The 55,635-nt window shown below is 66.0% G+C and carries 50 protein-coding genes, 4 pseudogenes and 1 riboswitch (1 of these 55 only partly in view); of the genes and pseudogenes, 22 read left to right on the forward strand and 32 right to left on the reverse strand.

Annotation, left to right across the window (positions count from 1 at the left end):
- Both BLT03_RS20130 and BLT03_RS20135 read left to right on the forward strand, forming a co-directional pair.
- A pseudogene (locus tag BLT03_RS20130) lies at positions 1 to 309 on the forward strand (IS5/IS1182 family transposase); the annotation flags it as partial.
- A 91-nt stretch (positions 310 to 400) separates the two neighbouring features.
- A pseudogene (locus BLT03_RS20135) lies at positions 401 to 780 on the forward strand (transposase); the annotation flags it as partial.
- 121 nt (positions 781 to 901) lie between these two features.
- On the opposite strand, the pseudogene BLT03_RS20140 reads toward BLT03_RS20135, so the two are convergent.
- Positions 902 to 1,993, reverse strand: a pseudogene (locus BLT03_RS20140) (cryptochrome/photolyase family protein); the annotation flags it as partial.
- A 204-nt stretch (positions 1,994 to 2,197) separates the two neighbouring features.
- On the opposite strand from BLT03_RS20140, the gene BLT03_RS20145 reads away from it, so the two are divergent.
- On the forward strand, positions 2,198 to 3,040 hold the full coding sequence (locus BLT03_RS20145; RefSeq protein ID WP_092745562.1) for an SDR family oxidoreductase: 843 nt from the start codon (positions 2,198 to 2,200) through the stop codon (positions 3,038 to 3,040).
- A gap of 45 nt (positions 3,041 to 3,085) precedes the next feature.
- On the opposite strand, the gene BLT03_RS20150 is transcribed toward BLT03_RS20145, so the two are convergent.
- Positions 3,086 to 4,534, reverse strand: coding sequence for a diguanylate cyclase domain-containing protein (locus BLT03_RS20150; RefSeq protein WP_092745563.1), 1,449 nt, complete (start codon positions 4,532 to 4,534; stop codon positions 3,086 to 3,088).
- A 432-nt stretch (positions 4,535 to 4,966) separates the two neighbouring features.
- Here BLT03_RS20150 and BLT03_RS20155 point away from each other — a divergent pair, with 432 nt between their 5' ends.
- The gene (locus BLT03_RS20155; RefSeq protein ID WP_092745564.1) at positions 4,967 to 5,734 is read left to right on the forward strand and encodes a tyrosine-protein phosphatase; all 768 of its coding nucleotides are present in this window, start codon (positions 4,967 to 4,969) and stop codon (positions 5,732 to 5,734) included.
- A 122-nt stretch (positions 5,735 to 5,856) separates the two neighbouring features.
- Here the strand turns inward: BLT03_RS20155 and BLT03_RS20160 are convergent, their stop codons facing one another.
- Positions 5,857 to 6,366, reverse strand: a complete 510-nt coding sequence (locus BLT03_RS20160) for an HU family DNA-binding protein (RefSeq protein WP_092745565.1) — start codon at positions 6,364 to 6,366, stop codon at positions 5,857 to 5,859.
- A 277-nt stretch (positions 6,367 to 6,643) separates the two neighbouring features.
- On the opposite strand from BLT03_RS20160, the gene BLT03_RS20165 reads away from it, so the two are divergent.
- Complete coding sequence (locus BLT03_RS20165; RefSeq protein ID WP_092745566.1) at positions 6,644 to 7,558, forward strand: PhaM family polyhydroxyalkanoate granule multifunctional regulatory protein; 915 nt, start codon at positions 6,644 to 6,646, stop codon at positions 7,556 to 7,558.
- Positions 7,559 to 7,623: 65 nt separating this feature from the next.
- Positions 7,624 to 8,946: an FIST signal transduction protein gene (locus BLT03_RS20170; RefSeq protein WP_092745567.1), complete on the forward strand. Its 1,323-nt coding sequence runs from the start codon at positions 7,624 to 7,626 to the stop codon at positions 8,944 to 8,946.
- Positions 8,947 to 9,103: 157 nt separating this feature from the next.
- Here BLT03_RS20170 and BLT03_RS20175 read toward each other — a convergent pair whose 3' ends face one another.
- The 12 genes from BLT03_RS20175 to BLT03_RS20230 form a co-directional block, all read right to left on the reverse strand.
- Entirely contained in the window at positions 9,104 to 10,408 is a 1,305-nt protein-coding gene (locus BLT03_RS20175; RefSeq protein ID WP_092745568.1) for a D-amino acid dehydrogenase, read from the reverse strand.
- A 93-nt stretch (positions 10,409 to 10,501) separates the two neighbouring features.
- A riboswitch (glycine riboswitch) is annotated at positions 10,502 to 10,612 on the reverse strand.
- 165 nt (positions 10,613 to 10,777) lie between these two features.
- Complete coding sequence (locus BLT03_RS20180; RefSeq protein ID WP_245711482.1) at positions 10,778 to 11,743, reverse strand: Bug family tripartite tricarboxylate transporter substrate binding protein; 966 nt, start codon at positions 11,741 to 11,743, stop codon at positions 10,778 to 10,780.
- Between the two features lie 221 nt (positions 11,744 to 11,964).
- Positions 11,965 to 12,387: a YXWGXW repeat-containing protein gene (locus BLT03_RS20185; protein WP_092745570.1), complete on the reverse strand. Its 423-nt coding sequence runs from the start codon at positions 12,385 to 12,387 to the stop codon at positions 11,965 to 11,967.
- Positions 12,388 to 12,549: 162 nt separating this feature from the next.
- Positions 12,550 to 13,293: a glycoside hydrolase domain-containing protein gene (locus BLT03_RS20190; protein WP_092745571.1), complete on the reverse strand. Its 744-nt coding sequence runs from the start codon at positions 13,291 to 13,293 to the stop codon at positions 12,550 to 12,552.
- A gap of 46 nt (positions 13,294 to 13,339) precedes the next feature.
- Positions 13,340 to 13,915, reverse strand: coding sequence for a hypothetical protein (locus BLT03_RS20195; RefSeq protein WP_245711480.1), 576 nt, complete (start codon positions 13,913 to 13,915; stop codon positions 13,340 to 13,342).
- Between the two features lie 131 nt (positions 13,916 to 14,046).
- Positions 14,047 to 14,268, reverse strand: a complete 222-nt coding sequence (locus BLT03_RS20200; RefSeq protein ID WP_092745572.1) for a hypothetical protein — start codon at positions 14,266 to 14,268, stop codon at positions 14,047 to 14,049.
- A 1-nt stretch (position 14,269) separates the two neighbouring features.
- Entirely contained in the window at positions 14,270 to 14,491 is a 222-nt protein-coding gene (locus BLT03_RS20205) for a Ras family protein (RefSeq protein ID WP_092745573.1), read from the reverse strand.
- Positions 14,488 to 14,799, reverse strand: coding sequence for a hypothetical protein (locus BLT03_RS20210; protein WP_092745574.1), 312 nt, complete (start codon positions 14,797 to 14,799; stop codon positions 14,488 to 14,490). The genes BLT03_RS20205 and BLT03_RS20210 overlap by 4 nt, the downstream gene beginning before the upstream one ends.
- Before the next feature lie 26 nt (positions 14,800 to 14,825).
- Positions 14,826 to 15,197 (reverse strand): hypothetical protein, encoded by a 372-nt coding sequence (locus BLT03_RS20215; RefSeq protein ID WP_245711481.1) that lies wholly within the window; start codon positions 15,195 to 15,197, stop codon positions 14,826 to 14,828.
- A 77-nt stretch (positions 15,198 to 15,274) separates the two neighbouring features.
- Positions 15,275 to 15,775 carry a hypothetical protein gene (locus tag BLT03_RS20220; protein ID WP_092745576.1) on the reverse strand — a complete coding sequence of 167 codons (501 nt, stop codon included), beginning with the start codon at positions 15,773 to 15,775 and terminating at the stop codon, positions 15,275 to 15,277.
- A 35-nt stretch (positions 15,776 to 15,810) separates the two neighbouring features.
- Positions 15,811 to 16,128: a R body protein gene (locus BLT03_RS20225; protein WP_092745577.1), complete on the reverse strand. Its 318-nt coding sequence runs from the start codon at positions 16,126 to 16,128 to the stop codon at positions 15,811 to 15,813.
- 117 nt (positions 16,129 to 16,245) lie between these two features.
- Complete coding sequence (locus BLT03_RS20230) at positions 16,246 to 16,566, reverse strand: FAD-binding monooxygenase (RefSeq protein ID WP_092745578.1); 321 nt, start codon at positions 16,564 to 16,566, stop codon at positions 16,246 to 16,248.
- 399 nt (positions 16,567 to 16,965) lie between these two features.
- Between BLT03_RS20230 and BLT03_RS20235 the strand changes: the two genes are divergently transcribed.
- The gene (locus tag BLT03_RS20235; protein WP_217640188.1) at positions 16,966 to 17,718 is read left to right on the forward strand and encodes a hypothetical protein; all 753 of its coding nucleotides are present in this window, start codon (positions 16,966 to 16,968) and stop codon (positions 17,716 to 17,718) included.
- Between the two features lie 68 nt (positions 17,719 to 17,786).
- Here the strand turns inward: BLT03_RS20235 and BLT03_RS20240 are convergent, their stop codons facing one another.
- Positions 17,787 to 18,518: a helix-turn-helix domain-containing protein gene (locus BLT03_RS20240; RefSeq protein ID WP_092745579.1), complete on the reverse strand. Its 732-nt coding sequence runs from the start codon at positions 18,516 to 18,518 to the stop codon at positions 17,787 to 17,789.
- Between the two features lie 121 nt (positions 18,519 to 18,639).
- On the opposite strand from BLT03_RS20240, the gene BLT03_RS20245 reads away from it, so the two are divergent.
- Positions 18,640 to 19,560 (forward strand): hypothetical protein, encoded by a 921-nt coding sequence (locus tag BLT03_RS20245; RefSeq protein WP_175537817.1) that lies wholly within the window; start codon positions 18,640 to 18,642, stop codon positions 19,558 to 19,560.
- Positions 19,561 to 19,584: 24 nt separating this feature from the next.
- The gene (locus tag BLT03_RS20250) at positions 19,585 to 21,528 is read left to right on the forward strand and encodes an MFS transporter (RefSeq protein WP_092745580.1); all 1,944 of its coding nucleotides are present in this window, start codon (positions 19,585 to 19,587) and stop codon (positions 21,526 to 21,528) included.
- 66 nt (positions 21,529 to 21,594) lie between these two features.
- On the opposite strand, the gene mdeB is transcribed toward BLT03_RS20250, so the two are convergent.
- Positions 21,595 to 24,252, reverse strand: a complete 2,658-nt coding sequence (gene mdeB / locus BLT03_RS20255; protein ID WP_092745581.1) for an alpha-ketoglutarate dehydrogenase — start codon at positions 24,250 to 24,252, stop codon at positions 21,595 to 21,597.
- A 25-nt stretch (positions 24,253 to 24,277) separates the two neighbouring features.
- Positions 24,278 to 25,294: a 1-aminocyclopropane-1-carboxylate deaminase gene (locus BLT03_RS20260; RefSeq protein WP_092745582.1), complete on the reverse strand. Its 1,017-nt coding sequence runs from the start codon at positions 25,292 to 25,294 to the stop codon at positions 24,278 to 24,280.
- 217 nt (positions 25,295 to 25,511) lie between these two features.
- Here BLT03_RS20260 and BLT03_RS20265 point away from each other — a divergent pair, with 217 nt between their 5' ends.
- A complete protein-coding gene (locus tag BLT03_RS20265; protein WP_092745583.1) occupies positions 25,512 to 26,033 on the forward strand; it encodes an Lrp/AsnC family transcriptional regulator in 522 nt (173 codons plus the stop codon).
- 64 nt (positions 26,034 to 26,097) lie between these two features.
- On the opposite strand, the gene BLT03_RS20270 is transcribed toward BLT03_RS20265, so the two are convergent.
- Positions 26,098 to 27,687, reverse strand: a complete 1,590-nt coding sequence (locus BLT03_RS20270) for a surface layer protein NpdA (protein WP_092745584.1) — start codon at positions 27,685 to 27,687, stop codon at positions 26,098 to 26,100.
- Positions 27,688 to 27,906: 219 nt separating this feature from the next.
- On the opposite strand from BLT03_RS20270, the gene BLT03_RS20275 reads away from it, so the two are divergent.
- The 4 genes from BLT03_RS20275 (at position 27,907) to BLT03_RS20290 (ending at position 31,134) form a co-directional block, all read left to right on the forward strand.
- Entirely contained in the window at positions 27,907 to 28,440 is a 534-nt protein-coding gene (locus BLT03_RS20275; protein WP_092745631.1) for a YiaA/YiaB family inner membrane protein, read from the forward strand.
- Between the two features lie 142 nt (positions 28,441 to 28,582).
- A complete protein-coding gene (locus tag BLT03_RS20280) occupies positions 28,583 to 29,038 on the forward strand; it encodes a hypothetical protein (protein WP_139160462.1) in 456 nt (151 codons plus the stop codon).
- A gap of 11 nt (positions 29,039 to 29,049) precedes the next feature.
- Positions 29,050 to 29,895, forward strand: coding sequence for a DUF2145 domain-containing protein (locus BLT03_RS20285; protein WP_092745632.1), 846 nt, complete (start codon positions 29,050 to 29,052; stop codon positions 29,893 to 29,895).
- A 114-nt stretch (positions 29,896 to 30,009) separates the two neighbouring features.
- Entirely contained in the window at positions 30,010 to 31,134 is a 1,125-nt protein-coding gene (locus tag BLT03_RS20290; protein ID WP_092745586.1) for a zinc ribbon domain-containing protein, read from the forward strand.
- An 80-nt stretch (positions 31,135 to 31,214) separates the two neighbouring features.
- Here BLT03_RS20290 and BLT03_RS20295 read toward each other — a convergent pair whose 3' ends face one another.
- Positions 31,215 to 31,904, reverse strand: a complete 690-nt coding sequence (locus tag BLT03_RS20295) for a glutathione S-transferase family protein (protein WP_092745633.1) — start codon at positions 31,902 to 31,904, stop codon at positions 31,215 to 31,217.
- Between the two features lie 110 nt (positions 31,905 to 32,014).
- Positions 32,015 to 33,187: a tRNA guanosine(34) transglycosylase Tgt gene (gene tgt, locus BLT03_RS20300; RefSeq protein WP_092745634.1), complete on the reverse strand. Its 1,173-nt coding sequence runs from the start codon at positions 33,185 to 33,187 to the stop codon at positions 32,015 to 32,017.
- A 129-nt stretch (positions 33,188 to 33,316) separates the two neighbouring features.
- Between tgt and BLT03_RS20305 the strand changes: the two genes are divergently transcribed.
- Positions 33,317 to 33,802: a universal stress protein gene (locus tag BLT03_RS20305; protein WP_092745587.1), complete on the forward strand. Its 486-nt coding sequence runs from the start codon at positions 33,317 to 33,319 to the stop codon at positions 33,800 to 33,802.
- Between the two features lie 77 nt (positions 33,803 to 33,879).
- Here the strand turns inward: BLT03_RS20305 and BLT03_RS20310 are convergent, their stop codons facing one another.
- The 3 genes from BLT03_RS20310 to BLT03_RS20320 all read right to left on the reverse strand — a co-directional run bounded on the left by BLT03_RS20310 (position 33,880) and on the right by BLT03_RS20320 (position 38,022).
- The gene (locus BLT03_RS20310; protein WP_092745588.1) at positions 33,880 to 34,266 is read right to left on the reverse strand and encodes a hypothetical protein; all 387 of its coding nucleotides are present in this window, start codon (positions 34,264 to 34,266) and stop codon (positions 33,880 to 33,882) included.
- A 238-nt stretch (positions 34,267 to 34,504) separates the two neighbouring features.
- Entirely contained in the window at positions 34,505 to 35,683 is a 1,179-nt protein-coding gene (locus BLT03_RS20315) for a phospholipase A (protein WP_245711483.1), read from the reverse strand.
- A gap of 260 nt (positions 35,684 to 35,943) precedes the next feature.
- A complete protein-coding gene (locus BLT03_RS20320) occupies positions 35,944 to 38,022 on the reverse strand; it encodes an ATP-dependent helicase (protein ID WP_092745589.1) in 2,079 nt (692 codons plus the stop codon).
- Positions 38,023 to 38,294: 272 nt separating this feature from the next.
- Here BLT03_RS20320 and BLT03_RS20325 point away from each other — a divergent pair, with 272 nt between their 5' ends.
- From BLT03_RS20325 to BLT03_RS20345, 5 genes are all read left to right on the forward strand, one after another.
- Positions 38,295 to 38,990: a hypothetical protein gene (locus BLT03_RS20325; protein ID WP_092745590.1), complete on the forward strand. Its 696-nt coding sequence runs from the start codon at positions 38,295 to 38,297 to the stop codon at positions 38,988 to 38,990.
- On the forward strand, positions 38,987 to 39,529 hold the full coding sequence (locus BLT03_RS20330) for a GTP-binding protein (RefSeq protein ID WP_092745591.1): 543 nt from the start codon (positions 38,987 to 38,989) through the stop codon (positions 39,527 to 39,529). Before BLT03_RS20325 ends, BLT03_RS20330 begins: the two co-directional genes overlap by 4 nt.
- 8 nt (positions 39,530 to 39,537) lie before the next feature.
- Positions 39,538 to 39,939, forward strand: coding sequence for a roadblock/LC7 domain-containing protein (locus BLT03_RS20335; protein ID WP_092745592.1), 402 nt, complete (start codon positions 39,538 to 39,540; stop codon positions 39,937 to 39,939).
- 86 nt (positions 39,940 to 40,025) lie between these two features.
- Positions 40,026 to 40,385, forward strand: coding sequence for a hypothetical protein (locus tag BLT03_RS20340; protein WP_092745593.1), 360 nt, complete (start codon positions 40,026 to 40,028; stop codon positions 40,383 to 40,385).
- 108 nt (positions 40,386 to 40,493) lie between these two features.
- A complete protein-coding gene (locus BLT03_RS20345; protein WP_092745594.1) occupies positions 40,494 to 41,444 on the forward strand; it encodes an AEC family transporter in 951 nt (316 codons plus the stop codon).
- Positions 41,445 to 41,529: 85 nt separating this feature from the next.
- On the opposite strand, the gene priA is transcribed toward BLT03_RS20345, so the two are convergent.
- The 3 genes from priA to BLT03_RS20360 all read right to left on the reverse strand — a co-directional run bounded on the left by priA (position 41,530) and on the right by BLT03_RS20360 (position 46,413).
- Positions 41,530 to 43,635 (reverse strand): replication restart helicase PriA, encoded by a 2,106-nt coding sequence (priA, locus tag BLT03_RS20350; RefSeq protein ID WP_092745595.1) that lies wholly within the window; start codon positions 43,633 to 43,635, stop codon positions 41,530 to 41,532.
- Positions 43,636 to 44,300: 665 nt separating this feature from the next.
- Positions 44,301 to 45,413, reverse strand: a complete 1,113-nt coding sequence (hemE, locus tag BLT03_RS20355; protein ID WP_092745596.1) for a uroporphyrinogen decarboxylase — start codon at positions 45,411 to 45,413, stop codon at positions 44,301 to 44,303.
- An 85-nt stretch (positions 45,414 to 45,498) separates the two neighbouring features.
- Entirely contained in the window at positions 45,499 to 46,413 is a 915-nt protein-coding gene (locus BLT03_RS20360; RefSeq protein WP_092745597.1) for a LysR family transcriptional regulator, read from the reverse strand.
- Between the two features lie 220 nt (positions 46,414 to 46,633).
- Between BLT03_RS20360 and BLT03_RS20365 the strand changes: the two genes are divergently transcribed.
- Together BLT03_RS20365 and BLT03_RS24575 are read left to right on the forward strand one after the other, a co-directional pair.
- The gene (locus BLT03_RS20365; RefSeq protein ID WP_092745598.1) at positions 46,634 to 47,617 is read left to right on the forward strand and encodes a TerC family protein; all 984 of its coding nucleotides are present in this window, start codon (positions 46,634 to 46,636) and stop codon (positions 47,615 to 47,617) included.
- Between the two features lie 21 nt (positions 47,618 to 47,638).
- Positions 47,639 to 47,797: a hypothetical protein gene (locus BLT03_RS24575; RefSeq protein WP_175537818.1), complete on the forward strand. Its 159-nt coding sequence runs from the start codon at positions 47,639 to 47,641 to the stop codon at positions 47,795 to 47,797.
- An 84-nt stretch (positions 47,798 to 47,881) separates the two neighbouring features.
- Here BLT03_RS24575 and BLT03_RS20370 read toward each other — a convergent pair.
- The 5 genes and pseudogenes from BLT03_RS20370 to BLT03_RS20395 all read right to left on the reverse strand — a co-directional run.
- Positions 47,882 to 48,489, reverse strand: a pseudogene (locus BLT03_RS20370) (thioredoxin family protein).
- Between the two features lie 118 nt (positions 48,490 to 48,607).
- Positions 48,608 to 50,851: a protein-disulfide reductase DsbD family protein gene (locus tag BLT03_RS20375; RefSeq protein ID WP_092745599.1), complete on the reverse strand. Its 2,244-nt coding sequence runs from the start codon at positions 50,849 to 50,851 to the stop codon at positions 48,608 to 48,610.
- 53 nt (positions 50,852 to 50,904) lie between these two features.
- A complete protein-coding gene (locus BLT03_RS20380) occupies positions 50,905 to 51,717 on the reverse strand; it encodes an alanyl-tRNA editing protein (protein WP_092745636.1) in 813 nt (270 codons plus the stop codon).
- Between the two features lie 355 nt (positions 51,718 to 52,072).
- Positions 52,073 to 53,131: an XdhC family protein gene (locus BLT03_RS20390; protein WP_092745601.1), complete on the reverse strand. Its 1,059-nt coding sequence runs from the start codon at positions 53,129 to 53,131 to the stop codon at positions 52,073 to 52,075.
- Positions 53,132 to 53,331: 200 nt separating this feature from the next.
- A protein-coding gene (locus BLT03_RS20395; protein WP_092745602.1) for a xanthine dehydrogenase family protein molybdopterin-binding subunit crosses the window boundary here: on the reverse strand, positions 53,332 to 55,635 show its 3' portion. 93 nt of this gene lie beyond the right edge of the window; only the last 2,304 of its 2,397 coding nucleotides appear in the window; its start codon lies off the right edge, out of view; the stop codon is at positions 53,332 to 53,334.

Genomic DNA, 55,635 nt, shown 5'->3' on the forward strand with positions numbered 1-55,635 from the left:
GAGGGCGTGCGCATCCTGATGTCAGGCCAAAAGCGTGGCATCACCCGAATGCTCAAGGCCATGATCAAAAGGCGCAGCGCCATCGAACCGGCTATCGGGCACATGAAGATGGACGGCAGGCTTGGCCGCAATCCGCTCAAGGGTGCGCTGGGCGATGCGCTGCATGCGGTGATGTGCGGGGCCGGGCACAACCTGCGCCTGATCCTGGCCGCGCTGCGGTTTTATTGCGCCCGATTCGGGCTGTCGATGCAGCCGGTCATCGCAGCCCTGGTCGCTGCACCCGCTGACCGCCGACCTCTCTGCTGCTGAGAACGGAATTGTTCAGGACGGACTAGGGAAGGTCTGCACAAATCAGCTTTCGATGTGCTGGTGGAACTAACACGCTGAGAAAATCGAAGACATGAAGCAAGCGGACCTGGGCCTGAACCTGACGACCAAGCGCACGCGCAAGCGCGAGTTCCTGGCGGAGATGGAGCGCGTGGTGCCGTGGGCGGCGCTCGTTGCGTTGATCACCCCGTACGCGCCGGGAGGAAAACGCGGCCGCCCGCCGTTTGCAGTTGAGACGATGTTGCGAATCCACTTCATGCAGCAATGGTTCACGCTGAGCGATCCGGCTATGGAAGAAGCGTTGCACGACGTGCCGCTGTTCCGCGAATTCGCAGGCCTGAACTGGGACACCGCAGTGTCCGACGAGACCACGATCCTGCGGTTTCGTCGGCTGCTGAGGAACACAAACTGGCCCCGCAGATCCTGGCGCTGGTCAACGAACTGCTTGGCGCTGACCTTGGCTAGATCGTCTGTCAGCCGCACAAAGGTCATGCGCTTTTCACTAGGTGCCGGATGTCGAGTGGCTGTGTAGGTCAGTCCGACCGGGTACGAGCCCGATCTCCAGCAATCCTTTGTCTCCAGTCCAGTACCACGCGGGCAATTCGACCGAGGCGCCCATGGCATTGCGCTCCAGGTACGAGGGCATCTGCGTCCAGTAGATGCCGCGCACATATTCGCGCCAGCCCAGGATCTGCCGAATGAAGCCTTCCGCGCTGGCCAGCGGCACGCGGCCGGACCGATAGGCGGCCTCGGTCGCTGCCACGACTTCGCGCGGGTTCAGCAGTTTCAGGTTCAGCGCGGCCGACAGTTGCGAGTGGTACAGCCACGGCTCGCCGGGCCACATCGCGTCCTGGTACGGGCCGAACACGGGCAGTCGGTGTTCGATGAAGTCGGCCAGGGCCTGCAGCGCGTCCTGCCGTGTCACGGGCCAGGCAAAGCTGGCCAGATCGCCAGGATGGTCTGCAAACTTTTCCTGAACCCATTGCAGCACTTGGCGCGTCGTCCCGTCTGGCTCGAAGCGGCTTCGTTCTGGGACCATGCCCGACCCTGCGCGGCCGAAGGTCTGGCGATTGGCCTTGTCGTAGTTCCACTGGCCGCCCTCGGGCGCGTCCCCGTCCATGAGGATGTTGTGGCGGCGGCGAAGCACGCGGTAGAAGGTTTCCAGCCGAAGCGCCTTGCCTTGCAGGCTTCGTTGATGGGCCGCGAACTCTTTGACGGTGGTGTAGAAGTGGCGTTCGGGCCGCACGTCGAGCGCCAGGCCGGCTTCGGCGGCCACGGCCGACAGCGCTTTCCAGACACGCCAATCGCCGGGGGCGGTCATGACGAGTCGGCTGGGCGAGAGCGTGCGAAGGGCGAGCTTCAGTGCCTCGGCCAGCGTGCCGCAACCGACGGGTGGGTCGTCCAGGCGCGTGTAGTGCAGGCCCCAGCCGTTGGCGCGGAGGGCCTGCGCAAAGTGCCGCATCGCCGCCAGAAACAGCGCGATGCGCTGTTTGGAGGACCAGACGTGCGTGGATTCTTCTGTCACCTCGGCCATCCAGACGCTGTCCTGGCTGGGGTCGAAGCCATCGAATGCAGCCGCATCCAGGTCCAGCTGATCGCCGAGCACGATGACGAAGGTGCGCACGGGGCGAGGGTCCGAATTCGAGCCAGGGGTGAAGGGCGTCATGCGCGGAACGGTGGCGTGTTCATCAATGCGGGGCTGCCCAGTATCTCCGCTGCACGCGTTCGTCCCCGTCAAGGCTCCGACCGGCGCATCGCGCACAGCCCGCGCCGTCATGGGCCCGGCGGTGTCTGGGAACGTCGTTTGCCGCGCCCGCAGCAGCCAGCCAAGCCGGCCGGCACGCCTCCCACCGTTTCAAAGGACACGACCATGACCCAGCCCGAACAGCAGCAGACCCCGCCAGGCACCGAAGCCGAGATGGAGCCGAAGCCCGACCATGGCGAGCAGAGCTATCAGGGACATGACAGGCTGGCGGGCAAGGCGGCGATCATCACGGGCGGTGACAGCGGCATCGGGCGCGCCGTGGCCATTGCGTTTGCTCGCGAAGGGGCGGACGTGCTGATCAGCTATCTGCAGGAAGAAGAGCAGGACGCCCGCGAAACCGCGCGCTGGGTCGAGCAGGCCGGTCGGCGCTGCGAATGCGTGCCCGGCGACATTGCCGACCCGGCCCACTGCCGCGCGATCGTTCAGCGTGCGGTCGATGCGTTCGGCAAGATCGACCTGCTGGTCAACAATGCCGCGTTCCAGATGACGCGCGATTCCCTCGAAGAAACGCCGGACGAGGAGTGGGACCGCACCTTCCAGATCAACATCACCGCGATGTTCCATTTGTGCAAGGCGGCAGTGCCGCACATGAAGCCGGGCTCGTCCATCCTCAACACGACCTCCGTCAATTCCGATACGCCCAAGCCCAAGCTGCTCGCCTATTCGGCCACCAAGGCGGCCATTGCCAACTTCACGGGCGCCCTGGCGCAGATGCTGGCACCGAAGGGCATCCGCGTGAATTCGGTGGCGCCGGGGCCGATCTGGACACCGCTCATTCCCGCCACCATGCCGCCCGACCAAGTGAAGAATTTCGGCAGCCAGGTGGCGATGCAGCGCCCTGGCCAACCGAAAGAAGTGGCGGCCGTGTTCGTGTTTCTGGCCAGCGATGAGGCAAGCTATGTCAGCGGTGCGCGCTACGCGGTGACCGGGGGCACACCGATGCTTTGAGGATGCCAGTGCGCCAGCGGGCCGCTGCGCAGCCGTATGTCCCGCTCAAGCAGCGGGCGGGTCTTCGTACACCTGGAAGCCGCAGGCCTGCTGCTTGGCCGCATACATGGCGAGATCGGCGCAGTGCAGCACCTGGGCCGAGAGGGTCGAGTTCTCGGGCGAGCGGGCGATGCCGATGCTGGCACCCACGCTCACCCACTGGTCGGGCCGCACCTGGATGGGCTGGCGGATGTCAGTGACGATGGCGGTAGCCGCCTCTTGCACGCGCTGCAGGTCTTGCGAGCGCATCAGGATGGCGAATTCGTCGCCGCCCAGGCGTGCCAGCGTGTCCGACGAGCGCACGTGCTTGCGGGTGCGCAGCGCCACTTCCTTCAGCACGGCGTCTCCCGCTTCGTGGCCGTAGTTGTCGTTGATGGCCTTGAACTTGTCCAGGTCCATCAGCAGGATGGCGTAGCCGGTGTTGAGCACCTGCTGGTTCTGCTCGGCGTTTTGCAGGTTGATCTCGAACAGGCGGCGGTTGGCCAGGTGGGTCAGCGCATCGCGGTGCGCCACGTCTTCCAGCGGGATGACCACACGGTTGGTAATGTGGTTCGCGGCCAGGATGGAGATGAACGAGCTGAACAGAATGCTGGCGGCGAACAGGCCCTCCAGCCGCAGGAACGGAGAGAAAACCGGCGCGAACGGCTTGGCCACCACGGCGATGACATTGGAGCCCCGTAGGCCGCCCAGGTTGATGACCTTGGCGCGGTACTGCGCGCCGTCCGTGCCCTCCGCGGAAAAGTTTTCGGACGAATTCGTTTGTTCCTGAATGCTCTTGTTGAGCACGATGCCGGGCAGCGTGGAGGTGTGGATGACGAAATCGCCTTCGCTTTCCTGCGACAGAAACGCCATCTTGAGCTGCGTCATCTTGGTGAACTGCTCCACCGCCGTCGTATTGATGCGGTAGCCCAGGAAGATGTTCATGATCGGCGTGGGCGCGCTGATCGTGGACTTCACCCAGTTGTAGAGCACAGGCGTGTGTTCGCCGGCCGCCAGGGGGCCGACGCTGCGCCCTGTCTCGCTGATCTCGGTTGCCAGGGCTTCCAGCGTGGCGTCCAGGTCTTCGTCGCGCTCGTTCAAGAGTTGCGTCGCCGAAGCACGGGCGACGATCTTGTGATCGAGATCCGTCAGCACGATCAGTTCGGCCCCGGTCCTGGCCAACTGGCTGGCAAGCGCCGACTCGATGGTGGCGCGGTTGCCGTTGGAGATGGTGTGCTGCAGCCCGTAGTCCTTGGTCACCAGCAGCGAGGTCTGCTGCCGGTTGTCCTTGCGGGTCGCCGCGGTGTACAGAAACGTCTGCGCGCCGCCTTCCAGCGCCGAGTCGACGCTCTCCAGGGCGATGTTGCGGTTGGCGAAATGCAGGAAAACGAAGGCCACCACCTGGACGATGATCAGCGCTGGAACCAGCAGCATCAGCAGCTTTCTGGTGGAAGCGTTTTCCAGCGTCTTCTTCATGGATGGACGTGCCCCTGAACCTGGTTGAATGGAAGACCGGGGCCGTGCTCCCTCCCTCTGGTCTTGCTCGTTGTTCGCTACCTTCGACCGACCGTGGCGCACCTCCTGAGAAGGATTGCCTGCTTTTCACTGTAGGGCAAGCATCGGCCCTTGTTGTTCTTGTCGTGGTCGCCTGCGTGCACAGCCCGCTTCAGGCGTCGCTCGTGCGTCAGAAAAATGCCGCCGTTGTGGCCCAGCGCCATGGACGGGCTGGGCAGCGTGATTGTCCAGCGTCAGCCCAACGGCCTGCGCGCTGCGCCCGGCGGCGTTGACTTCTCAGGGGCAGTATAGGGTGATGCATGCACTCTGGTCACCCGGTAAAGCACGGACAGCGCCTTCGGGCGGGCCCCGGCTGCTGATCTGGCGCCAGGCCTTTCGCATAAAGTGGGGTGCATGAGCGACTCCGATTCCCACCCTCCAGAGCCCTACACCCGTTCGCTGAATCTGCGCGGGGCCACCAACTTCCGCGACCTCGGCGGCTACGTGGGCGAAGCCGGCCGGCCCGTGCGGTGGCGGCGCTTGTTCCGGTCCGATCACCTCGCCGCGCTCACGCCCGAAGATGCGCAGGCGCTGGCAGCGCTGGGCCTGGCGCGCGCCGTGGACTTTCGCGGCGAACACGAGCGCGCCACGTTGGCCTACGTGCTGCCCGATGTGGCCTACCACGCGCTCTCCATCGAGCCCACGGTGGTACAGCGCGCCAAGGAGATGGCAGTCTCCGGCCACGTGCTCACGCCCGAGATCGCGATGGAGCTGATGCGCGACACCTACCGCGCGTTCGTGGCCCACAACACGCGCGAGTTCGCCACGCTGTTCGAATACCTGCTGGACAACGACACGCCCCTGGTCTTTCACTGCACCGCAGGCAAGGACCGCACGGGCTTTGCGGCAGCCCTCATCCTGATGGCGCTGGGCGTGCCGCGCGAGGTGGTGATGCAGGACTACCTGCTCACCAACGGGCTGTACCGCAGGCCCGCCCAGTTGACCGGCGGCGCGCCGGAAGCCGTGCTGAACGTGCTGTGGCGCGTGCAGGAAGATTTTCTCGAAGCCGCGCTGCAGGCCGTGGACACCGACCACGGCGGCGTGCAGCGCTATCTGGAGCACCGCCTGGGCGTGGGCCCCAGCGAGCGCAAGCGCCTGGCGCAGTGGTATCTGGAGCCCTGACTGCGCGCAGCCAACGGTTGAATGCACCGAGCGCGGGCATAAAAAAACCGGCACGCGGGTGCCGGTTTTCAGGGGCTGGTGGCGGTGCGCTGGGCACTGCCGCCGAAGCTGCCAAAGCCTGTTTAGACCGTAGCGTCCTTGAGCTTCTTCAGCGCGCGGGTCTTGATCTTGACCGATGCGGGCTTGGCGGGGAACCAGCGCTCGGCACCCGTGAACGGGTCCTTGCCGAAGCGCTTCTTCTTGGCGGGCACTTGCTGCAGGCCGATCTTCATCAGGCCGGGCAGCGTGAATTCGCCGGAACCCTTCTTGTGCACCGAAGCCAGGATGGCCGATTCCAGTGCGGTCAGCACGGCCTTGGCGGCCTTGGGTTCCACACCGGCTTGCTGCGCCAGATGGGCGATCAGCGAAGTCTTCGTGAACACTTCCTTCAGCGGCTTGAGCGCTGCAGGTGCTGCCTTGGCGGCGACCGGGGCCTTGGCCTTCGGCGCAGCAGCCTTCTTCACAGGCGCTGCCTTCACGGGTGCGGCTTTCTTGGCGGGTGCGGCGGCCTTCTTGGCGACAGGTGCTGCAGCCTTCTTGGCGGCGGGAGCGGCCTTCTTGGCCGGTGCGGTGGTTTTCTTTGCAGTTGCCATGGTGTTGGTATTTCTCGGAAAAAGTGGTGAACATTCCAGCATGCTGGTCGCCGGATTCTAGGGGGTTTGCATCGGCAGGCGCGGGCCGCACGCCTATTGCGCCCGCCAGGCGGCATGGATGCTGGGTTTCGAGGGCGCGAGGCGCATGCAGAAAGCGGTGCGGGCCGGATGAGATGGCGACGCATGCACAAGGCCGCGGCGTTGGCCCCGCGGGGCAATCGCGTTAAGCTGTCCCATCCCCCACCGGCGCCATGCAGCGCATTGCAAAGGAACGGCCATGAGCGACACATCTCCCTTCGGTTTCGGCAGGTTCGTGCCGGGCTTCGACTTTCTTCAGAACCTCGCCAAGGGCGCAACGGGCGGCGCGCCGCAGATGCCCAGCCTGTCCAGCTGGGTGGCGCCAACGCTGAGCGTGGAAGAGCTGGAAAAGCGCATCGATGAGCTGAAGGCCGTGCAGTTCTGGCTCGAACAGAATTCGCGCGCACTGACCGCCACCGTGCAGGCGCTGGAAGTGCAGAAGATGACGCTGGCCACGCTCAAAGGCATGAACGTGGCGATGGGCGATCTGGCCGGTGCGTTCGCGCCCAAGGCATCGCCCGCACCTGCACCAGCTGCCGCTGCGCCAGAGCCCTTCCGTGCCAGCCCCGCCCCGCATCGCGAGCCACCCGCCGCGCCGCCGCCAGCCGATGACGCTGCTCTGCATGACCATACCGGCCACAGCGATGGCGACGATGCGGCTTCTTCATCCGCATCCTCCGCGCTGCCCGGCGTGGTGGACCCGATGCAATGGTGGGGCGCGCTGACCAGCCAGTTCCAGCAGATCGCGGCCAACGCGCTGGGCGACCCTTCGCAGCAATCGGCGGTGGAGGCCACGCGCGGTGCCGCGACCGAGGCCTTCAAGACCGCCACCAACATGGCCACGCAGATGGCGGCCCAGGGGCTGCAGGGCGTGCAGGAGGCCGCGCGCATGGCCACCGCCGGAGTCGCTTCCACGGCTGCGACCCCCGCTTCGCCCAGGCCCGCCCGCAGCCAGAAAAAAACCGCAGCGCCTGCGGCCGCAAAGCGTGCAAGCGCACCCGCCAAAGCCGCCGCGAAAAAGGCTGCAGCCCCCCGGCCTGCGCCGGCCCGGCGCGGCGCCAGTGCACCACCGGCTGGCAAGACTGCCGCGCCCCGCAAGCGCGCGGGGCAGTGACCGCGGTGTTTCCTTGACATGGCCGCCCGCTCCGGCGGAAGGCCGCGACGACCTCGAGCCCGATCATGAAACTCTTTCCCAACGGCCACGCCACGCATCCCCAATGGCGCATGGCTGCCGCGCTGGCGCTGGCGCAACTGCGCGCGCAGATGGCGCTGCCGCAATACGCCAGCGCCCCCACCCTGGGGCTGCTGTACATCACTGACCACTACGCTAACGAAGCCCAGGCCGTGCTGGACTTCGTGTCGGCCGAGCTGCCCGAAGTGACCGACTGGAGCGGCACCGTGGGCGTGGGCGTGGCCGCCAACAATGCCGAGTATTTCGACGAGCCGGCGCTGTCGATCATGCTGCTGGATCTGTCGCCCGACCAGTACCGCGTCTTCTCGGGCGTGGCGCCCCTGGCGCGCAATGCGGCCAGCGGATTCGTCGCGCACACGGCGCTCGTGCATGCGGACGGGCGCACGCCCGACCTGGCCGAGCTGATCGATGAAATGGCCGACCGCACGGCCTCCGGTTACCTGTTCGGCGGCCTGTCGGCCAGCCGCAGCGCCAGCGTGCAGTTCGCTGTCGGAGGCGATGGCAACATGGCCGGGCAGGGCGGCGCGCGCGGCGTGTTCGACGGCGGCCTGTCGGGGGTGGCGTTCAGCGAAGGCGTGAGCTTGCTGTCGCGCGTGACGCAGGGCTGCCAGCCCGTGGGGCCGCTGGCCACCATCACCGAAGCGCAGGACAACGTGGTGCTGTCGCTCGATGGGCAGCCCGCGCTCGATGCGCTGCTGGACACGCTGAACATCTCGCTCGACGGCGACCCGCAGCCTGCGCTGCGCGAAGTGCGGGCCACGCTCGCAGGCCTGATCGAAGCCGGCGCGCAGCCGCTGGGCCGCGCGGGCTACTTCGGCACCGACACGCGCGTGCGCCACATCGTGGGGCTCGACGCCACGCGGCGCGGCGTGGCCCTGGCCGACCATGTGGAAGAGGGCATGCGCCTGGCGTTCTGCCGGCGGAACGTGACGGCCGCACGTGCCGACCTGATGCGCATCTGCGCCGAGATCCGCGAAGAGCTCACGCCCGAAGAAACCGAAATCCTGCCGGCAGCCATACCGTCGGCCGACAGCGAACGCCGCGCGCTGGCGCAGGCCCTGGGCGGCAGCGGCGACCTTTCGCCGCAAGCGCCCACGCAGCGGCACATGGTGGGCGCTATCTACGTGAGCTGCTCCGGCCGCGGCGGCCCGCACTTCGGCGGGCCGAGCGCGGAGCTGCAGATCGTGCGCCACGCCCTCGGCGACGTGCCGCTGGTCGGCTTCTTCGCCGGCGGCGAGATCGCGCACCACCGGCTGTACGGCTACACCGGCGTGCTCACCGTGTTCACCAGCGAGCACGCTCCCGTCTGAGTGCGTGAGGCGCCCGGGCGAAGCGGATCGGGCGCGCTTGCAGCGCAAGCGCCTCCTCGGGCTTGGCTGAAGCGCGTTTCGAACATTTCAAGCCTTTTGAGGCTCCCGCCCTAGGGAATCATGCGCTGGCAGCTATAAAAATAATAGCAAACCATGGTCAGAGGGCCGGCACGAGCGCGGGCGACGCCGCACGCGGCATGCCGGTGAAGGCGAAGTCCACCTCCGGCGCCAGACCGCTCACGATGCGGGCGATGGATTTGCCCGAGCCGCAGACATGCGTCCACCCCAGCGTGCCGTGGCCCGTGTTCAGGAACAGGTTGCCGATCTTCGTCTTGCCGATCAGCGGCACGTTGCTGGGCGTCGCAGGGCGCAGGCCGGTCCAGAACTGCGCCTGCGACGTGTCGCCCGCGCCAGGGAAAAGCTGCTCCACGCGGCGCACGATGGCTTCGCAGCGCACGGGGTTCAGGTCGCGCTGGTAGCCGTTCAGCTCGGCCGTGCCGGCGATGCGGAGCCGGTCGCCGCGCTCGCTGGTGTAGCGGGAGAAGACGAGCTTGTATTCGTCGTCCGTCAGGCTCACCTGGTAGGCGGCCGACGCGTCGCGCACCGGCAGGGTCACGGAATACCCCTTGGCCGGGTAGATCGGCAGGCGCACGCCCAGCGGCTCGGCCAGCAGCGGGCTGAACGAGCCCATGGCCAGCACGTAGGCATCGCCCCGCACGCGCTCGAAGCGGCCTTCGGCGTTGGTGATTTCGACATGGTCGATGGCGCCGCCTGCGGTGCGCAGCGCGGTGATGTGGCAGCCCGTGCGGAACTGCACGCCCGCGGCTTCGGCCAGCCGCGCCAGTTCGCGCGTGAAGGTGTTGGCGTCGCCCGACTCGTCCTCGGCCGTGTAGGTGGCGCCGGCCAGTTGCGGGCGGATGTGCGCCAGCGCGGGCTCCAGCCGCACGGCCTCGTCGGCGCTCACGACCTGGCGCTCGCAGCCCAGGGCACGCATCTGCTCGGCCGGCGCCAGCGCCCCGTCGAACTCTTCGGCGCTGGTATAGAAGTGCAGGATGCCCTGCGTGCGCTGGTCGTACTGGATGTGCGTATCGCGGCGCAGTTGCTGCAGGGTGTCGCGGCTGTAGGTGCCCAGGCGCACGATCTGCTCGATGTTGTGCCGCGTGCGCGCCGGCGTGCATTCGCGCAGGAACTGCAGGCCCCACAGCCACTGGCGCATGTCGGCGCGCAGGCGAAACAGCAGCGGCGCGTCTTCGCGGCCCAGCCACTTCAGCACCTTGAGCGGTGCGCTGGGATTGGCCCAGGGCTCGGCGTGGCTCACCGAAATCTGCCCGCCGTTGGCGAAGCTGGTCTCCGCGCCAGGGGTGCCCTGGCGGTCGATGACGGTCACTTCATGGCCGAGTTGTTGCAGGAAATAGGCGGAGGTGGTGCCGAGCAGGCCGGCACCGAGAACGATCACGCGCATGATTCACAAGCCTTTTTGAAGGTTTGCGCAAGCAGATCGCCGGTGTTGTGCTATGAAATTAATAGCGTGCAGCCGACGGCGATCTGCCGTGCTGCCGCTCCCCCTGTCCTTGGTACCTGAGAGATTCACCCTGCGCCAACACGGCGAGGGGCTTGCTCCTTCGGTGCGCCATGGCATGCATGGCGGCTCTCCAGACGGCTTTGATGGTGGTGCAGTACGGGACCTGAGCGTGTATGGGAGTTTGCGCCTTCGGTGGAGCGGCCCGGGGGCCGTTCGCTCTCCTGCGGGGTGCATCGTAGCAGCGAAGGCGTGCCGCGCAAAACCGGCGGCCCGGCGCAGGGACGGCCGGCCGCGCGGGCGGGGACGCGGTCAGTCGATGCTGATCCTGGCGTCCTTCACCACCTGGGCCCATTTCGCGCGGTCGGTGTGCACGGTCTGGCGAAACTGCTCGGGCGTTTCGATGCGCACGGCGTTGCCTTGCGATTCGAAGCGCTCGCGCACGTCGGGCTGCTCCAGCACCTGGCGCAGCGCGGTGCTGAGTTTCTGCACCACGGCGGGGTCGGTCCCCTTGGGCGCGAAGACGCCGAACCAGATCGAGCTGTCGAAGCCCCGGGTGCCCGGCAGCCCGCTCGATGCGATGGTGGGCACCTCCTTCACCGCCGCCACGGGCTTTGCGGTGGTCACGCCCAGCAGGCGCACCTTGCCGGCCTTGTAGTGCGGCAGCACGGTCTGCACCTGGTTCATGATGCAGCACGTCTCGCCGCGCACCACCGACGTGATGGCCTCGGGCCCGCCCTTGTAGGGCACGTGCACCATGTCCAGGCCCAGGCGCGCATTGAACTCGGCAAACGCCATGTGGGTGCCGGCACCGTTGCCGGTGGAGGCGTAGTTGTACTTGCCCGGGTGGGCCTTCACCACCTCGACGAACTCCTTGAGCGTCTTCACGTCGATGACGTTCGGGTTGATGGTGAGCACGTTCGACACATCGATCAGCGGAGCGACGGGGATGAAGTCTTCCTCGACGTCGAAAGGCAGTTTCTTGTAGAGCGCCGCGTTGCTGCCGTGCGTGGCTGCGGTGCCGAAAGCCAGCGTGTAGCCGTCCGGCCGGGCGCGGGCCACGTACTCGCTGGCGATGTTGCCCGCCGCGCCCGACTTGTAATCGATGATGACCGGCTGGCCGAGCTTCTGGCTCAACGGCTCCTGGACCGCACGGGCGATGACGTCGACGCCTGAGCCAGCCGGGAAGCCGAGGATCATCGTGACGGGCTGCCGGGGCCAGTCGGTGGATTGGGCATGGGTGCCGACGCTGAACGTGGCGGCTGCGGCGCAGGCCATGGCGGCTGCGATGGGCTTGATGGGGCGAGAAAGGAATGGCATGGCGGATGGGCGCTGAACGCTGGATGAAGACCGATTCGCCATTGTGTTCAAGCGCTCATTCCCGCGCGCCCATATGCATATGGGCCTATTGGCGCAGTGGTTGCCAATGGCCTGCCAAGGCCGCAGAGCCCGCCGAGGCTCTGTGACGCCGGCGGGCTCTGCGAGTTCTACCGTGCGGATCAGTATCGGTTCGGGTTGTCCGGACGGCGGTCCTGGCGGTTGGGCACTCCATCGCCATCGCGGTCCCAGCCGCCGCGGCGCATTTCCCAGCGGCCGTCGTGCTGCACCCAGGCAGGCTGGCGATAGGCATAGCCTGGGCGGGCGCGGACCCAATGGCCTGCCACCCAAACGTGGCGGTGGCCGCGCCATTCCCAGTGGCCCGTCTCCCACACCATGCCGCGGCGCGGTGGCGGCACGGCTTCACGGCGGGGTGGGGGCGGTGCCTGGTACTGCACCATCAGCGGTGCGGGCTGCTGGTACACCGGTCCGCCGGACTGCACGATCACCGTGGCGCTGGTGGCGGCCTGCGCGACCGTGGTGACGGAGCCCAGCGAAGCGAGGGCCAGCATGGCGGCGGTGAGGGCAATGGTCTTGCGGGTCATGACGATCTCCTTTGGAAAAGCGCTGTGTTTTTGTCAGCACCTTCATCGTGATCGGCCAACGTCAAGCCGGTGTCGCCGCGGCGCGAAGTGTTGTGAGCAGGTGTTTCACGGCTGGGTCGGGCGTGGCATGACTGTTTACTGGCGGGGGCAGTTTGCCGGCCGCTAGCGCGGCGCTCCTGCTGCACCGTCTTTCGCTTCTCCGCCCAGCGAGGGTTGGTCGCTGCTCGGGCCTTGCATGGTCGACCAGCTCAAATCCAGTTCAAGTCCATCGCAGGGCGTACCAGGCAATGACAAGACAGCGTTTTGCTCGAACTGCCAAAGATCGGCACGGGTACCGCTCCCCGCTGGACTGCCTGGCTGGAGATTGCGGATATCGCCTGCGTAAGGATGGGAGGCGACTTCTTTGACTTTCCAGACCCACATCCGCAAAGTCGCCTTCGGATTGGCGGTCGCGACGCTTTCTGCCATCACCGGGGCAATGACATGCGAGCAGTAAAGGCCTGGCTGATAACCCGCGGCGATGACGGCAGCGATCCAGCCGTTGATGTACGCCAGGGCTTCGGTGCCTGGACTGCTTCCGTCTTCCCAATCCAGATAAAGAGTGGACTGAAGGGGGAAGCCTGCGCTGCTTGCCAATTGCGTCGACTGGGTTCCGTCAATAGCGCCTTGTTTTCCATCGGGATTGCGACTGCCCGGGCCGCATGTTTGTTGGCCTACATAAATCGGAGCCAGTCCCCATCCCTGGGCTAGCAAGGCCTGCCTCTTATCCATCCAGCTTTTGTCGTGGTGGCTGGGCGCTGAAGCGAGGTAGAACCCGCACCATGTCAGTTCCGTGTTGTCCTTGAGCCACTGCAGAGCCTGGTTTCCCGGAAACGTGCTGGTGTCAAACCCTGTGTAATAAGTCATAAGAATTCTCCCTTGAATGTGTTGATGGACGCCGTGCTATCAGGCCTCATTCCACTTGCTTCATCAGCCAGTAGACCGCTTTGACCGTCTGCAATGCGATGGTCTGGTTCTCGGCCAACATGTTTTCGAGTGGCAGGGTCGGCACGGGTGGCATGCCAGGAACGACGGTGATGGGCACGCCATTGGTGTCGGTGGACAGAGGCAGGGGCTCCGGCACGCGGTAGAAAGTGCGCCGCAGCAACGCCGCAGCCATGCCCAACGCGAGCAATGCCAGAACCGCGATCACGACCACGATCACCTTGATCGGAGGGATCGGTATTTTCTGGATCAAGCTGGCGATGAATGAAACAGCGATCAGGCAATCGAGGGTCAGCGGCGAATTCAGCACGCGCACCATTTGCGTCTGTACCAGCTCGCCGGGCTGCTGCATGAACTCCACCGCATAGGTCTTTCCGTGGACACGGACCGGGACCGATGTTCGCCGCACGGACAGGGTGTTGTCCGCAGCTTGGTAGTCCACACGGCTCAGGCAGGGGGACAGTGCGGCAGGTGGAGAAAATGCCAGCCAGCCTCCTGCCCCCTCGGGCATTTGAATGTCGGCTGGCGCAGCTTCGACCAGCATGAAGTCGCCTGGATAGCCGTCCGGCCCCGTGCCAGGGAAGCCTTGGAGATACGCCCGGGGAAACGCCACCACCACCACTTGCTCCGGCAAAGGCCGCCTCAGGTTGACGCGATGTGGCATGCCGCGCTGGCTTACCCGGTCCAGCCTGTGGTCACGGTGGCTTCATAAGCGTCGAGCCCGCGGATGATGGCGCCCGCGCTCAGGACGAGCGAGCCGAAGATGAGCGGAGACGCATCGTTTTGCAGCACCTCGACCATCAAGGCATAGGAGGCCTCGGCGCTGGGCAGAGCGACGGCATTCAGCGCCGCCACGGCCGACAAGGGCTTGTCCACGATGGCTCCGCTGGCCGCCATGTCATGGCCCCGGCGCAGGCGCAGGCGCAGGCGCAGGCGGCAGGTGGTACAGCTGGCGAATGTGGTCGAGCACCTTGTTGTTCTCTTCGGTGATGATCCGCATCTGCTCGTCGGCATTGCCTTCGACGCCCAACATAGCGATGTTGGTGGCCACCTTCGTCATGGAATCGGCGATGCTTTCGACCACCTGGCCCAGGTGCGTCAACGATTGGGGTTGGCTCATTGTTCGGTGCCTTTGGCTTTGGGTTTCTTCGGAAGGGCTTGCGTGAGGGTGGGATCTGATTCCCAGTCGCTTTTTTCAGCCGTGCGCATGACGACGGTGGAGTTGACATAGCCGATGCATTGCGAGAACGGCCGAGGGCCGAAAGCAACGTTGTGGTCTTCGGTGACGGTGGTCGAGGCCAGCACGGAAAGAACGCCCGTGAGGCTGCTCCGGACCACGTAGTAGTCGCCACCCTGCAATGCGGCATCGAAACCGCTTTTCAGCCGGCTCTGGATTTGCTCCATGAGCTGGGTGTTGTGCAGTTCCATGGGCGTCGGCTCCCGCGTTGCCTGGTTCATGGAACGGCCACTCGCAAGTGGGTTGCGGCCCTCTGGCTCGAGAACGCACTGAGGGCGCTCTTCAAGCCCGCGATGGACTGCGCCAATTCGTTGCCCGTGAGCACCATCACCGACGATCGGGCGGCGGAGGGGCCCGGCGTTTGGACGCGCGCCACGGCCGACGCCACGATCACTTGGCGAAGGCGGTTCATGGCGTCCTGGCGCGCTACCTGGGCTTTGGCACTCAGATCGCCACTGGCGATCTGGTTGGCGTACGCCAGGTTCGACAGCGCCGAGGGCAGCTGCGCGGTCACCAATCCCGAGAGAGCGGCGGCTGACTCCGCAGCGCCGCCAAGCGTATCTTCGCCCACGGTTTTGATTTCGATCATTCCCATAATCCCTCCGTTGAAAAGCGGTGGAGCGGCCCGGAGGCAGCCCCACCTTCGTCATCCAGTTATCGATCCATTCAACCGTTCGCCCTGACCTTCACGGTGAAGTAGTTAGGCTGAAGATCGATGAGGATCTCCTCCTTGGCGACCTTCCCGGGGACCAGGATGGTGATACCCGGTGGAACGATCAACTGCCCGAGCGAATCCACGCGAAGGCCTCTGTCCATCAGTGCCCTGAGCGTTGCCCGTCCCGCTCCGCTCCCGCCGGAAGGTGCAGCGAACGCGTTCACTGCGGCCTTCAGATCGGCGATCGACTGCGCCAACTCGTTGTTGGTGAGCACGTCCACCGCGGACCGGGCTTCCATGGGACCGATGGTTCCGATGGTGTTCGTGGCTTTCGCTACCAGCGGAATGCCCAGTTCGCCGATTGCCTGCTGGTTCGCCACGGCGTTCTGCTGGCCCAGGTTGTTGGTGCTGACCACGTTTGCGTACGCGAGGTTGGAAAGCATCGCCGGCTGCTCTGAAATGGCTTTCAGATTGCCGACGGCGACCGCACTCGTGACTTGTGCATCAATCATGTTGTGTCCTCCCTATCAGCCCAGAGGGGCCGAGATCAACGACCGCCGAAGGCCTGCAGCGTGGCCTTCATGTCGGCAATGGTTTGCGCCAACTCGTCGTTGGTCAGAACGTCCACGGCCGAGCGGGCTTCGAGCGGCCCGATGTTGCTCACCGTGTTGGAGGCTTTGGCAACGATGGAGATGCCCAGTTCGTTCATGGCCTGCTGATTGGCCACCGCGTTCTGCTGGGACAGATTGGTGTTGGCGACGGTATTGGAATACGCCAGGTTGGAAAGCATCGCGGGTTGTTCCGAGATGGCTTTCAGGTTGCCGATTGCGACAGCGCTCACTACTTCTTCGGGCAGAGTTGCCATGGTATTTCTCCTTGAGGTTGACAGATGGTTGAAATAGCGGGTTTACCTACCGCCCCCGGGCCGGGAGGATGCTTCATCGCATTTTCGAAAATGCAATGAATGGCATTCTTGGTGAAGTTATTGATGGGACGGACCATCGCCGGCTTTGGTCTGAATGGTCTTCATGAATTCCTGAATATCTTTCAGTATTTTCTCGATGGAGGGCTTGTTATTGCTTTCATCGCTTTTCTCGATCATCGTGACGCATTTTGCAGCTGCGGCCATTTGTACCTGATTCATTGCCTGTTGCTGGCTCAAGGCGATTTGCTGCTGCATGTTTTGATTGAAAATTTGCTGTGCTAGCGCGAGATTTGCCAGAATGGCGGGTTGCTCACCAATGGACTTCGCATTGGATATCGCAATTGCCTGTATGACATCGGCGGGAAGTGAATCGGCCATTTATCTCTCCATAGCTGGCGGTGTTTGGTTTGCCATGTTTGGTTGATGTGGGGCTATATTAATTTTCAAACTAGGGAAAAGTAAGTGTCGATACGGTAACGCCCGAGTTTGTTACCGTAACAGTAACGCTTCCAAATGAATTGCAGGGAAATGGACAGATTTTTTAAGATCTCTTCAGGTTTGCCGGGCTTGTAAAAGCACTTTGCGGCGTGAATATGTCGGCCGCCGTGTGGTTGTATATGTTTTCATATAAGCCGTGGCAATGGTGGTGATAACCATTCTTCAATGCCTCTGAAAATACCGTGGTTTGGCTGCGAATTTAAAAGTTGGCGCAGAGGAATTCAGGGTTGCCGCGTATCGATTCACCGTTAACTCGATGAGGTGCTTGTGAGGCGCAAGATGAATGAGATTGAAGAAAACCAGATTCGGGAGGCTTGCGAAGAGATATTGGAGAGCAATGCATTCACAAAAGCGCACCGGATGCGGCGGCTTTTCCGGTTCCTGGTGGAGCAGGCGGTTGCCGGGGAAAATCGCAATACCAATGAGCACACCATCGGGATCGAGGTTTTCGATCGCGAAGCCTCGGCCTATATGCCTGGCGAAGATCCGATCGTCAGGGTGCAGATCGGGCGACTGCGCCAGCGGCTGAACGCTTACTACGCAGCCAACAAGCCGCGGGGAGGGATCGAGATACGCATTCCCGTCGGCAGCTACATGCCCGTGATTCAGCGCCCCTCGGCCGCATCAGACGAATCGGGCGGGCTGAGCCGGCTGATGGTGCAGCCGGTCCAGTACGTCGCGGAACGTGGCGACGGAAAGGCTTTCGCCCATGGGCTTTACGAAGAGTTGGTGGACCAGCTTTTTCGAGCCTTCGGAGACGTGTTCGTGGCGCCGTGCGCATCGGCCGGGGCCGATGCCGGCAGCGTTGGCGGGCCGGGTCAGCGCATCGATCCGCACCATTCCATCGAAAGCAGCCTGCGCATCGATACCGAGCGCATTCGCGCATCCATACGGCTGGTGGACTCCGCTTTCAAGCGGATCGCCTGGGCTCGGCATTTCGACTGCTCGGTCCACTTCGGGATTCAGCAGCAAGAGGAGCTGGCAACGACCATTTGCAGCGCCTTGAAGCCCGTGGTTTCCTCACTGAGGTGATTTCTCGAAGGGTCGATGCCGTTTGCTGGCCGCTGGCTGCTGCTGGTTGAACGGTGTTCGAAAAGCGCCTATCGCCGCATGCTCGTGAACACGTCGAACTCCCAGCTGCGCAACGCCAGCAGCACGGTGTAGCCCTCGCGTTCGCGCTCGGGCATGCGCTGGTCGGCCAGGTGCTGCTGCGCGAAGTCGTTGGCGACCCGCTGCATGCGCTCCCAGAAGGCCGGCGCCAGGCTGCGGCTGATGGCGCCGTGCACCAGCAGCACGCCCTCGCCCGGGCCATCGAAGCTGCCGGCGAAGTAGTCGAGCAGCGCGTGGTCGCGGAAGTAGTGCATTACCGGGCCGTGCGGGCGCCAGCGGAAGGTCTTTGCCAGCTTGAGGCGATAGCGGTTCAGCGGTCGCAGTTCGATGATGCCGATGCGGTCGAGCTGTGCGAGGTATTTGACGCCCTCGGCCTCGCTCAGGCGGTAGGTGGTCACGATCTGTTCCAGGGTCCACTGGCTCAGCACGCAGATCGCCATGAGCATGAGCTTCTTGTCGGCCACCACGGCGGTTTCCTGCGCCTGGCTCAACTCTTTCAGCAGTGGCTGGCTGTCGGCCACGCGGCGTGCCAGGTCGGCGAAATCGAGCGCCAGCGCCCGGCAGATCGCGTCAATGCGCGACAGCGGCATGTCACCCTTGGCCAGCATGCGCTTGACGCTGGACTCGGCCATGCCCAGAGCCTTGGCGAGGTCGGCATAGGTCATCTGGGCGGATTTGAGTTCCTTCTTCAGGGCGGCAACAAGGTCGGCGGTGGTGCTCATGGGTATCGATTATGGATACCCGGCGTGGCAGTGGATCGGTCTGGGCGCGTTTCATGCGCCCTTCGGCGGGTTTGCGCAGGAGACTGCGCGGCATTCATCGCTTGATTCGGAGCCGCGTTCCATGTCTTCTTTCTCCCGCTTTTTCACCCAACGGCCGTCTGCCTCCGAAGGGGCGCTCTACGCCACCCTGGCCGTGCTCGCCATGGTGGCCTGCTGGGGGCCGTATGTGGCGGCCAACCCGCACCAGCATGCGTTTGCCGACCAGCGCACGGTGTGGGGCATGGCCCACGCGATGGACGTGCTGACCAATGTGCCGTTTGCGCTGATGGGGCTGTGGGGCTTGCGGCGGCTGGTGGCCTGGGCGCGCAGCGAGCAAGGCGCGGCCGCCATGACGGCAACGGTGATGGCGGCCGTGTTCTTCTCGGGCCTGCTGCTCACGGCTGGCGCCTCATCGCTTTATCACTGGATGCCGCACGACATCACGCTGCTGTGGGACCGCCTAGGCATGCTGGTGGCGTTCACCGGTTTGCTGGGCCTGGCGGCGGATGGGCGGCTGGGCGCACGGCCTGCCTGGGTGCTGGCCGTTGTGCTGCCGGTGGCGGGCTGGCTGTCGCTGCGGGCCTGGGGGTTGACGGGGCAGAGGCTGCCGTGGGGCGTGCTGCAGGGCGGGGGCATGCTGCTCGTGGTGGCGCTGGCCATGGCCCCAGTGCGGCCCGGCCGGCTGCCCGTTTCGCTGGCGGCCGTGATCGGCTGGTATGCGCTGGCCAAGCTGTTCGAACTGGGCGACCACGCGGTGTTTGGCTGGACGGGCGGCTGGGTGTCGGGCCACAGCCTCAAACACGTGGCAGCGGCACTGGCTGCTTGGCCGGTGATCGCGGCGCTTAACGTGCGCCGTGCTCCAGCCTCCGGCGCCTACTGGCCGATGTGCGCGCGGCGCACGCCCTGGCAGCGCCGGTCCGCCGCAGCGTGCCCCGCGCGGGGCACAATCGCCGCCAGCGCGGACCGGAGCGCCCAGCCCGGGTCTGCGGCGCGGAGCATCTGAAGAACCATTCCACAGGAGCACGGCATGAGCCAAGAGCAGGCCCGCATGGCCGACCACCCCCGCGCGGCCGAGCCGGCGCACCCCAACCAGTTCGCCCTGCTGCGCCAGCGACGCTTCGCACCGTTTTTCTGGACGCAGTTCGCCGGTGCGGCGAACGACAACCTGTTCAAGTTCGCGTTCACCGTCATGGTGACCTACCAGCTCAGCGTGTCGTGGATGCCGCCATCCATGGCGGGGCTGGTGATCGGCGCGCTGTTCATCCTGCCGTTCCTGCTGTTTTCGGCCACATCGGGGCAGTTGACCGACAAGTTCGACAAGACCCGCATGATCCGATTCGTGAAAAACCTGGAGATCGCCATCATGCTGGTGGCGGCGTGGGGGTTTCTGGCCTCCAGCGCCGTCGTGCTGCTGGCGTGCACCTTTCTCATGGGGCTGCATTCCACGCTGTTCGGGCCGGTGAAGTTCGCCTACATGCCGCAGGTGCTGTCCGAGCGCGAGCTGACCGGCGGCAACGGCATGGTCGAGATGGGCACTTTCGTGGCCATTTTGCTGGGCCAGGTAGCGGGCGGTCTGCTGGTGGCGGTGCCGGGCATCGGCCATGCCTCGGTGGCGGCGGCCTGCGTGCTGCTGGCGCTGGCCGGTCGCGCGGTGGCGCAGTTCATTCCGAGCGTGCCGGCCACCGACCCGGGTCTGGCGATCAACTGGAACCCGGTCACCGAGACCTGGCGCAACCTGAAGCTCGCGCACGCCAGCCCCGTGGTGTTCCGCTCGCTGCTGGGCATTAGCTGGATGTGGTTCTTCGGCGCGGTGTTTCTCTCGCAATTTCCGAGCTTCGCCAAGGAGGTGCTGCACGGTGACGCGCAGGTGGCCTCGCTGCTGCTCGTGGTGTTCTCGGTCGGCATCGGCGTCGGCTCGCTGCTGTGCGAGGTATTGAGCCGCCGGCATGTGGAGATCGGCTTGGTGCCGCTGGGCGCCATCGGCATGAGCGTGTTCGCCATCGACCTTTACTTCGCCTCGCGCTCTCTGCCGCCTGCGCCCGAGATGGGGCTGGGCACCTTCATGGCGCAGGCCGCACACTGGCGCGTGATGGCCGATCTGGCGCTGCTGAGCCTGTTCGCCGGCCTGTACAGCGTGCCGATGTACGCGCTGATCCAGATGCGCAGCCAGCCCACGCACCGGGCGCGCATCATCGCGGCCAACAACATCCTGAACGCGCTGTTCATGATCGGCAGCTCGCTCATCGCCGGGGCGCTGCTGGGCGCGGGGTTTTCGGTGCCGCAGATCTTTTTGTTCACGGGCATCGCCAATGCGATCGTCGCGTTCTACATCTTTCTGCTGGTGCCCGAATACCTGCTGCGCTTCGTGGCCTGGGTGGCGTCGCGCTTCGTCTACCGCTTCAAGATCCAGGGCGACGACCATCTGCCGACCCAAGGTGCAGCCATCCTGGTGTGCAACCACGTGAGCTTCGTGGATGCGGTGCTGCTCATGGCCGCCAGCCCGCGCCCCATCTACTTCGTGATGGACCACCGCATCTTCCGGGTGCCGGTGCTGGGCTGGCTGTTCCGGCTGGCCAAGGCCATTCCCATCGCGCCGCAAAAGGACGACCCGGCGGTGTATGCCGCGGCGTTCGAGCGGGCCGCCCAGGTGCTGCGCGAGGGCGATCTGCTGGCGATCTTTCCCGAGGGCGGCATTACGCGCGACGGACAGCTGCAGCCGTTCAAGGGCGGCATCATGAAGATCCTCGACCGCGCCCGCGAAGAGGGCCTGGCGCCCCCGGTGATCCCGATGGCTTTGACCAATCTGTGGGGTTCGTACTTCAGCCGCATCGAGCAGGGCGGGGCGATGGTGCGCCCCTTCCGGCGCGGCCTGTTCAATCGCGTGGGGCTCAATGTCGGCCCGGCCGTGCCCGCCGCAATGGTGCAGCCCGAACTGCTGCGCGAGCGCGTGGCCGGCTTGCTGGCAGATTGAAGGCTTGGCGCCGGAGCAGAAATTCCAGCGCCTTTTGCACGGCTCGGCCAGCCAGCCCTGCAGCCGTTACCCGGCGGATGCCTCGCCGGTATCGCCCTCGGTACGGGCCCGCAGTGCGGCCTGCACGATGGCATTGGCATCCACTGCGAAGTGCGCCCGCAGGGCCGCCCGCGAATCGCTGCGGCCGAAGCCGTCGGTGCCTAGCGTCACATAGCGCCGCCCCGGAGGAAGGTACGCACGCACCATTTCCGGCAGCGCGACCACGTAGTCGCTGGCCGCAATGATGGGCCCCGAGGTGGGGGTCAGCTGCTGTTCGAACCAGCTCCCGACGGCATCGCGCCCGCCTTCGCGCCATTGGCGCTCGCAGGCCTGGCCTTCACGGGCCAGCTCCACGTAGCTCGTCACGCTCCACACGTCGGCGGCCACGCCATGCTGCTGCTCCAGGCGCTCGGCTGCCTTGAGCACTTCGCCCAGAATGGCGCCGCTGCCGAAAAGCTGCACGCGTTGTGCCAGGGCCGCATCGCCGCCGCGCAGCCGGTACATGCCGCGCACCACGCCTTCGTGCGCATCGGCGGGCAGGCTGGGGTTGGCGACGTTTTCATTGGTGACGGTGATGTAGAAGAACTCGTCGATCTGCGACTCGACCATGCGCCGCATGCCGTGGTCCACGATCACGGCCAGCTCGCCCGCGAAGGCCGGGTCGTAGGCGCGGCAGTTCGGAATGGTGGAGGCCATCAGGTGGCTGCTGCCGTCCTGATGCTGCAGCCCTTCGCCACCCAGTGTGGTGCGGCCCGACGTGGCGCCGATGAGAAAGCCGCGCGCCCGCTGGTCCGCAGCGGCCCAGATCAAATCGCCCACGCGCTGAAAGCCGAACATGCTGTAGAAAATGTAGAACGGCAGCATCGACAGTCCGTGTGTCGAATAGCTCGTGGCCGCCGCCGTCCATGAAGCCAGCGCGCCGGCTTCGGTGATGCCTTCTTCCAGGATCTGGCCGGACTTCTCTTCGCGGTACACCAGCATCGAGGCGTTGTCCTCGGGCTGGTAGAGCTGGCCGAACGGTGCATAGATGCCGACTTGTCTGAACAGTCCCGCCATGCCGAAGGTGCGGGCCTCGTCGGCCACGATGGGCACCACGCGGGGCCCGAGCGCTTCGTCTTTCAGCAGGTTGCCCATCAGACGCACGAAGGCCATGGTGGTGCTCATGGCCTTGCCGTCGGCTTCCAGTGCGAAGCCGCCCGTCGATGAAAGCGGAGGCACGGCCACCTCGGGCGCGCTGGCACGCCGCGCGGGCAGATAGCCGCCCAGCGCCTGGCGGCGGTCGTGCAGATAGCGCATTTCCACGCTGTCGTCCGCGGGTTTGCAAAAGGACGCGGTGCGGGCCTCTTCATCGGTCAGCGGCAGGTGGAAGCGGTCGCGGTAGGCCAGCAGTTCGTCGGCGCCCAGTTTCTTGTGCTGGTGCGAGGTCATGCGGCCCTGGCCCACGCTGCCCATGCCGTAGCCCTTCATGGTCTTGGCCAGCACCACGGTGGGCTGGCCGGTGTGGCTGGCCGCGCGTGCGAAGGCTGCATGGATCTTGGCCGGGTCGTGGCCGCCGCGGCGCAGGCGGTCGATGTCGTCGTCCGACAGGTGGGCCACCAGGGCTTGCAGTTCGGGGCTCTTGCCGAAGAAGTGGCGGCGGTTGAAGGCACCGTCGTTCGCGCTCAGGGTCTGGAACTCCCCGTCCACCGTTTGTGAAAAGGCGCGGGCCAGGGCGTGGTCGTGGTCGCGTGCCAGCAGCGCATCCCATTCCGAGCCCCACAGGCATTTCACGACATTCCAGCCTGCGCCGGTGAAGAGCGATTCCAGCTCGTCCACGATGCGGCCGTTGCCTCGCACCGGGCCGTCCAGGCGCTGCAGATTGCAGTTGATGACGAAGATGCAGTTGTCCAGCCCCTCGCGTGCGGCGAGGGTGAGCGCGGCGATGGATTCGGGTTCGTCCATCTCGCCATCGCCGAAAAAGCCCCAGACCTTGCGGCCGGCCGTATCGCACAGGCTGCGGTCGGCCAGGTACCGCATGAACCGCGCCTGGTAGATCGCCTTGATGGGGCCGATGCCCATCGAGCCGGTCGGAAACTGCCAGAAATCCGGCATCAGGTAAGGATGGGGGTACGAGGTCAGGCCCTGAATGCCTTTGGCCTCGGCGCCCAGCTCCTGGCGGTAGTGCCGCAGGGAGTCTTCGCTCAGCCGGCCTTCGAGGTACGCGCGGGCATAGACCCCTGGCGCCGAATGCGGCTGAAAGTACACCAGGTCACCACCGTGCTGTTCGGTGCGCGCATGGAAGAAATGGTGGAACCCCACCTCGAACAGGTCCGCCGCCGAGGCGTAGCTGGCGATGTGGCCGCCCAGCTCGCCCTGCGCGGCGTTGGCCCGCACCACCATGGCTAGCGCGTTCCAGCGCACGATGGCCGAGAGCCGCTGCTCGATCTGCGGGTCGCCGGGGTAGGGCGGCTGCTCTTCCACCCGCACGGTGTTGAGATAAGAAGTGATGCCGGCAGGGCTCCATTGCAGACCGCGCTGGCGCGCATGGGCCAGCAGCGCGTCGAGCAGCGCCGCGGCGCGCTCGCGGCCCTGGCGGGGCTCCCATGCGGTCAGCAGGCCGTCGAGGGCATCGCACCATTCCTGGACTTCCCCGGGGTCGAGCGTGTCGGGCAAAGGGGTGGCGCCGGGCCAGCCAAGTCGTGTCATGGTGCTGCGTTCTCCTGAGGGTGGGTCAGCCGTTGCGGAAAAGGAAACTGTAGGCGTTCAGGGCTGGCACGCCGCCCAGGTGCGCATACAGCACGCGCGAGCCGGCGGGAAATTCGCCGTTGCGCACCATCTCGATCATGCCGTGCATCGACTTGCCCTCATAGACCGGGTCGGTCAGCATGCCTTCCTGGCGCGCGCACAGGCGAATCGCCTCCAGCGTGCCTTCGTTGGGCAGGCCATATTCCGGACCGCCGTAGCGCGTGTCCAGCACGATGTCGGCTTCAGTGATGTCGCGCCCCAATTCCACCAGCTTCGCGGTGTTCTGTGCAATGCGCAGTACCTGTGCCTTCGTCTGTTCGGGCTTGGCCGATGCGTCGATGCCGATCACCTTGTCGGCGCGGCCATCGGCGGCAAAGCCCACCACCATGCCGGCCTGCGTGCTGCCCGTGACCGAGCACACGACGATGTAGTCGAACTGAAAGCCCAACTCCTTTTCCTGCTGGCGCACTTCTTCGGCAAAGCCGACGAAGCCGAGGCCGCCCTTGGGGTGCTCCGAGCAGCCTGCCGGAATGGGGAAGGGCTTGCCGCCGGCCTGGCGCACGTCCTCCATGGCCTGTTCCCAGCTCGGACGGATGCCGATGTCGAAGCCCGCCGCGTCCAGTCGCACATCGGCGCCCATGATGCGGCTCATCTCGATGTTGCCCACGCGGTCGTACACCGCGTCGGAGTAGTTCACCCAGTTTTCCTGCACCAGCACGCACTTCATGCCCAGGTGCGCGGCCACCGCAGCGACCTGGCGTGTCTGGTTGGACTGGATGCCGCCGATGGACACCAGCGTGTCGTAGCCCCCTTCGATCGCCTCGGGGATGAGGTATTCGAGCTTGCGCGTCTTGTTGCCGCCGAAGGCCAGGCCCGAGTTGCAATCCTCGCGCTTGGCGTACAGCTCGACCTTGCCGCCCAGGTGGGCGGACAGGCGCGGCAGCGGCTGGATGGGTGTGGGGCCGAAGGTCAGCGAATGGCGGGGGAATTTCTGCAAATTCATGGAGGGCATCCTGGCAAAAGGGAAGTCATGGAGACACAGGTCCGGCGCCGTAGTGGGCCGCAGCCTCCGCAGCTTGGCGGGGCAGCAGCCAAAGGCGATCCGTTACTTTGAATGGTAGGAAAATGCCGGCACAACAGGGTTGCAAAATCCGATTGAAAAATGGCTTGAAAGACAACAGAAAGCCAATTTATTTCGATTTCATTGTGGAAAATTATTCATGTGCGCAACAAAATTAAGAAAGCCGGTGGTGCCGGCCGCTGCTGCCGATCTCACGGGTGAATTGGACCGCACTGACAAGGCTATCCTGCGCGCGTTGCAGCGCGATGCCTCGGTGTCGAACGTGGCGCTGGCGGCCAAGGTCCACTTGAGCGCACCGGCCTGCCTGAGGCGCGTGGAACGACTCAAGCGTCTGGGGCTGATCGACGGGGTGGTGGCATTGCTCAATCCGCGCGCCGTGGGCGCGGGCATGCTGGTGATGATCGGCGTGGTGCTGGACCGCTCCACGCCCGAGTCGTTCGCCGAGTTCGAGAAGGCCGCCGCGAAGATATCCGGCTGCATGGAATGCCACGTGGTGACGGGCGAGTTCGACTACTTCATGCTGGTGCGCACCAAAGACAGCGAAAGCTTCAACCGTCTGCACGCCGAGCAACTGCTCTACCTGCCGGGGGTGCGGCAGGTGCGTTCGTTCATGGTGATTCGCAACGTGCTCTCGACGACTGAATTGCCCATGGCGATCTGAGGCGTTGTGAAACCAGCCGCCCCGGTAGATCGCTCACTGCGATGGATGGCTGCCCTGCCCGTGCTCAGGGGACTCTGAACATGTGCGGCATGCTCAATCCGTAATTGCCTGCCACGCCCTGTGTGGCATTCGGGTTGGTGAGCTTGAGCAAGGCCATTCCGATAATGGGTCGGCCATCTATGGCATTGGTGGCCAAGCTGGCCCAGCCAGCGACAAAGGCATCCGATCGTGGTTGGGCATTGATCGAGGCCGAGATACCCGAGCGGCTTGCTTCCTGAAAGCCTATTGTCGTCACCGTACCGCAGGCGAGCACAGGGTTCAGTGCCAGCTTGGTCGCAGCCTGCCGATCGAAGTAAGTCAGTCCCCATTGGTTGCAGACGCTCTCGGGATTTGTCTTCACCTGGGTGTCATCGCTTGAGAAATACTGGCTTCCGAGGTCCGAGGGCGGAACCACGGAATACACGCGTGCCACCGCAGGTGGCTGGCCGTAGTCGTAGGCCACGCTGTAGCGCTTCGTAGGCATGGACAGTACCCAGTCCGTTCTGGCGGAAATGGAGGAGTCGCTGGCGTACTGGTTCATCACTTCGGTGGTGGCCAATTGCCCCGACAGATCGCCGGCCGTTCGGCGGGCATTGCGCTCGCCGGCTGGCAGGTAGTACGGCGTGGAGAGGTCTGGAAGGTCGTAGTAGCGCGCCTGAATGACCGCCGCGTTGGTGGGTTCGCTGGTTTCGCCGTCGATGTTCTTCACGCGAGTGGCGAAGCCCGCCGATACGAGCAGAGGGTCGGCCGTGTAGCGCTCGGGGGAGGCGACCGTCTGTCCGGTGGATGGAAACAGCACGTAGTTGCCCCGCGCGCTGCGGCCTGCGTTGTTGACGGCGCGGATCGCGGTGGCGGCGCCGGAGAACGTGGTGGAGTTCGGCACGTCGATGATGTACCAGGTGCCCGCCACACCGCCCGTGGGCGTGGCCAGGCCACGGCTGGCGGCGGTGGCCTCGGTGCTGGTGTCTTCGAACAGTGCAGCGCTGATTGCCGCATCGGTGCATGGGGCTGCGCCGTTTACCGGGCGGATCGCCGTGAAGAGGGCGGATCGCTCCTGCTGGCTGGTGCCATACACGGCGGTACTGGGGATGTCGGCCGCCACGATGGCTTCGATGGCGCCTTCACGCGTGTGGTTCGCCATCACGTCGGCGGTCCACAGCGGGTTGAGCCGCTCTGTGACGAAGGGCTGCCCCACGCCAGGCGTGAGCCGCGGTGAGCTGCAGGTCGCGTCGGCGGTGGACAGTTGCGCGATGCCGCTGGCGCCTGCCGTCACCGCGCCGGTCCACACATCGCCCGGGGCCAGCAACACCGTCATGTGCAAGAGGCCGTCGCCATTGTTCGCGCCGCGAAAACGCAGCTTCACGGCCTTGCCGTTGTTGAGGTCGGTATTGACCAGGTGCAGCACCGTCATCTGCCCGTTCTGCGCGGTGAAGTAGGGCACCACGAGACTGTGGCCCGGTCCGCTTTCGGCGATGGCGTAGGTGGTGGCGTCGGTCGTGCCCATCACGCTGTTCGAGGGGGCAGCCCCGGTGCCGGGGATGACGCCTGCCGTGGCGCTGGTGGCCAGGCCGAGGCACAACAAGCCGCACGCGGCCGCGATTTGCTGGATGGGCATGCGTAATCCTTCAGTTGGAGTGCCAATGATGGCCGCAGATTACCGCAATCCACGGCGCAGCGGCACTCGTCGATACTGAGAAAAACCGAGATGAAAGTATCGCCATTCGATACTGAGCAGCCGAATGCCGGCCACCCGTGCATTCGATGGCAGGGCATGCCGTGCTGTCTGCGCATGATCCGCCCCATGTTCAACCACGGGCCCGCGCCCTTTCCTTCCATGCCACACCCCTCCGCTCCTTCGCCTTCGATCCAGCGCGATACGTCCGCCTGGCGGCTTCAGGTCTGGGTTTCGTTCGGCATTGCCGTGTTCTGCTGCACGGTGGGGCTGGCCTGGCTGCCTGGCGAGCGCATGGAGCAGGCCTTCATGGTGATGGGCTATGTCTTCTGCCTGTCGGCCGTGTTCATGCTCGCGAAGTTCGTTCGCGACAATGATGCACGCCGCGGTGCCGACACGCCGATGTTCAAGCTGGTCGTTTGGGGTGGGTTCGCGGTGGCCGTGGGCCTCACGGGCTGGGGGTTGTGGAGCATGGAAATCAATCCGACCTATCAGGCATTTCTGGGTGTGAGCTGGCTGTACCTGATCACCACCGCGTTCACGCTGGCCAAGATGCTGCGCGACCGTCACGAGGCCGACCTGGCCGAAGCCCGCTGGCAGGGCCGCCGCGAAGCCACTGCCGCCATGGGCAGCGCGCCTTCTGTGTCCTCTGCCGCAGCCCCGTCGGACAAGGCTGCCAAGTCTGCTGCGGAGTGAGCCCAAGCGCTGGCGGGCCCATCGCCCGCTCCGCGGCTTGATCTTCGGTACTCAGCGTCTTTCGTGATCCGTGTGATGCGCTTCAAGGCCGGTCGGCCGGCGCGTCCTTTCCTGGAGAAAACCCATGCGCAATCCCTTGCTGATGAATCCGCGCCGTTCCTGGCGCCACCTGGTCGCCGGCCTCGGCTTGGTTTACTGCCTTGCATCGGGCGCGGCCCATGCGCAAAGCGAGGTGTCCGTCGGCCTGTCGCTGCTGCCGGTGGCATCGGTCGTGGGCACCGCCTCGGTGGCGTCCACCGCAGTCGGCGCCGTGGTGACGGTACCTGCTGCGCTTTCGGTGGGGGGCGCAATCCTCACGGTGAAAGCGGTGCAGGCATCGGCCAACGGCACGGTGTACCTGCTGGAGCGCGCTTCCGATGGCGCGCAGGTGAGCGTCGAGGTGGTTGGCCGGGCCGCGTCGGGCACCGCCCATGCCGTGGGGGCGTCGGTCGTCTGCAGCGTGATCGGGGCCGGCGTGGTGCTGTCGGTGGCCGGCGAGGTGGTGGCCTTCGTCCCCAATGCGCTGGGCCGCGCACTGCTGCACAACGAGCGGCTGTGAAGGGGCAGACCATGCGTGTCATTTCCCCAGCCATTGCCCCGCAGGCCCCCGGATGGCGCGAACTGGCCCTGGCCGTGCTGGTGGTTCTGGCCCTGGCGGGTTCGGGCGCAGCGCAGGCGGGGCGATCATGCGAGCCGCGCAAGCCGACGCCGCAACTCATCGAACGAGGACTGCAGTTGGCCAAGCGCACGGCCGCCGCACTGGATGCCGAGCACGCCCGCCACGGCACGCAGGTGGTCGTGCTGGCCCGGGCGGGGCAGGACCTTTCGCGCTACGGGCTGCGCTATTCCCACCTGGGCTGGGCGTATCGCACGCCTCAGGGTCCCTGGCGCGTGGTGCACAAGCTGAACGAGTGCGGCACCGCCGTCGGGGCGGTGTACCGGCAAGGGCTGGGCGAATTCTTCCTCGACGACCTGTGGCGCTACGAGGCCGTCTGGGCCGTGCCCACGCCCGAAGTGCAGCAGCGGCTGCTGCCCGCACTGGCCGATCGCACCCGCGCCACGGCCATGCACCACCGGCCCTACAGCATGGTGAGCTACCCCTGGAGCACGAAGTACCAGCAGTCGAATCAGTGGGCCATCGAAACGCTGGCCGCAGCCATGGAACCCTCGACCGTGCGCACGCGCGATCAGGCGCAGGCCTGGCTGCGCTGGAAGGGGTACGAGCCCACGGTCCTCAAGATCGGCGCGCTCACGCGTTTGGGAGGGCGAGTCACGGCGGCGAACGTGGCGTTCGACGACCATCCGGACAGCGAGCGCTTTGCCAACCGCATCGCCACGGTGACGGTGGACTCCACCCTGGCCTGGCTGCAACGCGCACAGATGGCGTCGACTCCCGTGGTCCTGCCGCCGCCTTAGTGCGCCACCTCTGGCACAGGTGCCATGGGTTTATAGTCAAAACAGCCGTTGCCGCCGTATTCATTGCGGTGGCTGCTATCAAATTAATAGTATTTCAATGCTAAGGATCCAACCATGAGCAAATCCCTTCGCCTGTCGGAAAAGTGGTTCCGCCGCGGCCTGTGGCTGGTGTCGCTGGTGTTCGCCAGTTTTCTGATCGGACTGGGCGGCACGGTGGTGGACGACCTGCCCAAGGTCGAGGCCACGCTGCAGCTCGACGATTTCCTGGACCGCCCCGCTGCGGATGCGCTGCGCACCCAGGTGCGTAACGCGCAGCAGGCCGAAGAGAGTGCCCAGACGGCGCTTGACCAGGCGCGGCTGCAGCGCGCCAAGTCGCGCAGTGAAACCGCTGCCGAGCGCGAGACCTTCGACAACTGGCTGGCCACGCGCAGCGCCACGCAGCAGTCCGAGCACAACCCCGAGGTGGTGCAGCGCACGAAGGCGCTGGACGCGCTCAAGCTGCGTGAGCGCCAGACCCAGCAGGCGGTCGAGGCCCAGCAGCAGGCCGCGCTCGACGCCCGCCAGGCGGCCGAGGCCGCGCAGCAGCGCCTGTCCGCGCTGGAGCAGGGCGGCTATGAGCGCATGGCCGTGCAGCAGCGCAAGGTGCAGTTGCGCGTGTTCCTGTACCGGTTGGCGCTGTCCCTGCCGCTGCTGGCGGTGGCCGGCTGGCTCTTCGTCAAGAAACGCAAGAGCACCTACTGGCCTTTCGTCTGGGGCTTCATCTTCTTTGCGCTGTTCGCGTTCTTCGTCGAACTGGTGCCGTACCTGCCCAGCTACGGCGGCTACGTGCGCTACGTGGTGGGCATCGTGGTCACGGCGCTGGTGGGGCGCTACGCCATCGTGGCGCTCAACCGGTACCTGGAGCGCCAAAAGCGCGCCGAAGCCATGCCCGACCAGGAACGCCGCAAAGAGCTGAGCTACGACGTGGCCCTGGCGCGCCTGGCCAAGAGCGTGTGCCCGGGGTGCGAGCGGCCGGTGGACCTGAAAGACCCCACCATCGATTTCTGCCCGCACTGCGGCATCGGGCTGTTCGACCACTGCGGCGCGTGCACCACGCGCAAGAGCGCTTTCGCCCGGTTCTGCCATGCCTGCGGTGCGGGTGCCAGCCGCGCTGGGCTGGAGGGCGAGTCGGCGCCTGCCGTGGCGGTCCCGCCGCTTGCGCCAAGGCCTTCGGAGGGCGGCGTGGCGCCGGCCGGTTAACGGCGGCGCAGGGCTGAAAAGCCCTGTGCAGATTCAGAGAACCATGGCCGCCAGCGTGGCCCGGCGCTCGAACGAAGGCGTCAACTGGCCATCACGACCGGGCCGCCTTTTGCCAGCGCGCGCTGGTAGGCCGGGCGTTCGCGCATGCGGGTCTGATAAGCCTGCAGGTGCGTGTAGCGCTTCGCATCCTGCGCCCGGCTCAGCGCAGCTTCGACGGCAAAGCTCATCTGGAAATCGGCCATGGTGAGGTCGGGTCCGGCAAACCAGCGGTGTTTCGCCAGGTGGTCTTCGATGAAAGCCAGGGCCGTCGCCAGGTTCGGGTCCACGAGCTTTTGCTCCGCCTTGCCGCACACGGCCCGCGCGATGGGGCGCACGAAGAACGGCATGGGCTGCTTGGGCAGCGTCTGAAACACCAGCTTCATCAACAGCCAGTTCATCAGCGAACCCTCGGCGTAGTGCATCCAGAAACGGCACTGGCGGGACTCGGGCGTCCCGCGCGCAGGTTCCAGCTGCGCCAGGTCGCCAGTCGCCTGGGCGCCGTAGGTTTCCACCAGGAATTCGATGATCGCACCCGATTCGGCGATGACCTCGTTCCCCTCGGTGACGACCGGCGACTTGCCGAGCGGGTGCACCTTGCGAAGGGCCTCGGGTGCCAGCCGCGTGCGCGGGTCGCGTTGGTAGCGCTTGAGTTCGTAGGGTACGCCCAGTTCTTCAAGCAGCCAGAGGATGCGCTGCGAGCGCGAGGTTTCGAGGTGGTGGACGGTCAGCATGGCGCCATCGTAGCGGGGCGATGCGCAGCGCGGCATCGGCAACGTCCCGCAGCGGACACGGTGCCGCCTCTGCGGCTATCTCTGGCAGCACGCCGCCAGGGGCGATGGTCTCAGACCCCGCGCGCGCGATCGGCAGCGAACTGCTGGCGGAATTCGCCGAAGCGGCCCGCATCCAGCGATTCGCGCACCTCGCGCATCAGGTTCAGGTAGTAGTGCAGGTTGTGGATGGTGGTGAGCATCGGGCCCAGCATTTCGCCGCAACGGTCCAGGTGGTGCAGGTATGCGCGGCTGAAGCCTCCGCGGCCGCCCTGGTCCCAGGCCACGCCTTCGGCGCCCGCGCAGGCATGGCAGGTGCAGGTGGCATCCAGCGGTTGGTGGTCGGCCTTGTGGCGGGCGTTGCGCAGCTTCAGGTCGCCGTAGCGGGTGAAGATGGTGCCGTTGCGTGCGTTGCGCGTGGGCATGACGCAGTCGAACATGTCCACGCCTTGCGCCACGCCTTCCACCAGGTCCTCGGGCGTGCCCACGCCCATCAGGTAGCGCGGCTTGTGCGCCGGCAGGCGGTGTGGCGTGTGCGCCATGATGCGCAGCATCTCGTCCTTGGGCTCGCCCACCGAGACGCCGCCCACGGCATAGCCCGGAAAGTCCATCTCCACGAGCCGCTCCAGCGATTCCGCGCGCAGGTTCTCGAACATGCCGCCTTGCACGATGCCGAACAGTGCGTTGGGGTTGTTCAGGCGGTTGAACTCGTCCTTGCTGCGCTGCGCCCAGCGCAGGCTCATCTCCATCGACGTGCGCGCTTCGCGCTCGGTGGTGAGGTGTCCCTTGGTTTCGTACGGGGTGCACTCGTCGAGCTGCATCACGATGTCGCTGTTGAGCGTGGTCTGGATCTGCATGCTCACTTCGGGCGACATGAACAGCTTGTCGCCGTTCACGGGCGAGGCGAAGTGCACGCCCTCTTCGGTGATCTTGCGCATGGCGCCCAGGCTCCACACCTGAAAGCCGCCGGAGTCGGTCAGGATGGGCTTGTTCCACTGCTCGAACTTGTGCAGGCCGCCGAAGCTCTGCATCACGTCCAGGCCGGGGCGCATCCACAGGTGGAAGGTGTTGCCCAGGATGATCTGCGCGCCCATGTCGTGCAGGCTCTGCGGCATCACGCCCTTGACGGTGCCATAGGTGCCGACTGGCATGAAGATGGGGGTCTGCACCACGCCGTGGTTCAGGGTGAGGGTGCCTCGGCGCGCGTGGCTCGTGGGGTCGGTGGTCAGAAGGTCGAACTGCAGCATGGCGCGCATTGTCCCAGACGCACACCGGGCCGGCGCGCTGCAGGGCGCCGCTACACTGGACCGCACTGTCCGCCCGCGAGCCCCGTGCTTCGCGGGCGGACCCCTCAGACCTCAGGAAAGGACACGGACATGCTCAAGATCCTCATCGCCGTCGATGGGTCGGACCTCTCGCTGGATGCGGTGCATCACACCCTGGCGCTGCTGCGGCAGGGACTGCACGCCAGCGTCGTGCTCGCCCACGTGCAAGAACCCGCCACGCTTTATGAAATGGTGGTGTCGCGCGACCCGGACCTCATCGCTGCCGCCAGCCTGGAAGCCGGCTTGCACCTGATGGCGTCCGCCCGCGCGATTTTCGAAGCCGCCGGAGTAGAGCATGAGACCGAAGTGGGCGTGGGCGACGTGGCCAACACGCTGGTGGAGATCGCCGAGCGCCACGGCTGCGGCATGCTGGTGATCGGCGCGCGCGGCCAGGGCGCGATCAGCAGTGCATTGCTGGGGTCGGTGTCACAGGCGCTGGTGCATGCCAGCCACGTGCCGGTGACCATCGTCAAGCACGCGGAGGCTCTGGAAACGGTGGATGTAAATGCCGAGGGGGGCGAGGAAACTCTGGCCTGAAGGAAGGGTGGCGGGCCCGGCAGCAATTGCCGGGCTGCCGAAACGCCCGAACGCCGCTGGCCCTGCGGCGCCGGAACTTAAGCGGCCTTGCGGAAAGGCTCGCTGGGGCGCTGCAGCTTGCCGTGCGGGAGGCTGGCCAGGCGCTTGAACATGCGCCGGCAGTAGCCGTTGATCCACAGGCATTTGTTGAGTTCGTCCACCGGCAGCGGTCCGGAGACGACGACGATGTCGTTGGCCACATCGACCGCACCCGCTGCACGAAGGCGCCGGCGCGTGTTGCTGGCCCAGGACTGGATGCGCGACGGGGTGCCGTGCTGGTGCACTTCGCCGGTGTGCGCGTCGAACGCGATGGCCACGGTATCCGTCTTCAGCTTGAAGCGGCGCTCGCCCGTGACGGCACTGGGTGCCTCGCGCATGTCGTACAGGTAGTAACTTCCAGCCTTGAGCTGATATTGCATGTCCATGTTTCGTCCTCCGAGGGGCATTGTCCTGGGGGCTTGGACCGGCAATGGTGGAGAAAGCGGCGTGAAAACGCCTCTTATTCCAGAGTGGGTGCGCGGGGCCTGGCGGACTGCGGTGTGCGTGCCATTGTGTCGGCGCGGGTGCCCCGATTCAAGGCAGTGGCCGGGTCAAACGGTAACGGGATGTGATGCGCCAGGCCCGCACTGCGCGTGTGCAGGGCCCGGTTGCCACGGCGTGGCGTCAGAAGTCGACGAGGCTCAGGCCGACGCTGAACACGGTGCGCTTGCGGTTGTAGTCGATCATGCTGTCGCCGTAGCCGCTGAACAGGGCGGTGTGCAGGCGCAGGTTGCTCTTGCTGCCGCCCAGGCCCTTGCCCAGGTTCTGCAGCCATTCGATGCGCGCGGAGCCGCGCGGTGTCGAGGCCAGCGAATGCCGGACCGTCACGCCCACGGTGTTGTCGCGGTCGTAGTTCCAGTTCACCTGCAGCTCGCCCCGGCCGATGTAGTCGCTGATGCCCGGGTTGTCGTCGCTGTCGGCGCTTTCGCTCAGGCGCTTCCACAGGCGTGCATTCACGCTCCAGCGGTTGTCCAGCTCCATGCCGGTCATCAGATACACGCGGTTCCAGCTGCGCGACAGGGGCAGGCTCTGGCCATTGGATTGGTGCACCAGGCCGATGCCGCTGTAGCGCCAGCGCCAGCCGAAGGGCAGCTTGGCGTCGGTGGGGTACACGTACATGACTTCCGGCTCATGGTCGGTGGCGCGGAAGGGGCGCGAAATGTCGGGGCTGAACAGCTGCCAGTACGACTGCTGCGTGTAGCCCACCCATATCGAGTCCTTGAGCGTGGGGTGGCCCTGCGTCAGCAGGCCCTGCGCGACCTTCGTGCGCACCGACAGCTGAATGCGGTTCTCGGTGGTCCGGTAGTCCACGGCCGAGGTGGCGTTGTGGTCCGCCACGGGCGAAGTGGGCTGGCGGTTCACGTTGCTGCCCTTCACCACCGAAATGCTGATCGGCCGGTAGCCGCGAAAGCGGAACGTGCCGCAATCGCTGCCCGATTCCAGTTCCCAGAAGCGCGACAGCGTGCTGTACTGCTCGTCGCGGCAGCCTTCCACCTGTGCGACGTCGATGAGGCGCGTGGCCGGCAGCGTCGTGTCCACGGGGGTGGGCGGTGCGGTGCTGGCCGTGGTGTTGCCGCCTTGTGTGCCGGCCGATGCTGCCGGGGCTTTCCAGGCCTGCTGGCCGGCCCACTGGTCGAAGCAGGCCAGGCGCGCGGTGCTGTCGCCCGCGATGGCCGTGCAGCGGCGCCAGGCTTCGCCCGCGGCCTCGCTGGAGGCGGCAGGCGGCGTTTGCGCCAGTGCGGCACCTGCCGGTGCGCACAGCGCGAGTGCCAGCGTGCCCAGATGCCGCGGCATCATTGCCATCCGGACTGCTTGCGCAGCACGAACGGGACGGTGTGGTGTTGTACGTTGTTCCATGTTCCTCGTATCTCCTTGCCGCAACTGACTTGCCACCTGGCCGATCCAGGTGGCGCTGATGTGTTGGCCGGTGGCCGATTCTTCGGGCGTGAGGTCGCCATCGTTCGTATCGACCGCCTTGCCCGCCTCTAGTGGAGCTTGGGCGAATGTGCCGCCCTGCTGCGCGATGCCACGCACGCTCTGTGCCAGCCCGAGGTGCCGGCGTGTCATGGCGTGGCGGCGCCCGCGGCGGCGTTCTGCGCCTTACGGGCGGCGAACTCGGCGCGCAGCGCCTTGAGCTTTTCGCGCGGGTCTTCGCGCGCGGTGTTCTTGTCCAGCGCCATTTCGGCGATGAAGCGGCTGGGTTGCGCATTGACCATCTCGCGGCCTTTCTTGCGCTTTTTCGTCCAGCTCACGGCCAGGCTGCGCTGGGCGCGGGTGATGCCCACGTACATCAGGCGGCGCTCTTCCTGCAGGCGCTGCAGCGTGTCGTCGCTCACCTTCAACTGCCGGCCTTCATCGTCGTCGAGCTTGAAAGGCAGCATGCCTTCGGTCACGCCCACCAGCACCACATGCGGCCATTCCAGGCCCTTGGAGGCATGCAGCGTGGACAGCGTGACCATGTCCTGGTCCTTCTCGCGCTCGCTGATGGTGGACAGCAGCGCAATCGTCTGCGAGACCTCCAGCAGGCTCTTCGTCTCTTTCACGACGACGCTGCCCGAGGTGTCGTCGATCTGCCCGCCGGCGCGCTGCGCCATCCAGTCGCAAAACTCCAGCACGTTGCTCCAGCGCGCAGCCGCTACCTTCTCGCTGTCTTCGCCGTCGTATAGGTGCTTTTCGTAGTCGATTTCCTTGAGCCAGTCGGCCAGGAACGCGCGCGAGTCTTCCGCGCCGTGCGTGTGCCGGGCGCGGTATTCGAGGTCGTTGACGTAGCGGCCGAACTCCATGAGCCCGTCCAGCGCGCGCTTGGGAACGGCCGCCGGCAGCATGCCGTTGAACAGCGCGCCGAACATGCTCAGCTTGTGCTTCGTGGCGAATTCGCCCAGCGTGCCCAGCGTGGTGTGGCCGATGCCGCGCTTGGGGCTGGTGATGGAGCGCAGGAACGCCGGGTCGTCGTTGTTGTTGATCCAGAGGCGAAACCAGGCGCACAGGTCCTTGATTTCCGCGCGGTCGAAAAAGCTCGTGCCGCCCGACACCTTGTACGGAATGTTGGCCTTGCGCAGTGCCTTTTCGAACGGCTTGGCCTGGTGGTTGGCGCGGTAGAGGATGGCGAAGCTCTTCCAGGCCGGCGGCGGGTTGGCGGCGGCGCGCAGACTCTGGATGCGGGCCACGGCGCGCTCGGCCTCGTGCTCTTCGCTGTCGGCATCCACCACGCGCACCGGCTCGCCTTCGCCCAGTTCGGAGAACAGCGTCTTGGGATACAGCTTGGGGTTGGGCTGGATCACGTTGTTGGCCGCGCGCAGGATGGCGCTGGTGGAGCGGTAGTTCTGCTCCAGCTTGATCACCTTGAGCTGCGGGAAGTCCACCGGCAGCTTCTTGAGGTTGTCCAGCGTGGCGCCGCGCCAGCCATAGATGGACTGGTCGTCGTCGCCCACGGCCGTGAACCGCGCGCGTTCGCCCACCAGCAGTTTCAGCAATTCGTACTGCGTGGCGTTGGTGTCCTGGTATTCGTCCACCAGCACGTGGCCCAGCACTTTCTGCCATTTGCTGCGCACCTCGGGGTGGTCGCGCAGCAGACGCAGCGGCATGCCGATCAGGTCGTCGAAATCGACGCTCTGGTAGGCGGTGAGGCGTTCTTCGTAGCGCGCCATCAGCAAGGCGATGCTGCGCTCGTTGTCATCCGCGGCCTGCGCCAGCGATTCCTGGGCGTTGAGCCCCATGTTCTTCCACTTGCTGATGGTCCACTGCCACTGGCGCGCGGTGGCCATGTCGGTCGTGCCGCCGGCCGCGTCCTTGAGGATGCCGGTCACGTCGTCCGCATCGAGGATGCTGAACTGGGGCTTCAGACCGAGCACCTTGCCGTCTTCGCGCACCATGCGCACGCCCAGCGCGTGGAATGTGCACACCAGCACGTCCTTGGCCGCGCGGCCGATCAGCCCTTGGGCACGCTCGCGCATTTCGGCGGCGGCCTTGTTGGTAAAAGTGATAGCGGCGATGCGGCGCGCTTCGAGCCCCGTTTCGATCAGTCGCGCGATCTTGTGGGTGATCACCCGTGTCTTGCCCGAACCTGCGCCCGCCAGCACGAGGCATGGCCCCTCGGTGTAGTGGACAGCCTGGAGTTGGGCGAGATTGAGACCGGCGGACATGCAGGAGGAGAAAGAGGCGTTGGCAGGCGCCGGCAAGGCACGGAAGTGGCACCGTTCCCGGGCAAGGGCGGTGCTGGAGCGCGCAATGATACTGGCAGCGGCTGCGCGCAGGCAGGCCGTTTTCCGGCGTGGTTTTTTGGCCTTTGACCGTCGAAATTCGGAATTCGCGAATACACAATCATTTTTTACATTTCTAGCAAATTTCTGTTGGATGTATCAATATGCATCCCTATACTGGGCCATCTGTTTGATTCCATTGGGGGTTCACCGCCATGCGCGATGCTTCAGCGGGTGTGGCCGCAGAAATGCTCACCCCTCTTTTCTATGAGCGGTTCAGCCAGCTGTTCAGCGTGGCGGCCCGCAAATCGCTGCTCGAATGGCGGGAAGTGGCCACGGCCGACGCCCAGGTACTGCTGGTGGACGATGCCAGCAAGGCCCAGCCCGGCTGCCAGGCGCCTTGCCTGGTCTGCGTCGGAGGCTCTTTTCCCGAAAAAGCACCCCAGGCGCAATGGGTGGCGCGCCTGCAGTCCGGCTACACCGTGGCGGACCTGATCGACGTGCTCGACCGGGCGGCCGTTTTCCTCATGGACTGGCGCGCCCGCCAGAAGATGAGCGGCGCTGCCGCCGAGGCTGCGGCCATGACCGCGCGGATCGATTTCAGCGCCCCCCACCAACGGTTCCAGTTGAGCACCTGGGTGTCCCTCGCGGCACCGTTCCGCTCGGCAGGCAGCATGCGGGCCTTGGCGCTCCTCACCCGCGCGCCGGTGAGCCTGGCGCAGTTGTGCGAGCACAGCGGCCTTGATCCGGCCCTGGCCCAGGCGTTGCTGGCCGAGCTGTCGCGCCGGGGCGTGTTGCGCACCGAAGCCGTGGCGCCTTCGGCCACGCCGGTGCCGGACCGCCCCCGGCCCGTGCAGACCGGGCTGGTGCAGCGCCTGACCCGCTGGGTGCGCGGTGGAGGCCAGGCATGACCGGGGCACTGCCGCGCATTGCGCTCGTGGGGCCCATGGGCATCGGCAAGACGACCGCGTTGCGATCGCTCTGTGGTGACGTGATGGCGTCTTCGGACGTGCCCAATCTCGACCGGGCCGCCCACGCCAAAGAATTCACCACCGTGGGCGCCGAGTTCGGCGAAATCGACCTGGGCGATGGCGAGCATGTGCAGGTGTGCGGCTGCCCGGGGCAGGATCGGTTCGACTTCATTCGGCAATGGCTGCTGTCGGTGTCGATGGGCGTTTTCATCATGGCCGATGTGGCCAGCCCCACGGCGGTGGGCGAAACGCTTGATCTCCTGGCCGAAATGGCCGAGCAGTCCGAGCCGCCGCTGGTTCTGGTGCTCAGCGCCCGGCCTGCCACGCCGGCCCAGATCGAAGCGTTCGGCCAGGCCCTGTCCGCCTCGCAGCACGGCGTGGTGCCCATCCTGGAAGCCGACCCGCGCAACCGCGGCCAGTTGCTGGAGGCTATCAGCGTGCTGGCGTCCATGCTGTCCCTGCAGAACGAAACCTACTGAACACCACCATGAACAAGGCGAACATCGTCGTCCCCCCTGAGCGGGCGCAGGCGGCCCGGGACGTGCTGGAGCGGGTCGTGGCCCCTGCGGGCGACGTGCGCATGGCACTGATCACCACGCTCGACGGCTTCGAGGTGGCCTCCCTGTCGGTGGGCGGCGGACTGGAAGTGCGCCGCCTGGCCGCCATGGCCGGCTCGCTCATGGCCATGGCCCGTGCCGTGGGCCGGGAAATCAATTACCCCGGCTGCCGCCGCCTGACCTTCGAGACCGAGGCGGGCCTGGCGATTTTCCAGGCCATCGGCGGCGCGTTTCCCACCATCCTGTGCCTCGTGCTGGAAAAGCAGGCCGTGCTCGGGCGGGCCCTGTGGACCGCAGGCGAGGTCGCGCAGCAGTTGGGCCGCCCCGAATGATCCCCCGCGCGGCGCCAGCCCCGGCTGGCGTCGCGCCGTTGTGCATGCCGTTCCCTTTTCGTATCCCCTTTTAAGGAATCAACCCCATGGCCTCCCTCCAAGACTCCCTGAATCAACTCCACGCCATCGACGGCGCCCTGTGCGCAGCCTTGGTGGACAGCGGCAGCGGCATGCTGCTGGGCAGCGTCGGCACCGGTGTCGACATGGAACTGGCCGCGGCCGGCAACACCGAGGTGGTCCGCGCCAAGAACAAGACCATGCGTTCGCTGGGCCTGACCGACAAGATCGATGACATCCTCATCACCCTGGGCAAGCAGTACCACGTGATCCGCCCGCTGGCAGCGCACGAAGGCCTGTTCATCTACCTGGTGCTCGACAAGGAAAAGTCGAACCTCGCCCTGTCGCGCCGCAAGGTGCAGGAAGTGGAGCAGGGCATTCAGATCTGACGCGCCGGCTCTGGCGCTCATCGGCGCCCCGTCGCCACCCGGCCCGCCCCGCGCGGGCTTTTTTCATGGCGGAACGGATCGGGCCGCTGGCGTGGTGACAATCGGGCGGTGCTGTCCGTCCTGTCCATCACGTTTCCCTTCTTCGCGCTCGTGCTCTGCGGTTACCTGGCCGCGCGGGCGGGCGCGCTGCCGCAGGCGGCCATTCCGGGCCTGAATGCGTTCGTGCTCTTCTTCGCGCTGCCCTGCATGCTGTTCCGCCTGGGGGCGACCACCCCCATCGGCCAGTTGCTGGACCCGGCCGTGGCCGGCGTGTACGTGCTGTGCGGCCTGGGGATGGTCGGTGCCACCGTGGCCCTGACCCGTGCGCGGCTGGGGTGGAACGACGCGGCCTTCGGTGCGCTGGTGGCCGCCTTTCCCAATACCGGTTTCATGGGTGTTCCGCTCCTGGTGGCGTTGCTCGGCGCCTCGGCGGCAGGGCCCGCCATCCTGACGATGCTGGTGGACATGGTGCTTACCACGTCGCTGTGCATTGCCCTTTCGCGGCTGGACGGCGTCGGGACGCACGGCGTTGCGGTGGCCGTGCGCAGGGCTTTGCGCGGCATGGCGACCAATCCCATGCCCTGGTCCATTGCCCTGGGGGCCGTGGCCTCGGCGCTGCAGTGGCGCCTGCCCGGCCCGCTCGACCAGACGGTGGGCATGCTGGCTGGCGCGGCGTCTCCGGTGGCGCTGTTCACCATCGGCGCCGTGCTGGCACGCTCGCAGATGAACCAGCACGACCGCGTGCCGGTTCGCGACTACGTGCCGGTGGCGCTGGCCAAGCTGTTCGTGCACCCGCTGCTCGTCTGGCTGGCGGGCCATGGCGCGATCGCGGCCGGTGTGCCGCTCACGCCATTCGCGCACACCACGCTGGTGCTGGTGGCCGCGCTGCCGAGCGCGAGCAACGTGTCGCTGCTGGCCGAGCGCTTCGGCGCGCACAACGGGCGCATCGCTCGGATCATTCTGGTGTCCACGGCGCTGGCGTTCATCAGCTTTTCGGCCGCCGTCGCTTTATTGGTATGAGTTGTTTGCTATTTATTCAATAGCAACTGGGTTGTGTAGGGTCGCGTAGGGTGGCGCGGTTCGGGTCGGCGGGCGTGAGCCGCCGTCAGATCGCCAGCGGGTCCACGTCCACCAGCCAGCGGATCAGCCCTTTGTGTTCCGGGGCCGCGCGCGTGGCATGCAGCAGGGGCTGCCATGCCGCCAGAAACCGCTGCAGGGCCGTGCGGCTGCCGCTTTCCAGCAGCATCTGCGCGCGTTCCACATTCGCCACCCGCTGGATCGCCAGCGGCACCGGCGGGAACAAGGTGACGTGCTCCAACCCCGGCAGCGCTTCGTCCTGCGCGGCGGCGCTGGCGGCTGCCAGAAAAGCCTGGGCCACCTCCTGCGTGCGGGCGTCGGCCCGCACCAGCGCCTGGTAGGCGAACGGCGGCATCGCGGCCTCGGCGCGCTCGGCGAGCTGGCTGTCTGCGAACGCGGGGTAGTCGTGCCGCCGCAGCGCCTCGTACACCGCGTGTTCGGGGTGGTAGGTCTGCACCCACATTTCGCACTGGCTGCCTTGCTCGGCGACGTACCGGGCATCGCGCCCGGCCCGCCCGGCGGCCTGAAGCAGCAGCGCGAAGAGGCGTTCGGGCGCGCGGAAGTCGCTGGAGAACAAGGCGCCGTCCGGCTGCACGGCCGCCACGAGCGTGATTCGCCGAAAGTCGTGCCCCTTGGCCACCATCTGCGTGCCGACCAGCACATCCACCTCGCCCGCGTGCACCTGGGCCAGTTGAGTTTCGAGCGCGCCTTTGGCCTTGGTGGTGTCCGCATCGATGCGGGCGACCCGCGCGGCGCGGCGTTCTGGCGTGATCACGTTGCGCAGCAGGGCGGCCAGCTGTTCTTCCAATTGCTCGGTGCCGCGGCCGATGGGGGCGATGTCGGGGTTGCCGCAGCTTGGGCAGGCGTGCGGCACCCGCTGCGCATAGCCGCAGTGGTGGCAGCGCAGGGTGCGGTCGATCTTGTGAAAGACCTGGTGCGCGCTGCAGTGGGGGCAGTCGCTCTTCCAGCCGCAGTCGCTGCAGTGCAGCACCGGGGCGAAGCCGCGCCGGTTCAGCAGCACCAAGCATTGCTCACCGCGCTCCACGCGCTGTGTGATGGCCGCCAGTAGCGGCGTCGAGAACACCGCTCCGCGCGGCTGCTGGCCCATGTCCACCAGCCGCACGCGGGGCAGTTCGCCCGCGCCGATGCGGCTGGGCATGTGCAGGCGGCGGTAGCGCCCAGCCGGGGCGCCGGCCTCGGCGGGGCGGCTGGCATGCCAGCTTTCGAGCGACGGCGTGGCCGAGCCCAGCACCACCTTGGCGCCCTGGTCGCGCCCGCGCCAGATGGCCAGGTCCCGGGCCGAATAGCGGGCGCCTTCCTGCTGCTTGTAGCTGGCGTCGTGTTCTTCGTCCACCACGATGAGCGCCAGGCCCGGCATGCTGGCGAATACCGACATGCGGGTGCCCAGCACGATGCGCGCGGTACCCGCGTGCGCCGACAGCCAGCTTTTGAGCCGCTGCGGATTCGTCATGCCGCTGTGCAGCGACACCACGCTGCCCGCGCCGTAGCGGGGCGCGAAGCGGGCGGTGAAACGCTCTTCCAATTGGGGGGTGAGGTTGATCTCGGGCACCATCACCAGCGCCTGCGCTGTGGGATCGGCCTCCAGCGCCTCCTGCACGCACCGCAGGTACACCTCGGTCTTGCCGCTGCCCGTGCTGCCGTACAGCAGGAAGGGACCGGCTTCGGCGGCGATGGCGGCGCGGGCGCTTTCCTGCTCGGCGCTCAGGGCGACATCGGGCAGCGCATCGCCACCCTCCAGCGCCTTGGCCGGCCGGCGCAGGCGCCGGGCGAGTTGCTCGGGGCCCAGGTCGCGCAGTTGTGGCGGCAGCGCGGCCAGGGCCACTTCGCCCAGGCCCCGCTGGTAATACCGCGCGGTGAATGCCACCAGACGGCGCCAGGGTGCGCCCAGCGGCGCCACGCCATGCAGCACGGCGGCCACGTTGCGCGCGGCCAGGCCGGCTGGCAGCGCCGGCATGCCGCCTTCCGGAGCATCCCAGACCACCCCCAGCACTTCGCGGGTGCCCAGCGGCACACGCACCAGCGTACCGGGCGCCAGCGGCTGATCGCTGGCATAGCTCAGCAGATCCCCCACGTTGCTGTGCGCAGGGGTCTGCACGGCGATCTGCACGATCACCGGGGGGCGAGCGGTTGGGTCGTTGGTTACGGACACTTGTTCAGGTGAGATGGCGATGCACGCGCTAAGTGGTTGATTCGCCGGGGTTTATGGCGTGGTTGATGTTTTCTGTGGATAACTTTGTTGACATCCCCTTCGGGCGGCACTCCTCGCCTTCATTGCTCAAGCCCCGGCACCCAATGGGTTCGCTCTGAAGGAGGGTGAAAAATCGTTATGAATCAATGATCTATTGAAATCCAATTGAGAACCCACTCCATCCTGGCAAATCAGCGGGCATGCTGCACCGCATCACGGCTCTTGTGCATAAGTGGAGATGATCAGCGCTTGTCAAGGGCACTTCTTGTGCTAGGCAATGGTGCGAAGGTGGGGCGATTTCTTCAATGGCAGCTCCAAGTGCTTGATTTGCCGAGGATTTCGGAGAATTTCAGAATTTCTGTGGATAACTTTGTTGATATCCCCACCTCATCGGCCCGCAAGCCTTGAAAACACGTGGGTTTGTTACATTGCCCGGAAATTCGGCAAATCCGGCAAGTCGTTATGAATCAAAGACTTGCAGGTGATGCCTATTATTTTGATCCGCTGCGGAAAAGATTCTCAGCGGTACCGGCCATGCGCCAAGGTGGTGCGCGCTGTGTGAATAACTCGGGGCTACCGCGCGCCGCTTGTCAAGCCTGGCGCAATTGGCGGGAATGCGTGTGCACCGTTTCCACCAGGGCCGCCACATGCTCGGGCGGCGTGAACTGGCTGATGCCGTGGCCCAGGTTGAAGATGTGCGTGGGCCCGGTCGTGGTCCGGTCGGTGTGGGGCGCGCCGAAGCTGTCGAGCACGGCGCGGGCCTGCACCGCGATCTGCTCCGGCGGAGCGAACAGCACATTGGGGTCGATATTGCCTTGCAGCGCCTTGCCGGGGCCACCCACCGCGCCGCCGACCAGGGCCCGCGCGCGGGCCAGGTTGGCCGTCCAGTCCAGGCCCAGTACCTCGCAGTCCAACGGGTTCATGGCGTCCAGCCAGAGGGCGCCCCCCTTGGTGAACACGATGCGCGGCACGTCGGTGCCGTCCACGCCGGTGCGCTTGAGCTGCGCCAGCACGCGCGCGGTGTAGTCCAGGCTGAAGGTCTGGAAAGCCCCGTCGGCCAGCACGCCACCCCAGCTGTCGAACACCATGACCGCCTGGGCGCCGGCGTCGATCTGGGCGTTGAGGTAGGCCGCCACGGCATCGGCGTTGATGGCCAGAATGCGGTGCATCAGGTCAGGGCGGCTGTACATCAGCGTCTTGACCAGGCGGTAGTCGTCGCTGCCCTTGCCTTCCACCATGTAGCAGGCCAGGGTCCAGGGGCTGCCGGAAAAGCCGATGAGCGGCACGCGGCCGTCGAGCGCCTTGCGGATGCTGGTCACGGCGTCGAACACATACCGCAGTTTGTCCATGTCCGGCACGGCGAGGGCGTCCACCGCCGCTTCGTCGCGCACCACCTTGGCGAATCGCGGGCCTTCACCCTCGGCGAACGAGAGGCCCAGGCCCATGGCGTCCGGAACGGTGAGGATGTCGCTGAACAAAATGGCCGCGTCGAGCGGAAAGCGCTCCAGGGGCTGCAGCGTGACCTCGGTGGCGTAATCCACATTGGTGGCCAGCCCCATGAAGCTGCCGGCCCGGGCCCGCGTGGCCTTGTACTCCGGCAGGTAGCGGCCGGCCTGGCGCATCAGCCACAGGGGGGTGTAGTCGGTGGCCTGGCGCCGGCAGGCACGCAGGAAGGTGTCGTTCTGGAGGGGGGCGAAGCTCATGCCCCGATTGTCGCGTAGCCGCGGGCGAGGGCTTTTGCGCCAGATCCATTCCCGGGTGAAGGCGCCGTCGGCCGGGTTGCCGCCATCAATCGGCCGGGGTGTCGCCCAACAGGCCGGCCGCGCCCGCCTCCGCCAGCCGGGTGACGAGCGGGTGGATCACCTTGCGCGCGCTGTAGATCAGGTGAAAGTGTTCATGCACGTCCGGCGTGGTGCCCACGGGTTCCAGCCCGTAGGTGCGCTGCAGGTGTTCGCCCAGCAGCAAGGGCGCCGGCATCACGCCCATGCCGGCGGCGGCGAAGGTGCTGAGCAGGGCGCTGTCCTCGAACTCTCCGGCCAGCCGGGGGCGGATGCGTTCTCGCTCCAGCCAGTGGTCGATCCGGGCACGCAGCGCCGCGTGGGCCGTGGGCAGCAGCACGGGTACCACGGCCAGGCTGTGCGGAAAGCTCTGCGAAGCCGTGCGCGCCCAGAGCGGCGGGGCGTACCAGCCGATGGCGCTGGTGCCCAGCAGCTGGCTGGTGGTGCGCAGGGCCGGGTTGGGCGGGGCGGAGCGGTCGGCCAGCACGGCATCGAGCTTGTGCAGGGCGAGTTCGGCCAGCAGGGGCTGGAACTCGCCGTCATGGCACAGCAGGCGCAGGTGGGGTTCGTCCAGCACCGGGGTCAGCAGCCGGTGCACGGCCAGCTTGGCGATGCCGTCGGAGATGCCCAGGTTCAACCGCACCACCTGCCCGCTGGTCGCCTCGCGCACGCGCTGAGGCAGTTGTTCTCCCAGCGCGAAGATGTGGTCGGCCTCGTGCAGCACCGCCACGCCCGCATCGGTCAGCACGAGGTTGCGCCCCTCGGTGCGCAACAGGGTCACGCCCAGGTCCTTTTCCAGGGACCGGACCTGGGCGCTGATGGTCTGCACCGCCATGTCCAGCCGCTCCGCCGCGCGGGCCACGCCGCCCTCCTTGGCGACCACCCAGAAGTAATACAGATGGCGGTAATTGAAGCTTTGGCTCATGGCGAGGGCGATTGAGAAAAATGGAATGGTTCGGAAAAACCGAAGTGATGGTATCGGTAAGGCATCTTCTTTTCTCGCCGGGGCGGCCCCACAGTCCGGTTCGTTCCTCTCATTACTTTTCCAACAAGCCATGAACCAGCCAGCCATCTCCCTCTCGCCGCCACCGGCGCTCCTTCAACCGCCGCGAACCTGCGGCACCCCCTTCTTTGGAGGCTGAGCCATGGAAACCATCGGAACCTGGTGGATGTGGGTGGGGTTCGCCGTCTTCGTGGTCGTCGCGATCGGGGTGGACCTGCTGGTCATGGAGCGCCAGGGCGCGCACAAGGTGACCACCAAGGAGGCAGTGGGCTGGAGCGTGCTCTGGTTCTCGCTGGCCTTCGTTTTCGTCGGCATCCTGTGGTGGTACCTGAACGGCTCCCAGGGCCGCGAGGTGGCCAACACGGTGTCGATGCAGTTCATCACCGGCTATCTGGTCGAGAAAAGCCTGTCGGTGGACAACATCTTCGTGTTCCTGATGCTGTTCAGCTACTTCGCCGTGCCGGCCGAGTACCAAAAGCGCGCGCTGATCGTCGGCATCATCGGTGCGATCGTGCTGCGCACGGTGCTGATCCTGGCAGGCGCCTGGCTGCTGTCCACGTTCCACTGGCTGCTGTACGTGTTCGGTGCGTTCCTCGTCATCACGGGCGTGAAGATGTGGCTGGCGGCCGGCAAGGAGCCCGACATCGCCACCAACCCGGTGCTGAAATTCCTGCGGGGCCGCATGCGCATCGCGGACACGTTCGACGGCGAGAAGCTCACGACCATGATCGGCGGCGTCAAGCACTACACGCCCCTCTTCGTGGTGCTGGTGCTGATCGGCACGACCGACATCATCTTCGCGGTGGACAGCATTCCGGCGATCTTCGCCATCACGAGCGATCCGTTCATCGTGCTCACCGCCAACATCTTTGCCATCCTGGGGCTGCGGGCGCTGTATTTCCTGCTGGCCGATCTGGCAAGCCGCTTCCACCTGCTGGCGTACGGCCTGGCCCTCGTGCTGGTGTTCATCGGCGCAAAGATGCTGCTGATCGACGTGTACAAGATCCCGATCGGCTATGCGCTGCTGGCGACCGCGGGCCTGATTGCCGGCTCCGTCATCGCCTCGCTGTGGACTTCGCGCGGTCAGCCCCGCGAAACCCCCGCCGTGCCGCACGACCCCCGCTGAGCATCCAAGGAGAACCCTGTCATGACCATGGTCGAATCGATTTTGCTGTGCCTGCTGGTCACCCTGGTGATCACCACGTTCGTCGGCTGGCGCGCGGGCAACGAGCGCCGCGACGTGAACCTGCTGGCAGGACTGGCCGCCCTGTGCGGCGTGGGGGCCGCGACCGCACTGGCGGTGTGACGCGGCAACTGGAGCAGTCAGCGGCGGCCTTCGGGCCGCCTTTTTTTGGTCCTGCTGGTTTTAGCCCCGCTGGTCTGGACGGGGTCAGGCGGGCGATTTGTACTTGATCGAGCAGCCGTAGGGCTGCGTGGTCGCCGTAGCGATCGGCTTGCCCGCCAAGGCGTCGGCCAGGCCGGCCTTCACGTAGTTGGTGGCCTTCGGAATATCGGCCGGGCGCGCCGAAGGAATGCTGTCGATGCCGCCGGCGTACACCAGCGTGCCCTTCGGGTCCACGATGTACAGGTGCGGCGTGGTGCGCGCGCCGTAGGCATGGCCGGCGGTGCCCTCTTCGTCCAGCAGCAAGGCCGTGGGCACGGCCTTGCGCTCCGTGAACCACGCGGCCAATTGCGCCGGTGCCAGGTAATCGACGCTGGCCTTTTCAGTGGAGTTGACCGACAGCCAGACCACCCCTGGTCCACCGCGCCCTTTTGCGTGGCAGGCATGTTGCCGCTGTCGTAGTGCTTGCGCACGAACGGGCAGCCGGGGTTGGTCCATTCCAGCACGACGTGCTTGCCCTTGAAGTCCGACAGCCGCACGGTTTTGCCGGTGGCGTCTTTGAGGCTGAAGTCGGGTGCGGGCTGGCCCACGGTGGCGGCGGCCTGGGCAGCGCCCGCAGCAAGGAAAAGGCAGGCGAAGAGGGTCCGTCGAAGCATGGCGTTCTCCTGTCGAAAAACAGTGGGCGGGTAGGGCGATGGCCTGCACAGTGTCGCGCAGCCTTCGTGCGGCAGTGACCAAAACCCCGGCGCAGGCAGGGCGATGGCGGCCGGCTTTCTACAGCCCGGCGAGGGCCGCGCGCACTTCCTGCACGCCCAGGATTTCCGACAGCACCACCGGCGGGCGGCCCGGTGCCTGCAGCACATAGACCGGTACGCCGCTGCGCCCCAGTTGCGCCAGCGCGGCGGTGATGGCCGGGTCGCGGCGCGTCCAGTCGGCGCGCAGCAGGGCCACGTTCTTGGCGGCGAAGTCTTTCAGCACGTCTTCGTGGGCCAGGGTGGTTTTCTTGTTGTACTGGCAGGTCACGCACCAGGCGGCCGTGTAGTCCACGAACACCGGCTGGCCCTGGGCCACGAGCTGCTCGGGCAAGCCTGCCTGCCACGGACGCCAGCCGCCGGCCGTGGCCGCTGCCGATGCGGTGGCGGCAGGAAGGGGCGGGATTTCAACGACTTTCGGGCCCCACACCGCCGTCATGTATGCCAATGCTGCTATTGAAATGGTAGCAATCGCCCAGCGGGTGCGCCCCGCCAGCGTGAGGGCCCAGACCGCCATGGCGAGCATGACCAGCAGCGCCAGCAACGCCGCTGCGCCGTCGATTCCGCTTTGCTGGCCCAGCACCCAGACCAGCCACACCACGGTGGCGAACATGGGAAAGGCCATGAAGCGGCGCAGCGTGTCCATCCATGCGCCGGGCCGGGGCAGGGCGCGGGCCACCGCCGGCACCCAGCTGGCGGCCAGGTACGGCAACGCCAGCCCCACGCCCAGCGCGGCGAACACGGCCAGCGCCTGCGCGGCCGGCAGGGTAGCCGTGAGGCCGAGGGATGCGCCCATGAACGGCGCGGTGCAGGGCGATGCCACCGCCACGGCCAGCACCCCGGTCAGGAACGCGTCCACCGCCGGGTGCCGTGCCTGCAGCGTAGCCACCGAGCTGGGCAGGAAGCGCCCGAACTCGAACACGCCCGCCAGATTCAGTCCGATCACCGTGAACAGCGCGGCAAGCAGCGCCACCACGCCGGGCGACTGCAACTGAAAGCCCCAGCCCACCGCTTCGCCGGCCGCGCGCAGCGCCAGCATGAGCGCGCCCAGCGCCATGAACGACAGCACCACGCCCGCCGTGTAGGCCAGCCCGCCGATGCGGTGGGCGCGGCGGTTCTGCGCATGCTGGGCGAAACCCACCACCTTGATCGCGAGCACCGGAAACACGCACGGCATCAGATTGAGGATGAGGCCCCCCAGCAGTGCGCCCGCCAGCGCCGCCAACAGCGTGGCCAGCGGGGCGGCCGTGACTTGTGGCGCGACCGGCGCGGCGCCGCCCTGGGCCGCGTTCGCACGCAAGGCGGCTTCGAGCGCGGGCGAGACGCTGGCCATCGCCGCCGCCTTGGGCCAGCCGCCGTCCACGGGCAGCTCGGCACGCCAGCCCCGGCCGGCATGCGCGAGCACCACCGGCATGGGCACCGGGCTGGCGCTGCGCTGCGCCGACAGCGGCACGCGCGCCGTCCACACATCGCCCTGCCAAGCTTGCGTCCAGTCGGCCGCGGTTTCGATCGCGCCGGTGGTTTCGGGAAAGAACTCCAGCGCCTGGCCGCGCAGCGCGGGCGGCAGGCCCGCCACGGTGAGCGCGATGGCGTTGCCATCCACGCGCGCGCTGCTGGCCGCGCCGCCGCCGGCAGGGGCCGGCAGAGGCTGGGGGTGGGCCTGTTGCGCCGCTTCGAACGCCCCGGCATTCAGCGCCGTGGTGCTGCGGATCGGCAACTGCAGGGTGAAGTCGCCCTCTTCGGGAATGCACTCCTTGCGGCACACCAGCCATGAAGCGCGCAGGTGGAAGGTGGCGGTGCGGGCGAGCGGGCCGGGCGCGAACGCGCTGGAAACCGTCATGGGCACCGGCAGCAGCACCGTGCCTTCGTAGCCGTAGTTGGCCAGATTGCCGATGGGGATCTTGCGCGGCACGGGCCAGGCGATGGCGCCGGCCTCGATGCCGGCGGGCACCTGCCATTCCAGTTCGGTGGGCAGGCCCGAATCGCCCGAATTCATCCAGTAGGTGTGCCACTCGGGCTGGTGCGTGATCGACAGCCCCAGCCAGAGCGGCTTGCCCGGTGCCACGCCCTCGGGCGCATGCGCCACCAGTTCGGCCTGGACATGGGGCGTGGTGACGGTGCTGCTGCCGCTGGCGCTGCCGCCTGCGGCGGTGGTCGTCGCAGCGGTGGTCTTGGGGCCAAATTGGGCTCCAGCGCTTATGGGAAGAGCGCTGGCAGCTATCAATAACAGAGCGGGCAGCAAGCGCTGGAGCAGGCGGTGTGACATGTCGCAAGTGGGAGCCGCAGCCTCGGGGTTTGGTTCCTGGGCCGGGACCGGACTCATGCCGCGAAGCCGAGCACCACGCGGCGCGACATGGCGCCTTTTTTCTCGATCTTGGTCACGACCACGGTGCCGATCTCGCCGGTGTTCGCCACGTGCGTGCCGCCGCAGGGCTGCAGGTCGATCTGGAGCGTGCCGGCTTCGCCGGCCGTTTCGGCAGCGCCGCCCACGCGCACGGTGCGCACCTGGCCCGTGCCGCGCGGGGGCTGCACGCTCATGCTCTTGACCAAGGCGGGGTTGGCGTCCAGCTCCGCATCGGTCACCGTCCCAAGGGTGACGGCGTGGCCCTCGGCCACCAGGCGGGCGATGCCGGCGGTGAGCGCGTCCTTGTCCAGCGCGCCATCCATGTGGAAGTCGAGCCGCGCGTAGTCGGGCGTGATCGAGCAGCCGTTCACGGGCTGCGCCACCAGGTGGCACAGCAGGTGGGTGGTGGTGTGAAAGCGCATCAGCCGGTGGCGGCGCTCCCAGTCGATGCGCGCGGTGACGGCCTCGCCCACCGCCACGGGCGCTGCATCGCCAGGGGCCGGCACGTGCACGATGGCGGCCGTGGGCCGCCCTTCGGCATCCTTGCCCTTGCGCGTGTCGGCAATGGCCACCGTGCTGCCGTCCGCCCGCACCAGCATGCCGCTGTCACCGGCCTGGCCACCCCCGAGCGGGTAGAACACCGTGCGGTCCAGCACGATGCCGCCGTCCGGCTGCACCGCCACCACGGTGGCCTGGCATTCGCGCAGGTACGCGTCTTCACGGAACAGGTCTTGCGTGGACGGGGTGGAATCGGGCGTTGCGGCGGAGGGCAGGGCGTCGGTCGTCATGTCGCCGATGGTAACGGTGCCTTCGAATAGACGGCTCAACCCCTCCTCCCCCGACACGGGCATGGACGCGGCATGTTTCTTTATGTGCTTGCTCAAAAAGGAAAAGATCTGCGTAGACATGCAGATGTCGAATGCCAGAAAAAGTGAAGTCTCTGCCAAGCCAGAGCCAAGCCAAGCCAAGCCAGAGCCAAGCCAGAGCCAAGCCAGAGCCAGAGCCAAGCCAGAGCCAGAGCCAGAGCCAGAGCCAGAGCCAGAGCCAGAGCCAGAGCCAGAGCCAGAGTGCGGTGATCTCCACAATGCGCAGCCAGCGCTTGGCATGCAGGAAACCCTTCATTCGCATTGGCGTAATACGTCGTTAAAGGTGACTTGCGCCGCTGCTAGAGCCGGGGCCCGGCCCCGTCATGGCCGGGCCTTCTAATCGCGATTTACCTTGCCCTACCGAATTGAGGTCATGGGCTGCAACGCCGTTCTTCGCTGCAATGACCTCGGCCATGATCGATAGAGCAATCTCAGCGGGCGTCTTACTTCCGATGTAAAGCCCTGCAGGTCCGCGCAAGCGATCAAGGCTGGCATCTGACAGATCAAAGTGTTCTTTCAGCCGCTGTCGCCGCAGCGTCGTGTTGCGGCGTGACCCGATAGCACCGACATAGAAGGCCTCAGACTGCAAAGCGTCGATGAGCGCAAGATCATCCAGCTTCGGGTCGTGGGTGAGCGCAACCACGGCCGTGCGAGCGTCGGGTTTCAGCCGGATGATCAAGTCGTCTGGCATTTCATGGCTGACTTGCACTGCAGGCATGCTCCAGCCTGTCCGATGCTCTTCACGAGGGTCGCACACCACTACATCGAAACCCACGCTGACTGCCATCTGGCAGAGGTAACTAGCTAAGTCTCCTGCGCCGATGACGATCAATCGGGCCTGCGGGCCAAGCCAGGTGACGAGATACGTTTCGTCCAGCCTGGGCACGCCGTCGCGTAACCCCTTGCGTAAAAAAACTTCGCCAGTACCCAGGTGCAAACGGCGTTCAGTGCTGCGCCTGCCTTCGCAGGCTGCCAGCAACTCATCCAGCCGACTATGGGCAGCCACTTGCTCGAGCACCAACTCAACCGTACCGCCGCACGGTAGACCGAAACGGTGAGCTTGATCGGCTGAGATGCCGTAGCGAAGAATAGTGGGTCTGTCGGACCTGCACGCTGCCTGCACCCCACCCTTGCGGATCAGATGAATCAGGTCGTCTTCAATGCACCCTCCCGAAACTGAACCCACAGTCTCGCCGAGCCCGTTGATGGCCATCAGCGAACCCGGCGGGCGGGGAGACGACCCCCATGTCTGAGCGACTGTGACCAGCACGACGGCCGAGCCGGCGCCAAACCATTGGCAGGCGGTTCTCAGTACCAGAGTGTCGAGATCTTCCATGGATCGATCAGCTCAGTTTGGCGGGTAGTTCACACGGGAATGCCCTACCGCCGAAGAACCCGTGAATAAACCCCTCAATCTGCTGATCCACGCATGCTCGAGCGCAACCCCCCTTACGCCCTGAATCATCAAAAGGCCCTTCGTCTTTGGACTCACTACGCTGCTTCATCGAATGCCTGTGTTGGATTTGCCAGATTCCTTTAAGCCTGGGCCGCGCTTATTTTATCGAGCGTGATCGGAAGACTGCGGATGCGTTTGCCCGTTGCGTGGAAGATGGCGTTGCCAATGGCTGGGGCCACACCCACAACGCCAATCTCACCAACGTTCTTGCCTCCCAGCGCAGTGGCTTGCATGTCGGGGATGCCCACGGAGATCACCTGCACTTCCGGCACATCGGCATTCACCGGTACTGCGTAGTCCGCAAAGTTGGCGTTCACGGTGCGGCCGTCGCGGCGGTCGATGTGGCCTTCTTCGAGCAGCGTCTGCCCGAGGCCCATGACCATGCCACCTATCCACTGGCTTTCGGCCAACTTCGGATTAAAGATCCGTCCGCTGTCGAAAGCGGCCACCATGCGCTTGACGCGAATCGTGCCAAAGTCCTCGTCCACGCGAACTTCCACGAACTGCGCGCACCAGCTATGGGCTGACATGCCGCCCTCGACCGCGCCCTTCAACTGAGCGAAACTGCGGTCGGCCGCGTCCTTCGTGGCTTCGGTCGCCTCTGTGGCGAAGGTGTTGCCTTCGACTTCCAGCGTACTCTTGCCGACGGCCTTCAGCAGATTAGCGATGCTGATGCCGCCGCTCGGACGACGGGTCAGGCGGAGGGCACCGCGCTCGTAGCTCAGATCCGACGGCTTCGACATTGCCAGCGGCGATTTCGGATCGCTGGCTGCCAGTGTGCGTAGCGCTTCGATTGCGTTGAGCGCGGCCCTGGCTACGGCGCTCGCAAGGTTGTTCGCTTGTTGGGAGCCGCCGGCCAGCGCTGAGCGCGGTAGCACGGTGTCGCCCAAACGGACCACCACATTCCCGACCGGTATGTCCAGTACGTCGGCGGCCGTCTGCGCAAGAATCGTGTACGTTCCGGTGCCGATGTCGGTGCCGGCGCTGAGCACTTCGATTCGTCCATCGGCATAGAAAACGATCTTCGCTTCGCTGGCCGTTCGGATCATTGGATAAGCACCAGCAGCCATGCCATAACCGATCAACTCGCGCCCCTCGCGCATCGACCGGGGTTTTGGATTGCGGTTCCACCACCCGATGGCCTTGGCACCTGCGGCATAGGCTTCGCGCAGTTGCCGCGTGGTCCAAGGAAGCCGGTTGCTTGGATCCTTGTCGGCCCAATTGGCTAGGCGCAGCGTGATCGGATCCATGCTAAGCGCGTAGGCTAGCTCGTCAATGGCGCTTTCGAGCGCGAAAGCGCTAGGGTTTTCGCCGGGTCCGCGCTTCCAGCCTGGCATGACGGTATGAACCGGCACCACATTCAGGCGAGACACGAAGTTGGGCGTCGCGTACATGATTTTGGTCACGTTGTTGCACGCCTCGACATGCACCTCGTCGATGGCCGTTTCATTCCAGCTCTCATGGACGATGGAGACGATACTTCCGTCTTTCGTGGCGCCAATCGATAGGTTCTGCTTAGTCGCTGGCCGACCGCCCAGACCAGTGAAGGTCTGGGGTCGGGTGAGCGACACTTTGACGGGCCGTCCCAACTGCCGCGAGGCCGCGCAGGCTAGGCCCACGTGCGGATGCGCGCCGATCTTGGAGCCGAAGCCACCGCCTACGTAAGGAGAGATAACTCTTACGTTCGCGATGTCGATGCCGAGCCATTCAGATATCACTCTGCGCGCGCCGCCGACCCACTGGCTCGGTTCCCAGACGGTGATCTTTCCGCTGTCCCACGACGCTATACAGGCATGTGGTTCCAGTGGCACGTTGTATTCGCGAGCCGTCGTGTAGGTGACATCTAGCCTGACATCGGCACTGGCGAGTGCGACAGGTGCATCGCCCCAGACGGCGCCCATATCGGCAATGGTCTGAGGTTTCGCTTTCGGATCGTCCAGGTCGATGATCGGTTCAGCGTCTTCGTACCTGACCTTGAGAATGCTTGCCGCCTCGGTCGCCTGTTCCAACGTATCCGCTACGACCAGTGCGATATGCATACCGTTGAAACGCACCACGTCATCCTGCAGCGGCGTGAATTCTTCCGTAGCTCCGCCTCCCTTGCTGTAGTGAGTGGGTTTGTTCAGCTTTAACGGGTTATGCAGCGTGTAGACATCTACCACTCCCGGCAGCGCCTTTGCGGCTGAGGTGTCGATTTCGACGATGCGTCCGGCCGGCCGCGTCGATTGCACCGTGACGCCGTAGGCTATGTTTTCCAGCTTCTGCTCAATCGCGTAGCGGGCAAGCCCAGCGACTTTTAACGGGCCGTCGGCACGTGATATGGCGGCTCCGAGGACAGGCCCGCGGCTGGGAGTGAGTTCGCGCGCGAAGGCTTCATCGGACGA

The sequence above is a fragment of the Paracidovorax valerianellae genome, from assembly GCF_900102625.1.
In the GTDB taxonomy this organism is placed as follows: Bacteria; Pseudomonadota; Gammaproteobacteria; order Burkholderiales; family Burkholderiaceae_C; genus Paracidovorax; species Paracidovorax valerianellae.

Bases quoted from the DNA above. Each gene is read 5' to 3' on its own strand.
- BLT03_RS20145 (WP_092745562.1), top strand. From the start codon at position 2,198: ATGACCCAGCCCGAACAGCAGCAGACCCCGCCAGGCACCGAAGCCGAG.
- BLT03_RS20150 (WP_092745563.1), bottom strand. From the start codon at position 4,534: ATGAAGAAGACGCTGGAAAACGCTTCCACCAGAAAGCTGCTGATGCTG.
- BLT03_RS20155 (WP_092745564.1), top strand. From the start codon at position 4,967: ATGAGCGACTCCGATTCCCACCCTCCAGAGCCCTACACCCGTTCGCTG.
- BLT03_RS20160 (WP_092745565.1), bottom strand. From the start codon at position 6,366: ATGGCAACTGCAAAGAAAACCACCGCACCGGCCAAGAAGGCCGCTCCC.
- BLT03_RS20165 (WP_092745566.1), top strand. From the start codon at position 6,644: ATGAGCGACACATCTCCCTTCGGTTTCGGCAGGTTCGTGCCGGGCTTC.
- BLT03_RS20170 (WP_092745567.1), top strand. From the start codon at position 7,624: ATGAAACTCTTTCCCAACGGCCACGCCACGCATCCCCAATGGCGCATG.
- BLT03_RS20175 (WP_092745568.1), bottom strand. From the start codon at position 10,408: ATGCGCGTGATCGTTCTCGGTGCCGGCCTGCTCGGCACCACCTCCGCC.
- BLT03_RS20180 (WP_245711482.1), bottom strand. From the start codon at position 11,743: ATGGCCTGCGCCGCAGCCGCCACGTTCAGCGTCGGCACCCATGCCCAA.
- BLT03_RS20185 (WP_092745570.1), bottom strand. From the start codon at position 12,387: ATGACCCGCAAGACCATTGCCCTCACCGCCGCCATGCTGGCCCTCGCT.
- BLT03_RS20190 (WP_092745571.1), bottom strand. From the start codon at position 13,293: ATGACTTATTACACAGGGTTTGACACCAGCACGTTTCCGGGAAACCAG.
- BLT03_RS20195 (WP_245711480.1), bottom strand. From the start codon at position 13,915: ATGCTGGTCGAAGCTGCGCCAGCCGACATTCAAATGCCCGAGGGGGCA.
- BLT03_RS20200 (WP_092745572.1), bottom strand. From the start codon at position 14,268: ATGGCGGCCAGCGGAGCCATCGTGGACAAGCCCTTGTCGGCCGTGGCG.
- BLT03_RS20205 (WP_092745573.1), bottom strand. From the start codon at position 14,491: ATGAGCCAACCCCAATCGTTGACGCACCTGGGCCAGGTGGTCGAAAGC.
- BLT03_RS20210 (WP_092745574.1), bottom strand. From the start codon at position 14,799: ATGGAACTGCACAACACCCAGCTCATGGAGCAAATCCAGAGCCGGCTG.
- BLT03_RS20215 (WP_245711481.1), bottom strand. From the start codon at position 15,197: ATGATCGAAATCAAAACCGTGGGCGAAGATACGCTTGGCGGCGCTGCG.
- BLT03_RS20220 (WP_092745576.1), bottom strand. From the start codon at position 15,775: ATGATTGATGCACAAGTCACGAGTGCGGTCGCCGTCGGCAATCTGAAA.
- BLT03_RS20225 (WP_092745577.1), bottom strand. From the start codon at position 16,128: ATGGCAACTCTGCCCGAAGAAGTAGTGAGCGCTGTCGCAATCGGCAAC.
- BLT03_RS20230 (WP_092745578.1), bottom strand. From the start codon at position 16,566: ATGGCCGATTCACTTCCCGCCGATGTCATACAGGCAATTGCGATATCC.
- BLT03_RS20235 (WP_217640188.1), top strand. From the start codon at position 16,966: ATGAATGAGATTGAAGAAAACCAGATTCGGGAGGCTTGCGAAGAGATA.
- BLT03_RS20240 (WP_092745579.1), bottom strand. From the start codon at position 18,518: ATGAGCACCACCGCCGACCTTGTTGCCGCCCTGAAGAAGGAACTCAAA.
- BLT03_RS20245 (WP_175537817.1), top strand. From the start codon at position 18,640: ATGTCTTCTTTCTCCCGCTTTTTCACCCAACGGCCGTCTGCCTCCGAA.
- BLT03_RS20250 (WP_092745580.1), top strand. From the start codon at position 19,585: ATGAGCCAAGAGCAGGCCCGCATGGCCGACCACCCCCGCGCGGCCGAG.
- mdeB (WP_092745581.1), bottom strand. From the start codon at position 24,252: ATGACACGACTTGGCTGGCCCGGCGCCACCCCTTTGCCCGACACGCTC.
- BLT03_RS20260 (WP_092745582.1), bottom strand. From the start codon at position 25,294: ATGAATTTGCAGAAATTCCCCCGCCATTCGCTGACCTTCGGCCCCACA.
- BLT03_RS20265 (WP_092745583.1), top strand. From the start codon at position 25,512: ATGTGCGCAACAAAATTAAGAAAGCCGGTGGTGCCGGCCGCTGCTGCC.
- BLT03_RS20270 (WP_092745584.1), bottom strand. From the start codon at position 27,687: ATGCCCATCCAGCAAATCGCGGCCGCGTGCGGCTTGTTGTGCCTCGGC.
- BLT03_RS20275 (WP_092745631.1), top strand. From the start codon at position 27,907: ATGCCACACCCCTCCGCTCCTTCGCCTTCGATCCAGCGCGATACGTCC.
- BLT03_RS20280 (WP_139160462.1), top strand. From the start codon at position 28,583: ATGAATCCGCGCCGTTCCTGGCGCCACCTGGTCGCCGGCCTCGGCTTG.
- BLT03_RS20285 (WP_092745632.1), top strand. From the start codon at position 29,050: ATGCGTGTCATTTCCCCAGCCATTGCCCCGCAGGCCCCCGGATGGCGC.
- BLT03_RS20290 (WP_092745586.1), top strand. From the start codon at position 30,010: ATGAGCAAATCCCTTCGCCTGTCGGAAAAGTGGTTCCGCCGCGGCCTG.
- BLT03_RS20295 (WP_092745633.1), bottom strand. From the start codon at position 31,904: ATGCTGACCGTCCACCACCTCGAAACCTCGCGCTCGCAGCGCATCCTC.
- tgt (WP_092745634.1), bottom strand. From the start codon at position 33,187: ATGCTGCAGTTCGACCTTCTGACCACCGACCCCACGAGCCACGCGCGC.
- BLT03_RS20305 (WP_092745587.1), top strand. From the start codon at position 33,317: ATGCTCAAGATCCTCATCGCCGTCGATGGGTCGGACCTCTCGCTGGAT.
- BLT03_RS20310 (WP_092745588.1), bottom strand. From the start codon at position 34,266: ATGGACATGCAATATCAGCTCAAGGCTGGAAGTTACTACCTGTACGAC.
- BLT03_RS20315 (WP_245711483.1), bottom strand. From the start codon at position 35,683: ATGGCAATGATGCCGCGGCATCTGGGCACGCTGGCACTCGCGCTGTGC.
- BLT03_RS20320 (WP_092745589.1), bottom strand. From the start codon at position 38,022: ATGTCCGCCGGTCTCAATCTCGCCCAACTCCAGGCTGTCCACTACACC.
- BLT03_RS20325 (WP_092745590.1), top strand. From the start codon at position 38,295: ATGCGCGATGCTTCAGCGGGTGTGGCCGCAGAAATGCTCACCCCTCTT.
- BLT03_RS20330 (WP_092745591.1), top strand. From the start codon at position 38,987: ATGACCGGGGCACTGCCGCGCATTGCGCTCGTGGGGCCCATGGGCATC.
- BLT03_RS20335 (WP_092745592.1), top strand. From the start codon at position 39,538: ATGAACAAGGCGAACATCGTCGTCCCCCCTGAGCGGGCGCAGGCGGCC.
- BLT03_RS20340 (WP_092745593.1), top strand. From the start codon at position 40,026: ATGGCCTCCCTCCAAGACTCCCTGAATCAACTCCACGCCATCGACGGC.
- hemE (WP_092745596.1), bottom strand. From the start codon at position 45,413: ATGAGCTTCGCCCCCCTCCAGAACGACACCTTCCTGCGTGCCTGCCGG.
- BLT03_RS20360 (WP_092745597.1), bottom strand. From the start codon at position 46,413: ATGAGCCAAAGCTTCAATTACCGCCATCTGTATTACTTCTGGGTGGTC.
- BLT03_RS20365 (WP_092745598.1), top strand. From the start codon at position 46,634: ATGGAAACCATCGGAACCTGGTGGATGTGGGTGGGGTTCGCCGTCTTC.
- BLT03_RS24575 (WP_175537818.1), top strand. From the start codon at position 47,639: ATGACCATGGTCGAATCGATTTTGCTGTGCCTGCTGGTCACCCTGGTG.
- BLT03_RS20375 (WP_092745599.1), bottom strand. From the start codon at position 50,851: ATGTCACACCGCCTGCTCCAGCGCTTGCTGCCCGCTCTGTTATTGATA.
- BLT03_RS20380 (WP_092745636.1), bottom strand. From the start codon at position 51,717: ATGACGACCGACGCCCTGCCCTCCGCCGCAACGCCCGATTCCACCCCG.
- BLT03_RS20390 (WP_092745601.1), bottom strand. From the start codon at position 53,131: ATGGAAGATCTCGACACTCTGGTACTGAGAACCGCCTGCCAATGGTTT.